Genomic DNA, 55,609 nt, shown 5'->3' with positions numbered 1-55,609 from the left:
GGGCGCGTGGACGAACACGATCGCGCCGATCATGTCGAGGGCCAGCAGCGTGCCGACGATCGGCAGCGCGGCACCCAGGATCAGCGCCAGGCCCCCCGCGACCTCCAGCACCGCCACGGCGGGGGCCGCCACGCCGGCCAGCGGAACGCCGACGGACTCGAAGAACTTGGTCGTGCCCGCGATGCCCATGGTCACGAACTTCTGGTAGCCGTGCACGAGGAAGATCGCCCCGATGGCGACTCGCGCGAGCAGCAGTGCGACGGGACGTGCTTGGTCGACCATGCGACCTCCTTGGCTCTAGTTCAGTTTTGGACTATCTCAACCCTAGCGTGGATGTTCAAATCTGAACAATCGGTACAGTGGGCGGCGAAGGCTGCACCTACACTGAGGCGGTGACAGACATCCGATGGCTGGACGCGACGGAGATGACGGCCTGGCGCGCCTTCTTGTCGACCTCTCACCTGCTGGAGAGGCGCATCGAAGAGCAGCTCAAGGCCGCTGCCGGGCTGACGCATCCGCAGTACGAGATCATGGTGCGGCTCGCCGACGCCCCCGGTCGGCAGATGCGGATGACGGAGCTGGCCAGGGGCGTCGTGGTGTCGAAGAGCGCGTTGACGTACCAGATCACCCAGCTGGAGAAGGCCGGACTGGTGGAGCGGGCGACGTGCCCGTCGGACGACCGCGGCGTGCTGGCAGTGATCACCGAGGCGGGCATGCGGTGCCTGGAACGGGTGGCACCGGGCCACGTGGAGGTCGTGCGGGCGTACCTGATCGACCGGCTCAGCCGCGACGAGCTGCACACGATGACGGCGGCCATGCAGAAGACGGAGCAGGCGTTACGGTCGGTCTGAGCCCGGCTAACTCTTGCCGGCCGCGGCGCGGGAGGCGCGCTCCATCTCGACACGGGCGCTGGCGGCGTACTTGTCGACGTATTCCTGCCCGGACAGCTCCATCAGCGCGTACATGATCTCGTCGGTCACCGCGCGCAGGACGAGGCGGTCCTCCTCCATCCCGTAGTAGCGGGAGAAGTCGAGCGGCTTGCCGAACCTGACGCCCGGCCGGATCCCGACCTTGGGGAACGGGCGTCCCGGCGGCATCATCTCGTACGTGTTGACCATGGCCCACGGGATGACCGGCGCCCGCGACTCCAGGGCGAGCCGGGCCACGCCGGTCTTGCCTTTGTAGAGGCGGCCGTCGGGCGAGCGGGTGCCCTCGGGGTAGATGCCCAGGACGTTGCCCTCGCGCAGGATGCGCAGCCCGGTGCGGAGCGCCGCCTCGCTGGCCTTGCCGCCGGAGCGGTCGATCGGCACGGTGCCGACGCCGCTGAAGAACAGCCGGGTGAAGAACCCCTTGATGCCGCGCCCGGTGAAGTAGTCGGACTTGCCGAGCGAGATGACCTTGCGGCGGAGCTGGAGCGGGCCGAAGAAATGGTCGGCGAACGACAGGTGGTTGCCGGCCAGGATCACCGGCCCCTCCTTGGGCACGTTTTCGGCACCCTCTGTCCACGGTCTGAACACGAGGTGGAGCAACGGCCCCAAGATGGCCTTGACCACCCAGTAGAACACCCCGGCACCTCTTCTCCAGCACGTCATCGGCGGGCAGAGTCATCTTCCCACCTCGACGGCCATGCTCCTACACCAGCTCTCGCACAATCACCCCGGAACGTGCGACGATCGGGCCGTTCCGGGATCAAATTGCACGGATTGCCACTGCCCCGGAATGAACTCCAGGGAGGAGCTGTTATGCCGCTCATGCCAGGCGCGGAGCCCTACCACCACGACGCGGGACAGGTCGGCGTGCTGCTCTGCCACGGGTTCACCGGCACACCGCAGTCGTTAAGGCCGTGGGGCGAGTTCCTGGCCGGGCACGGAGTGAGCGTTTCGCTGCCCCGCCAGCCGGGGCACGGCACCAGGTGGCAGGAGATGAACCGGACGCGCTGGGAGGACTGGTACGCCGAGGTGGAGAAGGCGTTCGAGGACCTCCAGGGCCGCTGCTCGGAGGTGTTCGTGGCGGGGCTGTCGCTGGGTGGCTGCCTGGCGCTGCGACTCGCCGAGGTGCACGGCGCGGCGATCAGGGGCGTGCTCCTGGTCAACCCGTCGATCGCCAACGACGTGCCGCTGCTGAAGCTGGCTCCGCTGCTGAAGTGGTTCGTGCCGTCCGTGCCCGGAGTCGCCAACGACGTCAAGAAGCCCGGTGTGACCGAGCTGGCCTACTCCCGCACCCCGGTGAAGGCGGCCGCGTCGCTGCCGGGGCTGTGGTCGCTGGTGCAGGCCGACCTGGCGAAGGTGACGCAGCCGCTGCTGGTCTTCCACAGTGTGGACGACCACGTGGTGAAGCCGACGAGTGTGGCGATCATTCGCCGGCAGGTACCGCAGGCCACGATCGAGGAGCTTACCGATAGCTATCATGTTGCGACGCTCGACAATGATGCCGACAGGATCTTTGCCGGTAGCCTCGACTTCATCCGGACACATGCCTCGGTACCCTTGCAGAGGGACTGATCGCACCCAGGGGGAAGTCGCGATCGCTGCGGAGAGGCCCATCTAGGTGACGCCCCAGAGTGACGAGGACGAGGTCTGGCGGCAGATCGTCGCGTCCTTCAACGACACAGCCGAGCGCGACTCGGCAGAGCAGCCATGGCCTGACAGCGAGAACGTCACCGCCGAGCCCACCCGGCGGGTGGTGAAGCCCTCCGAGGAGCTCGAGGAGGACTTCGGCGACACCGAGGACAAGCAGGACGACGACGCGGAGGAAGAGGGGCACTTCGTGCCTCCGCCTCCGCCGCCGCTGCCCAAGCTCGACCTGACGACCAAGCTGGCGTGGGTCGCGCTGTTCGGCGGGCCCGCCTACCTCCTGGTCGCCGCGGTGGCGAGCTGGCGTATAGAGGGGTGGGCGCTGTTCACGGCGGTGGCGGCGTTCATCGGCGGGTTCGTGGCGCTGGTGGTGCGCATGGGCGACGGCCCGCCCAACGACTCCGGCTGGGACGACGGCGCGGTGCTCTAGGACCGCGGCGTTCTAGGACTTCGACTCGGCGGGCTTGGGCGCGAACGACTCCACGACGTCGGTGTAGCGGTCGGCGGTGTCGACCGCGTGCCCGACCGCCCAGATCGTGCTCTTGCCCGCGAGATAGGCCACCGACTGCAGGCGGACGCTGCTCCTGCCCTTCTTGGCGTCGCCGCGGATGATCTCGCAGTCGCCTTTCTCACAGCGCATCACGAACGGCTCGGCCGCCCGCGCCGGGTCGTAGCCGGCCATCCAGTAGCGGCCCTTGCCGTCGCCGGTGACGCCGTAGAGCCGGGCCTCCGAATCCGGCAGCGCCTGCCGCTTCCAGCGCTTGCCGTTCCAGGTCAGCACGAGCGGGGAGATGTCGCCGGGGCCCCGGTAGACGCCGCCGACGGCGACCGCCCGCTTGGAGCTGTCGGTCTGGATGTCGCGCAGGTAGCCGCCGGGGATCGAGGGCAGCGGCATGGACTTCCACGAGCCGCCCGAGTAGTGCACGACCAGCGGCTCGGTGCCGGTGTCGCCGACGGCGAACCCGCCCGCCACCGCGTACAGGGAGCCCTTCTCCTTGATCTCCTGCACGGTCCAGGTGTTGCCCTGGCCGGTGAGGACCAGCCCTTGCCTGTCACGGCTGCCGACCGCCACGACCTTGCCCGGCTTGGCGTCGATGCCGCCGAGCCAGTCGCCGGCCCGCAGCACCTGGCGCATCCCCTCGGCCACGCGCTCCTGCGGCCAGACCCGGTCGAACCCGGTCACGTCGCCGTGGGCGAGGTACGGCAACCCGTCGTGCCCGTCGCCGACCGCCCACACGTCGGACGGCGCGGCGGCGGCCAGGCCGCGCAGGTTTCCCGCGGCTGTGGCGTCGCGGATCGAGACCTCGGCCCAGGCGGTGCCGTTCCAGTGGCGGATCGTGCCGCGGTTCTTCCACACGTCCCAGATCGCCTGCTGGCCGACCGCCCACACGTCGCTGGACGAGATCGCCAGCACGTCGGACAGCGAGCCGTCGGCCGCGAGGCGCACGCTGGTCGACTGCTGCCACGCCTCGATCGTGGCGGGGCGGCTGGGATCGGCATGCGCGGCGGGCGTGACCTGAGACAAGGCCACGGACGTCGCCAAGATCAAGGAGAGCGCACGCCGCCGAGAGCGACGGGTCATGGTGCAAATGCTACGGGCAGGACGGCCCTTCTTGCCCGTTAGTGCCCAACTCTCAACTCAGCGACGACCGGCAGATGGTCGCTGGCCCCTTCTAGATCGGCGATTCCGGCATCCACTCCCCCGCACGACATGACATGCGCCTCGCGCGCGGCGAACACCCCGTCGATGCGTACGGCGGGCCGCGCGGCCGTGAACGTCAGCCCGCCGCCCTTGGGCGCCACCGCGTAGCAGTCGGCCAGCCGCCCGGCGAGATAGCGCCAGGCCGGCTGGTGCGGCTGCTCGTTGACGTCCCCGCCGAGCACGATCGCCGCGCCGAACGGGGCGGCCGCGTGCTCCATCAGCGCCACCGCCTCGGCCGCGTGGTGGACCCTGGCCGGGTCGTTGAGGTCGAGGTGGAGCGAGCCGACGGCCAGCCGCTCCCCTTCGGCCTCCACCACGGCGACCGCCAGCCCGCGCAGCTCCAGCCCGAGGAAGACCCGAAGGGCGTGGCTCTGGGCCCGCAGCACGCGGACGCGGGGGCCGGTGAGCACGGCCACGCCGCCCAGCCTGCCCGTGGTGGCCACCCGCAGTCCCGCCGCGGCGGCCAGCGCCCTGCGTCTGGCCCGCCAGCGGCCGAACCTGGGCGCCTCCTGCACGCACAGCACGTCGGCGCGCATGGCGGCGATGACCCTGGTCAGCGCGGGCACGCTGTCGCGCATCCCGTGCAGGTTGTAGGTGCCGACCCTGATCGTCACGCGGCCCGTCTCTAGCGGAGTCTGGCCAGGTCGGCGGCGCCTACCACCCCGGCCGAGGCGCCCAGCTCGGCCAGCCGGATCTCGGCGAGCGGCCGGTGCCCGCGGCCGGTGATGCGCTCGGCGAAGGTCGCCCGGGCGCGGTCGATGAACAGGTCGGCGGCCCTGGACACGCCGCCACCGACGATGAAGCAGCCGGGGTCGAGCACCGCCGCCAGGTCGGCCATGCCCTGGCCGAGCCAGTCGGCGAAGGCGGCGAACGCGGCCAGCGAGACCTCGTCGCCCAGGCGCGCGGCCTCGGTCACCTCCTCGCCCTCGATCTTGCCGCCGGCCAGCCCCAGCAGGATCCCGGCCTGCTCGGGGCGGGCCGAGGCCAGCTCTCTGGCCTCCTTGACGAGGGCTTGGCCGCTGGCGTACTGCTCCCAGCAGCCGACGTTGCCGCAGCCGCACGGCCGCCCGCCGGGGACGACCTGCATGTGGCCCATCTCGGCGCCCATGCCCCAGCGGCCGCGGTAGAGCGCGCCGTCGAAGACCAGGCCGCCGCCGATGCCGGTGCCGAGCGTCACGCAGACCACGTAGGCCTGGCCGCGCCCGGCGCCGAACCTGGCCTCGCCCCAGGCCATGGCGTTGGCGTCGTTCTCGATCACGACCGGCAGGCCGACGAGGCCGCTGATCTTCTTCTGCAGCGGCTCCTCGCGCCAGGCGAGGTTGGGCGCGAAGCGCACCATCGAGCGCGTCTCGTCGACGAACCCGGCCGCGCCCACCCCGACGGCCTCGATCTCCCTGCCCGCGGACAGCTCGCGAACGACGTCGACCACTGTCTCGGCCACCACGTCGGGGCGGTCGGCGGCGGTGGGCCGCAGCGTCTGGGCGACGATCTTCCCCTGGTCGTCGACCACACCCGCGGCGACCTTGGTCCCGCCGATGTCGACACCGATCGTGAGCATGCCCGTTGTTCTCCCTATCCCAGATCTATGTGTTCCACGTCGTCACGGCGATCGCGGTCGTCGCGCTCCTGCGGCCTGCGGGGGGCGGGCCGGTTGAGCGCCTCCAGCGCCTCGCGGAACGCGGCGAACAGCTCGCCGCCCGCGGCCATCAGGTGCCCGGTCACGTCGGAGCCCGACTCGCGCCGGGCCGCGATCGCCCGGCAGAACGGGCAGGCGCGGCAGATGTACTCGTCGTGAGGCTCGGACACCGCCTCCTCCCAAACGTCCCGTTCCCTGCGGCCGCCGCTGGTGAACGAGTTGAACATGCTCCTGCCGACCTGGCGCGTGGCGCGTCCCTGAATGGAGTCGAACAGCTTGCGCGCCTCGTCGGCGACGGTCCCGATCGGATCTCTGTCGTTGCTCTCGGTCATCTGGCCCTCCCTGCGTCCCGGGTAGCTCATCGGGTCTCGGACTCGCTCCCCGAGCTGAACGCTACCCGGAGCACACCGTCGCGGAGCACAGCCCCGCTGATCTTCCTGCGGGCCAGCGCCACGGGAAGCGCCAGGATCCTCCGGTACGGGCCCGCGGTGATGATCAGCTCGTCGCCCTTGCGGGCCAGGTCCACGTCGTCGCGGTCGGCACCGGGCAGGGCGAGGGCCAGCTCGTCGGCGCTCAGCCGCAGCGGCGGCTCGACGGCCGGGGCGGCGAACGGGTCGGACGAGCCGTAGAGATCCGCGCCCACCGCGGCCAGCGCGTCCTTGCCGACCGGCTCGGCGGGCAGGTAGGGGACGACGTGGATGGGCAGCGGCGCGAACGACTGCTCCGCCTCGGCCAGCAGCCGCGACTGGGCCGCCACCCACTGGGCGCGCCATTCGTCGGCGCCGCCGGCGGGGAACACCCGGTTGGCGATCACGGCGTCGACGCGGTAGCCGTACAGGTTGAGCGAGGTGAGGGTGCGCCTGGCCTCGGCGAGCACCACCGACTCCGGGGTGAGCACGAGCCGCACCGAGGCGTTCTCGCCGGTGAGCAGCTCGCGGACCTCCATGAGACCGCGGTGGAAGCGCTCGCCCGCGTTCATGACGTCCTCACCGGGCGCGCTGACGTGCGCGACGCTGCGGACGAACGGCGAGACGAGCCTCACGAGCTTGCGGCCGACCGGCATGAGCCTGCTGACGTGCCAGTCGAGCGCCTCGGGCAGGGCCAGCAGGCGCAGCGTCTCGGCGGTGGGGGCGCAGTCGACGACGATCACGTCCCAGCGGCCCTCGCGGGCGTGCTCGCGCAGTTCGAGGAGGGCGATGACCTCCTCGGCGCCCGGCAGCACCGTGATCTCCTCGGAGGTGATCTCGTCGAGGCCCAGCTCGATCAGCACGCCCCTGGCGTATTCCTGCAGCTCGCCCCAGTGGCGCTCCAGCGTCTTCTGCGTGTCGACCTGGTGCAGGTGCAGGCCGGGCGCGACCTCGCCGGGCTCGACGGCGAGCGCGTCGGCCAGCGAGTGCGCGGTGTCGGTGGAGACGATGAGCGTCTTGAGGCCGCGGCTCGCGGCAAGCGTTGCGGTCGCGGCGGCGGCCGTGGTCTTGCCGACGCCGCCCTTGCCGGTGAAGAGCAGGACCCGCGGGCTCAACTCAGCGGCCTTCGACGCGCTTTTTGAGGCCCTTGAGCGCGGTGTCCACGATCACCTTCTCCGCCTTGCGCTTGATCATGCCGATCATGGGCACGCTCAGATCGACCGCCAGTTCGTACGTCACGTCAGTGCCACTGCCCGAGTCGTCGAGCCGGTAACTCCCCCTGAGGTCGGAGACCATCTTGCCCGGCTCGACCACCTGCCAGCTGACGCTCTCGTCGTCCTGCCAGGTGTAGCCCAGGGTGTAGGTGTCGCTGATCATCCCGGCGTCGAGGACGAACCGCACCGTCTCGGCTCTGCCGTCCTCGCCGGCGCTGAGGACCTCGGCGCTCTTGATCGAGCCGGCCCATTCCGGATAGGCCGGGAAGTCCGCGATGACCGCCATGACCTCGGCGCGACCGGCGCCGATGGTGGTGCTCGAAGTGGTTCGATCAGCCATGCGACCACCGTAGTGCACAATCCGCTGCTTGCGGTGGACCGCTGAACGGGGTCGGCTGTATCGGTCAGCTCACCATTCGAGGATGAACGGGACGCCCTTTCCCCGGAAATGGCCCACGTTCACGCATTCGGTACGCCCGACGCGGGCGCGGCCGTGGAGCGGGTTGTGGACGTGGCCGAACAGGGCGTAGCGCGGCTGCGTACGCCTGATCGCCTCCAGCGTGGCCTCGCTGCCGCGCTCGAACCGCCTGGCCACGACGTCGTAGAGCAGCTCGGGCACGGCGGGCGGGATGTGGCAGCACAATACGTCGACCTCGCCGACCGCCTCGACCTTGGCGGCGTACTCCTCGTCGCTGAGCTCGTAGGGGGTGCGGTAGGGGGTCTGGAGCCCGCCGCCCACGAACCCGAACCGCAGCCCGCCGATCTTCGTGACCTGCCCGTCGAGCACCTGGTGGCCCGGCCGCAGGTAGTCGGACCACAGGCGCGGGATGTCCACGTTGCCGTAGGTCAGGTAGGCGGGCGTCGGCATGGCGGCGAAGAGGGTCTCGTACTGGGCGCGGACGTTGCGCTCGATGTGCTCGCGCGGGTCGCCGTCGAGCGTGGCCCACAGCGCCGCGGACATGGCCCTGGCCTCGTCGAACCGCCTGGCCGTGCGCAGGCCGATGAACTCGGCGGCCTTGTCCGCGCCGAACAGGTCGGCGAAGATGCCCTGCGCGTGGTCGTCGTAGTCGACGAAGAGGATCAGGTCGCCCAGGCAGACCAGCGCGTCGGCGCCGTCGCCCGCCCTGGCCAGCGCGTCGGCCCTGCCGTGCACGTCACTCACAACATGGACCCTCATGAGGGAATCCTATGAGTGACGGCTGCTAGCGTGATGAAGGCCCTTCATAACGCCTCAATGACGGCGCTACCGGCGCGTAACTTAAGGCGGTAACGTCCAGGCGTCCCCGAAGAGGAGTTTGATTCGTGCGCGAGTACACCGTCCCGGTCCTGGTCGACGTGCCTGCCTCGGCAAGCCTGCCCGACACGGTCTTCAGACGGGCCGAGCAGGAGCCCGGCGCCGTCGTCATGCGCCGCAAGATCGGCGACGGGTGGCCGGTGGTCACCGCGTCCGAGTTCCGCGACCAGGTGGTCGAGGTGGCCAAGGGCCTGATCGCGGCGGGCGTCGAGCACGGCGACCGGGTCGCGCTGATGTCACGCACCCGCTACGAGTGGACACTGGCCGATTACGCGATCTGGTCCGTGGGCGCGGTCACCGTGCCGATCTACGAGACGTCGTCGGTGGAGCAGGTCAGGTGGATCCTGGCCGACAGCGAGGCCAAGGCGGTCTTCGCCGAGCAGGACGCGCACGAGGCGACGGTGCGCGAGGCGGCGCCCGAGCTCAAGGCGGTCTGGCGGATCGACGGCACGCTGGAGACCGGCGCCGTCACGGACGCCGACGTGGAGGAGCGCAGGAAGCGGGTCGTCGCCGCCGACCTGGCCACGGTCGTCTACACCTCCGGCACCACGGGCCGGCCCAAGGGCTGCCGCATCACCCACGACAACCTGCTGTTCACCGCGCTCAACGTGCTGCGGGGGCCGCTGGAGCCGCTGTTCAGCCGCAAGGACCCGGCGGCGCTGCTGTTCCTGCCGCTGGCGCACATCTTCGCGCGGATGATCCAGGTGGTGCTGATCGAGGCGGGCGCGATCATGGCGCACACCCCGAACATGAAGAACGTCGCTCCCGACCTGCAGGACTTCAAGCCCACGTTCCTGCTGGGCGTGCCGCGTGTGTTCGAGAAGGTCTACAACGGGGCCGAGCAGAAGGCCATCGCGGGCGGCAAGGGCAAGATCTTCGCCCGCGCCGTGGACGTGGCGGTGGCCTGGAGCCGCGCCGAGAGCTCGGGCGGGGCGCCGCTGGGGCTGCGGCTGCAGCACGCCCTGTTCGACAGGCTGGTCTACGCCAAGCTGCGGGCAGCCACCGGCGGCCGGCTCTCGGCCGCCGTTTCCGGCGGGTCGGCGCTGGGCGAGCGGCTCGGGCACTTCTTCAAGGGCGCCGCCATCGAGGTCTTCGAGGGCTACGGGCTGACCGAGACCTCCGCGCCGTGCTCGGTCAACATGCCGGGCGCCAACAAGATCGGCACCGTGGGCAAGCCCCTGCCCGGCGTCACCCTGCGCATCGCCGACGACGGCGAGGTCCTGGCCAAGGGCCGGAACATCTTCGACGGCTACTGGAAGAACGACACTGCCACGGCCGAGGTGATCGACTCCGACGGCTGGTTCCACACGGGCGACGTGGGCGATCTGGACACCGACGGCTATCTGCGGATCACCGGGCGCAAGAAGGAGATCCTGGTGACGGCGGCGGGCAAGAACGTCGCGCCGGGGCCGCTGGAGGACGCGTTGCGCGCCCATCCGCTGGTCTCCCAGGCCATGATCGTCGGCGATGACCGGCCGTTCGTCGCCGCCCTGATCACCCTCGACCCCGAGGCCATGCCCGCCGGCTCGTCGGTGGCCGAGCTGCGCGCGGACCCGAAGGTGCAGGCGGAGATCCAGGCGGCGGTGGACCGGGCGAACCTGTCGGTGTCGAAGGCCGAGCAGATCAAGAAGTTCACGATCCTGGACGCGGACATCACCGAGGACAGCGGCCACCTGACGCCGACGCTGAAGGTCAAGCGCGGGCTCATCATGCGCGACTTCGCCAAGCAGATCGACGACCTCTACACCGGCCGCTAGGACTCGCGGCCGGAGTCAGGCGGCGCCTGCCAGGTCGCCGGAGTGCTCAGTGGCCGCCAGGATCGTGGCGAGCGCGTCGCGGGTGGCCTGGATCTCGGCGAGCTGCTCGTCCAGGCCCGTGAGCCGGTCGCGGAGGTGGCCGAGGGTGCAGACGTCGAGCCCCTCGCCCGAGTCGGACGTGCACGGCAGCACGTCCTTGATGACCTTGGTCGGCAGGCCGGCGGCGAGCAGGGTGCGGATGCGCCGTACCACGACCGGAGCGTCCTCGGCGTAACGGCGGTGGCCGCCCTCCGCCCGGTACGAGGTCAGCAGCCCCTGCTCCTCGTAGTACCGCAGCAACCTCTGGCTGACCCCCGTCTCCCGGGACAGCGCTCCGATCTTCATATGACGCTCCTCACACAGGCTTGCATCTCACATCTATGTGAGGTTTTAGCGTTACGGCCATGAGAGAGATTCCCACCGCACACATGTTCTCCCTTGGCGGCGACCTCCCTGTGACCCGGATCGGGTACGGCGCCATGCGACTGGCCGACGGCCCCGAGCCCGCCCGTTCCGCCTTGGAGGCCCACATCTGGCGCGCCCCCGCCGACCGGGCGACCGCCGTCGCGCTCCTGCGCAGGGCCGTCGAGCTGGGCGTCGACCTGATCGACACCGCCGACGCCTACGCGCTGGGCGCCAACGAGGAGCTGATCGCCGAGGCGCTGCACCCGTACGCGGGCGGCGTGACGGTGGCCACCAAGATCGGTGTGGTACGCCCGTCGCCTGCCGAATGGGTGCCCCTCGGCCACCCCGCCTACCTGCGCCAGCAGGCCGAGCTGGCGCTGCGCCGGCTGCGCGTGGAGCGGATCGACCTGCTGCAGTTGCACCGGATCGATCCGGACTACCCGCTCGCCGACCAGGTCGGGGCGCTGAAGCAGCTCAAGGACGAGGGCAAGGTACGCCACATCGGCCTGTCGGAGGTCGGCGTGGCCGAGTTGCGCGAGGCGTCGGAGATCACTCCGATCGCGAGCGTGCAGAACATGTACAACCTGGCCACCCGTCAGCACGAGCCCGTCGTCGACTACGCCGCCGAGCACGGCATCGCGTTCCTGCCGTACTTCCCCATCGCGGCGGGCGCGCACGCCGGCCCTGGAAGCCCGCTGGCCGAGATGGCGGGCGAGATCGGCGTCACGCCGGCGCAGGCGTCCCTGGCCTGGCTGCTGCGCCGCTCCCCCACCGTGATCCCGATCCCCGGCACCTCCTCCATCGCCCACCTGGAGGAGAACGTGGCCGCACTGCCGGTCGAACTGACCGACGAGCAGTACGACCGCCTGTCGGCCGCCGTGCCGCCCCAGTGAGCCGCGTCCCGTAGTAGACGACCAGCCACATGGAACACGAACCACAGCCGAGATGGACATATCCGAATCACATGCGGAAATGGCCAAAACAAGCGTTACGCGCACCGAGAGAGGCCACCCCAACAAAGGCGGATCATTCCCAATTTAGACTCCCACATGCCACTTGACCTGGGGAATCTTCTTTCGATTCCCGCTTGTCGGCGGCGATCAGAAGGGTATGCTCCCGGCAAAGAAAAAGGACCGGAGATCCTCAGCATCCCCGGTCCCTTACCCGAGAGTAAGGGAGATACTCTTGAGCATCAAGGAAACGGGCCTGGCGTTCTGCACCGCGATCGAAAACGAGGTGATCCAAATCCGAGCAGATCAGCAAGAGCTGGCGCAAGACCTCACCGAGCGCATCAACGGCGTCGCCAACCGCGTCAAGGCACTCGACGCCAAGTTCGACACCCGGTTCGACGCCTTGGAGAAGGCGATGCAGGAGAACCACAAGACGGCGCAGGAGAACCACACGAAGGTGATGGACATCCTCGTCGGCATCCAGCGCAAGCTGGAGGCGGCCTAACCCCATACCGCCCCAAGAGCGGGCCCCGCACACCGCGCGGGCCCGCTCTTGTCATGTCACCAGCGGTTGCCGCGAGGTCTGCGGGCAGGCCCGGCAGCGGGTCGTGCTCCGCTATGTCCCGCGCGACTCCGCGATGACGAGCTCGCCTACCTGGTCGGCGAGCGCCTCTCTGGCGGGCCGCGGCAGCCCGGCGTCGGAGACGAGCACGTCGGCCTCGCCGAGCTGGGCGATGGTGCTGATGCCGACCGTGCCCCACTTGGTGTGGTCGGCGAGCACGACGAGCCGGCCGGCGGCCTCTACGAGCGCGCGGTCGGTCTCCGCCTCCATCATGTTCGGGGTGGTGAAGCCTGCCCTGGTGGTCATGCCGTGCACGCCGAGGAACAGCAGGTCCACGTTGAGCTGGCGGATCGAGGCCACCGCGACCGGCCCCACCAAGGCGTCGGAGGGGGTGCGCACGCCGCCGGTGAGCACGATCGTCTGGTCGGGCCGGCCGGAGCGCTGGAAGACGTCGGCCACGCGCACCGAGTTCGTCACGACGGTCAGGGTGGGGACGGCGGCCAGGCGGTGCGCGAGCGTCCAGGTGGTGGTGCCCGCCGAGAGCCCCACGGCGGTGCCCGGGCGCACCAGGGCGGCGGCGTGGCGGGCGATGGCCCGCTTCTCCTCCTCCTGCCGCACGGCCTTCACGGCGAAGCCGGGCTCGTCCGTGGAGCCGATGGCGGTGGCGCCGCCGTGCACCTTGGCCAGGAGGCCGCGCTCGGCCAGCATCTCCAGGTCGCGCCGGATGGTGATGTCGGAGACGCCGAACGCCCGCACCAGCTCGATCACCCGGACGCCGCCGTTCTGCCTGACGAGCTCAAGAATCGCCTGCTGACGCTGCGGGGCGAGCATCGCATCACCAGATCCCAACAGGTTCCGACACCATCCCGATCGCATCATGACACGGCCGCGGCGCTGTGCCTCTCCCCGAATTCATCACGAAACGTCACGAAACGAAATGAAATCGTGCGTTGACAGTCCTAAATGTTGGCTTTTCGATGAATGAAGATGAGCGAACTCGGGGGAATCTGAAGGGTCCGTCTAGGAGGAACCCACCATGGATCAACGGCTGCCGATATCCCGCCGCAATCTTCTGCTCGGAGCCGCCGCCCTCGGCGTCCCCGCCGCCCTCGTCGGATGCGGATCCGACACGCCCTCCCCCGCCCCCGGCGGCACTGCCTCCGGCAACCTCGGCACGGTCACGCTCGGCTCGAACGCCTCCGACGAGATCCCGAAGAAGTCTCTTGCGACCCAGATCAAGGCCTTCACCCAGGCCACGGTAAAGATCAACACCGTGGACCACAACACGTTCCAGGAGAACATCAACCGCTACCTCAGGGGCACCCCGGACGACGTGTTCACCTGGTTCGCCGGCTACCGCATGCAGTTCTTCGCCGAGCAGGGGCTCGCCGTCGAGATCTCGGACGTGTGGCGGGAGATCGGCGGTGACTACACGCAGGCGTTCAAGGACCAGTCGACGGGCATCGACGGCAAGCAGTACTTCGTGCCGTCCACGTACTACCCGTGGGCGGTCTTCTACCGCAAGAGCCTCTGGCAGGAGAAGGGGTACGAGCCGCCCGCGACGCTGGACGAGTTCACCGCGCTGGCCAAGAAGATGAAGGGCGACGGGATCATCCCGATCGCGTTCGCCGACAAGGACGGCTGGCCGGCGATGGGCACGTTCGACATCCTCAACATGCGGACGAACGGCTACGACTTCCACATCTCGCTCATGGCCGGCAAGGAGTCGTGGACCGACCCGAGGGTCAAGCAGGTCTTCGACACCTGGCGGGGGCTGATGGAGTACCACCAGCCCGCGGCGCTCGGGCGTACGTGGCAGGAGGCCGGGCAGTCCCTGGCGCAGAAGAAGACCGGGATGTACCTGCTCGGCATGTTCGTCGCCCAGCAGTTCCCCGAGGCCGACCGCGACGACATCGACTTCTTCACGTTCCCGGAGATCAACCCGGCGTACGGCACCGACTCGATCGACGCCCCCATCGACGGCTACATGATCTCCACCAAGGCCAAGAACGTGGACGGCGCCAAGGCGCTGCTCAAGCACTTCGCCCAGGCCTCCTCGCAGAACATCGCCACCGGGCTCGACCCGGGCACCCTGGCCGCCAGCTCCAAGGCCGACACCTCCGGCTACAGCGCCCTGCAGAAGCGCGGCGCCGAGCTGGTGTCGAAGGCCACGCACATCGCACAGTTCCTCGACCGCGACACGCGGCCGGACTTCGCCTCCACCGTGATGATCCCGTCGCTGCAGTCGTTCGTGAGCAAGCCGGACGAGATCGACTCCTTGCTGACGAGCATCGAGAAGCAGAAGGCCAACATCTTCCGGTGATGGCCGTCAAGACCCGTCGCTACTCCGCCCGCGACGTGACCATCCTGGTCATCGGGCTGGGGGTGGCCGTCATCGTCAACGTGGGCCTCATCTGGGGGCCCACGCTGGCCTCCGTCGGGCTCTCCGGCACCGACTGGGGCGGCATCGGGCCGATCGAGTGGGTGGGCGGGCAGAACTACGGCGACCTCGCCGCCGAGTACCCGCCGTTCTGGTCGGCCGTCCGCAACAACGTGCTGTGGCTGGGCTTCCTGGGGCTGGTCGCGACGCCGTTCGGGCTGTTCTGCGCGGTGCTGCTGGACCGGCGGCTGCGGCTGTCGCGGGTCTACCAGAGCGCGCTCTACATGCCCGTCGTGCTCTCGCTGGCCGTGGTCGGCTTCATCGCGCAGCTCGTCTACTCCGCGGACTACGGCGTGCTGAACGCGGTGACCGGGCTGACCGTGGACTGGCTCGGGGACAGCTCGATCAACATCTGGGTCGTCGTGATCGCGGCCGCCTGGCGGCACGTCGGCTACGTCATGATCATCTATCTGGCCGGGCTGAAGGCGGTCGATCCGGCGCTGAAGGAGGCGGCGGCGATCGACGGGGCGAACGAGCGGCAGGCGTTCTTCCGGGTGGTCTTCCCGACGCTGCGGCCCATCAACGTGATCGTGCTGGTCATCACGGTGATCGAGGCGCTGCGGGCGTTCGACATCGTCTACGCCATCAACAAGGGCAGGAACGGGCTCGAGCTGCTGTCGGTCCTGGTCACCGAGAACATCGTGGGCGAGGCCAGCAGGATCGGGTTCGGCTCGGCGATCGCGGTGATCCTGCTGGTGATCTCGCTGGCGTTCATCGTCACGTACCTGTCGCAGCTGTTCAAGGGGGAGGAGCGATGACGCTCACCGCGCCCGCCTCCGCTCCCCCCGCCCAGTCGCGGCGCCCGCCTTCGCGGCGGCCCCTGCGACCGCTTCGGATCGTGCTGCACGCCTTCCTCGCGCTGGTGGCGCTGGGGTGGCTGCTGCCGCTCGCGCTGGCCGTGTACGCCTCGCTGCGGCCGTACGACGAGACCGCTCGCCTGGGTTACTTCTCGCTGCCCGAGCACCTCACGCTCGACTATTACGGGCAGGCGTGGAGCCAGGCCGAGCTGCCCCGCTACTACCTCAACACGCTGATCATCGTGATCCCGGGCGTGCTGATCACGCTGTTCCTGGCGTCGTTCACGGCGTTCGCGATCGCGCGGCTGCGCATCCCGGGGCGCAAGACGCTGCTGATCGTGTTCACCGCGGGCAACCTGCTGCCGCCGCAGGTCCTCATCACCCCGCTCTACACCCTCTACACGCTGATCCCGCTGCCCGAGTGGCTGTCGAGCTCGCAGTCGCTCTACGACTCCTACCTGGGACTGATCCTCATCCACGTGGCGTTCCAGTTCGGCTTCTGCGTCTTCGTCATGGCGAACTTCATGCGCACGATCCCCGAGGAGATCAGCGAGGCGGCGCTGATGGACGGGGCAGGGGTGTGGAAGCGCTACTGGCGGCTGACGCTGCCGCTGTGCCGTCCGGTGCTGGCGGCGCTGTCCACGCTGCAGTTCACCTGGATGTACAACGACTTCCTGTGGGCGCTGGTGCTGATGTCGTCGGGCGACAAGCTGCCCGTCACCTCGGCGCTGAACAACCTGCGCGGCCAGTTCTTCACCGACTACAACCTGCTGGCGGCCGGGTCGGTGCTGGTGGCGCTGCCGACGCTGATCGTCTTCCAGCTGCTGCACAAGCAGTTCGTCGCCGGGCTCACGCTCGGCTCGACCAAGGGTTAGAGGAGGGTATGAAAGCGGGCCGCGACCTGGTCCCACGCCCATTCGCCGGCGATCCAGTCGCGGCCGCCCGCGCCCATCTTGCGGGCCTTGCCCGGGTCGGTCAGCAACTCGACGATCGCCTGCGCGATCTCCGCCGGGTCCTCGCCGTCCACGACGAGCCCGGTCTCGCCGGGCCGCACGGCGTCGGGCGCGCCGCCCGACGCCCCGGCCACCACCGGCAGCCCCGTCGCCGACGCCTCCAGGAACACGATCCCGAGCCCCTCCACGTCCACCCCGTTCCACCGGGTACGGCACGGCATCGCGAACACGTCGGCGGCCGCGTAGTAGCCGGGCAGGCTCGCGGCCGGCACCGTGCCGGTGAACCTGATCGACTCGAGCCCAGCCGCCAGCCGCTCCAGCGTCCGCCGGTACGGCCCGCCGCCCACCAGCAGCAGGACGGCCTCGGGCACCGCCCGCAGCACCCGGGGCCAGGCTCTGATGAGCTGGTCCTGGCCCTTGCGCGGCACCATCCTCGACACGCACGCCACGACCGGGCGGCCCGCCAGGCCCAGCTCGGCCTTGGGCGCGCCGGGGTGGAACTGGCCGACGTCCACGCCCGGCGCGAGCCGTACCAGCTTGGCCGGCGGGATGGCGGCGACCAGCCGCTGGCGCGTGTACTCGCCGAGGTACGTCACCACGTCGGCGTGCTCGCCGATCCTGCGCAGCACGGCGCGGAAGCCGGGCGCGCTCGCCCACGAGGCCTCGTGGCCGTGGGTGAGCATCACCACGCGCCGCGCGCCCGCCCGGCGCAGGCGCGGCGCGAGCAGGCCGAGCGGCGCCGCCGCCCCGAACACGACAGTGTCCGCACGGTGCTCGGCCACCAGCCGGGCCGCCCTCCGCGCCACGGCCGGGGTCGGCAGCATGAGCCGCGTCGGATGCCGCACGATCCGGTACGGCTGACGCCGGTCGAACTCGTCGCAGCCCGGCCAGGCGGGGGCGTAGACGGCCACGCCCGGCGTGCGCAGCGCGAGCCCGTGCACGAACGACTGGATGCCGCCGGGCCTGGGCGGGAAGTCGTTCGTGATGACGACCACGTTGGTCACGGCTCGGGAACGCCGTTCAGCTTCGCCCACGAGCGGGCCAGGGCGATGCGCTCGGGGCTGGAGGGATGGGAGGCATAGAGTACATATTCCACCGCATCCGGCGACAAGTCGGAAATATTGGTTGTTGCCAGGCGTTTCTGCATCGCTATGAACGTGGCCGGGTCACGGGTCAGGTCGAGCGCGTGGACGTCGGCCCTGGCCTCGATGTGACGGCTGATCAGGTTCTGGGCGGGTCCCATGAGGAGCGAGCCCAGGCTCATCAGGCCCATGATCGCGCCGACCGCCCGCGGGTCGGTGATCGAGGTGACGCCGGCGCGGCGGCGTACCAGGCCGAACAGCAGGAACAGCAGGATCGCGCCGAACGCGGCGCCCAGGCCGCCGATGAGCGTGCCGTAGAGCACGTCGTCGTCCTTCGCGTGGCCCAGCTCGTGCGCCACCACCAGCTCCACCTCGGCCTGCGGGGCCCTGAGCAGCGTGTCGTAGACGACGATCCGGCGGGTGGCGCCGAAGCCGGACACGTACGCGTTGAGCGCCGTCGTCCGGCGCGAGGCGTCGGCGACCAGCACGTCCTCGACCGGCACGCCGTCCCGCTCGGCCATGGCCAGCAGGTTGGTCCGCAGCGGCCCCTCGCGCATCGACGTGAAGTCGTTGAACAGCGGCTCGAACACCACCGGGTACACGAACGACGCCGCCACCGCCAGCGCGAACGCCCCCGCGGCGGCCGGGATCCACCAGCGTCTGACTTTGCGGGCCAGCCCAACGAGCACGAGCAGCGACAGGCAGAGCAGGAACGCCTCCACGCCCATGCTCTTGAGCCGGTCGCCGGCCCAGGCCGCCCAGTCCTGCGTCGAGAGGCCGTAGTCGCGCAGCAGCGTCTCGAACCACATCCCGAGAGGCCATCGGATCAGATCGGTGGCCGCGGCGATGACCACGACGCCCAGGATCACTCTCAGCCACCACGGGCCTCTCAGCCGGCCCACGGCCTTGGCGCCGAGCGGGGTGGCCACCAGGAGGGCCGCGATGATGACGGTGAGTGCGAGCGCGAGGTAGCTCGGGAGGGTGGTGGCCGCGTCGAACGCCTGGGCTCTGGCGATCTGGGCGGCGCTGAAGTCGCGGGCGGGGTCGGGAGGTCCCGCGGCCAGCACCCGCCAGGGGGTGCTGAAGGCGGCCACGGCCAGGATCACCACCCCCAGCACCGCCAACGCGATCGCCGCCTGCCGCCGCAACCGCCCCTCCCCACCGGACACGTTGTCCCCGCCAGACGCCAGCAACCCGCTGGACGCGCCGCCGCCGTTGGCTCTGTCGCCTTCGGCGCCAGGGTTCCCGTCGGCGTCAGGGTTCCCGTTCGCGTCGAGGTTCCCGTCGGTGCCGGGGTTCCCGTTGATCGCCGGGTGCCCGCCGACTCGGGAGTGCTCGCCTGCGGCCCGGTCGTCACCGCCGGCCGCTGGGTGGTCCGGTTGGTCGTCTCTCGCCATGGCCATGGTCCCACCATGCCCCTGCTTCACGAGGTCCGGCCGCACCCCACCGCCCTGCGCGACCGCCGCCGGCTCCCCCAACGGGCCTGCGTCGTCCGTATCTTTCCGCTCGCTCATCTGCTTCCCCCTTTTACGCGAGCTGGTCCCGCATGTACTCGCGCCACCGTGCCGTCAGCGTGGCCGCGGAGAGCCCCAGCGAGGCGAGCGCCCGATCGACGCCGGTCGCCTGGGCATCACGGTAGAGCCTCACCAGCGTCTCCTCACCGAACTGGTCAGCGAGGAACCGACACGCCAGCCAGGCCTCCTGGTACGCCCGTGCCAGCCGGGCGGGGTCCCGGCCGTCCGCCACGAAGGCCGCCTGCCCCGGCAATACGCTCGGCAGCCGCCCGGCCCGTACTTCGCCGGCCAGTTCGGCGGCGGCAGTCTTCACAGGGAGCCCGGCGTCCCGGTAGCCGACGTAGTCGGCGAAGCCCTCGTAGAGCCAGACAGGCAGGTGGTCGGTGCCCGCGGCGACGTGGGTGAGCTCGTGCGCGAGCACGACGTCCTTCCCCGTGGAGTTGAGCGTGGCGAACAGCTCGGGCACGACGATCACCCGGCCGCCGTCGGCCACCGCGGCCAGCCCGTCGAGCCGCTCGACCCGGGCCAGCCGGGCCGCCTCGCGGACGGTCCGGGGGACGAGGACCAGCGGTCGTACGGGCGTGCCGAGCACGTCGGAGACCCGGCGGCCGGCCGTGTCGGCCCGGCGAGCCAGCTCGTCGAGCGAGCCGGGCGGGACGTGGTGGCCGACGACGACGGAACGCGTTCCGCGGGCCACGACGGTGCCTTCGCTCCACAGGATGCGCGCTTCGGGGGGAAGCCGGGATTCGGGGGTCGTGGCGCTGGCGGGGGTGAGGGCGAGGAGCAGGAGACCGGACAACGCCATGACGGCTCGTCGGCTCACCTGCTCGGACACGATGCCCGATCGTAGCCGGGCAGGCCGTGCGGCTTGCACGATCGGCTTGGCCACGGCCGACGCGCTTGGCCGGGGCGGCTGCCGCTTCCCCCGGTGGCCCGTCCGCTGTCTCGGCGCCTACGTGGGGGCGCTGGACCACGGACACGGCCCAGGGTGCGTCGTAACGGTGGCCGGCCCCGCGCAGGGGTCGGAGGCGTCTCCCTGGAGGGCCCTCAGCCCTGTACGGCGTTCGGGGGACGTTGGCCGGCCGTAAGAGATTCGCCAGAAAACGGGGACAGCCCCGCCCGACTCGCAAGAGCCGGGGCGGGGCTGTGTCACAGTCCGGGGCGAACCGCGCCGACAAATGACGACTTGCGCCATGAGCTCAGCTTGTCGATTCGCACCCGTTCGCCTGTCCGCGGCGAGTGGACCATCTTGCCATCACCGACGTACATACCCACGTGACCGAGCCCGCTGAAGAACATCAGATCGCCTGGCTGGAGGTTCTTCCAGGAGATCTTGTTCCTGCCGCGGGCGAACTGGCTGGCCGCCACGCGCGGGAGGGTCACCCCGGCCTTTTTCCAAGCGAACTGGGTGAGGCCGGAGCAGTCAAACGAACCAGGACCTTCGGCGCCGTACCGATACGGATCACCGACCTGGTCCTTGGCCACGGCGACGGCCTTGCGGGCCTTCGACTTCTGCCGGGCGATCCTGGCTTTGGCCGCTTTCACGGCCTTGGCGGCGACAGCCGCCTTCGCCGTGAAGGTGCTGGCCGAATCGCTCTTCGTCGCCGCCTGAGCCATTGGGGCATGGAGGATCAGACCTCCGGCCGTCACGGTCATCGTGAGCGCTACGCCACTCAGGGCAAGTCTGGACAGACGGGGGTTTTGCAGAGAGGTAGACAGGATTGCTCCTTGAGTCTTCCACGAATGCCTACCGGGTTAGCTGACGGATTCGGGCCTGGAAGTAGCCCTACGACGCGATACGCGTCGATTCACCCCTGATCCCTAGGAAATGGGATCGATGGTTCCCCGGCTCCGTGCCTCCTGGCTGCACGGACTCGGCGGGCCGCCACCCCGTCAATGCGTTCGAAATGGGGATGTACGGGGGCGGCCAGCGGATCTTTATCTGTCTCGCATCGGGGGACCGATGCCGGTTCGCGGCGGCATGGCTTGTCGCCGCGACGCCAGAAGCTACGCCGAACCGTCAAGGTTCTGCAAAGGCGGAGTCATGTTGTAAAGATCCGATAACGGGGTCAGTAAGGTCTGAAACCCCTGCTGGAACGCCAGGTTGCGTTATGCAAATGTGACACTGCTCACAATCGGCGCCACACCCCTTTGTAAGGTCTCGATTGTCGCTTTTGTCACATCTTTCGCGCTGTCAACCGGAAGCCCGTGGGCGGCAGGATTCCGGCGGCGATCCGGTCCCGTTCGATGCGCCATAGCTCGTTGACGACATCTGTGCTACTGTTCGTCACCTTTCCGCCGATATATCGCGATAAGTACGGTTCCCGCCGCAGGCTCGTGACCTCGAACCGCTCGGCGACGGCGGCGATCATGTCGGCTGCCGGGGTGTGGTCCCCGTGCGCCTCGCGCCACCGTTCGGCCGGGTCGCGTCCGGGACGGCCGGGCTCGCGCGGAAAGTCCGCGATGCCGGCGGCCGACAGCAACGATCCAGTATCGTAGAACCAGGCGGCCGCGGCCCCGTCCGCCCAGTCCCAGGCGAACTCGTCCACCATCAGCAGCCCGTCCTCGTCCAACAGGCCCGACACGCGGTCCAGCGCCGCCTCGAGCGGATGCATGTGGTGCAGCGAGAGCGACATGACGATCACATCGAACAATGATCCATCGTCGTAGTCGGCCAGGCCGGAATGGCCGGTGATGTCGGCCCGGCGCGCGGGCACTCCGGCCGCCCGGGCCGCCTCGACGGCCTCCTGCGAGATGTCGATCGCGGTGACCGTGTGGCCGCGTCTCATCAGCTCGGCGGCCAGCTCGCCGCGGCCGCACCCGGCGTCGAGTATCCGCTGCGGGCTCGGGGGAAGCACCTCGCTCAGCCATGTGTACTGGTGGTTGTCCATCGTCTCCATAGGCCGAGGATGACGGGCCGGAGACATGCACACCACTGCGGGTTCGGCATGGAACCCATAAGCTTGACACATGCTTGACATCTGGTCGCTCAAGGTGCTGGTGGAGGTCGGGAGGCTGGGATCGTTCTCGGCGGCGGCCGAGGAGCTGTCCATGACGCAGCCCGCCGTGTCCCGGCAGATCGCCACGCTGGAGCGGCACACGGGAGTACGGCTGTTCGAACGGCTGCCGCGCGGCGTCCGGCCCACGGACGCGGGGCGGGCAGCGCTGGAGCAGGCGGGCGAGGTGCTGAGGGGGATGCGGCTGTTCGAGACCCGGATGCGGGCCTTCGCGACGGCCGAGGCGGGGCGGGTACGGGTGTCGGCGTTCCCGAGCGCCGCGACGAGCTACCTTCCTGAACGCTTCCGATCGTTCGCGGCCCGGCATCCGGGCGTCGATCTGTCCCTGACGGTCCGCTCCGGCGAGCACGACCCGTGCGCCGCCGTGCTGGACGGCGATGCCGACATAGCCCTCCTGACCTCCTGGGACCTGACCGGCGCGGCGGGCGCGGTCGGCGTCGTTCTGACGCCGTTGCGGGAGGACGAGCTTCTGGTCGCGCTCGCGGCCACCCATCCGCTGGCCAAGGGGACCCGGGTGCGGCTGCGGGACCTGGCGGCGGATCGGTGGATCGACGGCACCCATCCCGACTGCCTCGGGCCCATCTCGCAGCTCGCGGCGGCACTGGGCGGGGCGCCGCGGATCAGCCACGTGTGCGACGACTGGAACGGCAGGCAGGGACTGGTGGCGGCAGGGGTGGGCGTGATGCTGTATCCGTCGATCGCCGGGCACTCGACCGCCCGCCCCGACATCCGGCTCCTCCGCCCGTCGCCGTCACTGCCCTCCCGCACCATCCTCGCCGCCACCCTGCCCCCAACGGACCGCCCGCCGGCCGTCTCCGCCTTCCTCGCCACCCTGACGGCTCGCGCCTGAGCGCCCCCGCGACCGATCGGGCCTGCGCGTATGATCCGGCACACCCGCATCCCCGTACCGCACGCCGCCTTGACCGCGCACACAACGCGCCACGCACCACCGGACACATCCCGCCGACCCGGCGCGGGCACAACGGCGGGCACCGCACAGCGCTGAGGCGCACCTTTCCGCCGACCCGGCGCGGGCACGGCGGCAGGGGTCTCGGGCCGCATGCTCCGCACCACAAGCGCGTGCCCGCCGTAAGTCGTCGGCGGATCGATGTGAGCCGCCGGTAGAAAGCGAGCCGGGGTCGTGAACGAGGGCCGGCCAGAGACCGAAATGGTTCCCTCAACGGCCCGAAACACGGCCACGCCAGGACTGAGGCGTAACGGGACCGATCAGGACGCTACGGGCGGATAGCACCCATGAGGCGGCGGCCGTAGGCGGAGAGTTTGACGACCTTGACGACGTCGCCCGTCTGCGGCGCGTGCACGATCTGCCCGTTGCCGGCATAGATGCTGACGTGCCCCAACCCCTCGCTGAAGATCAGGTCCCCGGGCTGGAGCGACTCGATCGGCACCTTGCGGGCGGCTCCCCACGCCCACTGCTGCCACGTCGTACGAGGCAGCGACACGCCCCCGGCACGCCAGGCCGCCTGGGTCAGGCCGGAGCAGTCCCAGCCGCCCGGCCCCGTTCCCCCGTACACGTACGGCTTTCCGACCTGCGCGAACGCGAACTGCAGCACCGCCGCCGCGTTCCCCGACGCCGGCCCCGTGTACTTCATGCCGACGCTGTTCGGGTTCCCGGGGTTGTACGCGCCCAGCTTCTTCAGGAGCTTCTTCTGCTCGGCGATCAGCTTGCGGATCTCCGAGCGCTCCTTCTCCACCTCGTCGCGTTCCTTGTCCGCCGCCTCCAGCGCATCCTGCGCCTTGTCGCGCTCGGCCTTCAGCCCGCGGTTCTCCCGGTCGAACGCGGCCAGCTTCTCGGCCCGCTCCTGCGACATCTGCCCGGTCAGCGCCATCCGCGCCAGGAAGTTCTCAGGCTGGTCGGCGCTGACGAACCCCCGCCAGGTGGTGAGGTCGCCGCCGAGCCGATAGGTGTCGACGGCCATGTTGACCACCTGTTCGTGCAGGTCCGCGACCGTCTCCAGCTTGCGTTTGTAGCCGTCGTTCAGCTTGACGTAGGTGCTCTTGGCCTTGTCGTACCGCTCCGTGGCCGTGTTGTACCGGTCGACGACCTTGTCGGCCTTGTCGTTGAGCTTCTCGAGCTTGGCCTTCGCCTGACTGAGCGTGGGCTTGGGATCAGCGGTGGCCGCTCCCGTGGAGGACAGCACCAGTCCGAACGCGATTCCCGCGGCCACCGGCACCCGGCCAAACCTCACGTGTCGCCTCCCAGCGGGTAACGTCTGGGGCGAAATAGTACAGACGTGGCGGGTGGGGTCTCACCCCTACAAACAAAACTGAGCAAGTCGTAATCTAGGCGCGGCCCAGCCGGCGCAGCAGCAAGGCAGACTGAACGGGTCTGGCTCCCATCCGCCTGACGGACTCGGCGACCTCGCGGTCCGACGACACCACGGCGATGGCCCGGCCGGGCGGCTCCGCGCGTACGAGCTGGCGGATGAGGTCGTCGGCGATCTCCCCCGGCGCGCTGAACAGCACGCGCACCCCGCGCGGCGCCACCACCTGGACGGGGGCGTTCAGCTCGGCGCCGTCGAACACCACGGTCACCTCGACCCTGGTCTGCGCGACCAGCCCGCCGAGGCCGGTCATCAGCCGGTTGCGCTGGTCGGCGAGCGTGAGCGTGCCGTAGCCGGTCTTGGTGACGTTGTAGCCGTCGATGATCAGGTGCACCTGCGGCAGGCCCAGGAGCTGGTCGAGCAGTTGCGGGTCGTCGTCGGCGAGCGCCCGGGCGGGAACCCCGCGCACGCCGGGGCGCTCACCGGTGAGCGCCGCCACCGAGTCGGCGGGCCGGCTGATGGTCGTGGGCAGGGCGAGCTCCCTGCGCAGGCCGGCCGAGGCGTCCTGCAGCGCGTCGAGCAGCACCCTGATGCGGGCGTCCTCGATACTCCTGCCCTCACGGGCGGCCCGGCGCGAGGCTTCGAGCTGTTTCTCCACGTCGGCCAGCCGCTCGCGGAGCCGCCGCAGCTCGGACTCCCCCGCGCTGCCCGCGGCCACCGCGGCCGACCTGGCCTCCTCGGCCGCGCGCTCCATCTCCTCGGCCCGCGCGACCGCGGCCCTGGCGCGTTCGCGGGCGTCGTGGAGCCTGCGCCGCAGGTCGGAGTTCTCCGCGCGGGCGAGCTTGATCTGCTCGCGCAGCCGGTCGGCCTCCTCTTTGGCGGCCGTTTTCTGCGCGGCGAGCTGCTCCCGCAGCCGGGAGACCGCCTCTTCGCGCTCCGATCCCTCGGCCGCCACGGCGGACTGCTCGAGATCGGTGCGGGCCATCTCGATCATCTCTTCCCAGCCGGGCGGCCGGGTGAGGTACGCGGCCGCGGCCACGAGAACGGGATCGGCGGCGGGCGGCACGTTGCCCTCGGCCAGCGCCGCGACCAGCTCGGGCCAACCGGCGGCCACCGACTCGGCCACCAGCTCGCGGAACTTCTTGTCGTTCTCCAGTTGCGCGGCAATGGGCGCGCTGCCCAGCTTGGCCCGCTTGCGAGGATCGAACTTCGCGATCCCACGCAACGGCGGCGGTATGGACACAGCGGGCATCGTCCCGAGAACCTGAGCCGCCAGGTCGACGACATTGAGCCGCACCTGCTCGGGAAGCGGGCGAGACAGGCCTTCACCCGCTGAACTCATCCCACTTGTCCCTTCGTGACATGCCCTTTCAGACAAGGGTACGGCTGCCGCGTACCTGACCGTAACGGTCGCTTCAGTATGGACGAGCGCTTGGTTGGGGGTGTACGACTGTCCCGGGGCAGGCGTTCACCCAGGAGGCCGACCGTGACGGACCAGATGCGTACCTCCACCCGTGACCTGGAAGAACTGCGCGAGCAGGTGGCCGGGTGGCTCCGCGGCCGGGTCGGCGCGAGCGCCTCGGTGTCCGAACTGTCAAGGCCCACGACCAACGGCATGTCAAGCGAGACCCTGTTCTTTACCGCCACCTGGGGTGAGGGGAGAACGCGCTGCGTAGCGCGGCTGGCACCTGCGGGAGAAGCGGTTCCAGTGTTTCCTTCGTACGATTTGCGGGCTCAGTTCGAGATAATGCGCCTGGCCAGGGAAAAAGCTGGAATTCCAGCGCCCCGGGCCCTCTGGTTCGAGCCGGATCCCGGCCCGCTCGGCACGCCGTTCCTCGTCATGGAGCGCGCCGAGGGCGAAGTGCCGCCGGACGTGATGCCGTACACGTTCGGCGGGTGGCTGTGCGACGCGGCGCCCGAGGACCAGCGCAGGCTGCAGGACGCCGGTGTGGGGATCCTGGCGGCGCTGCACCAGACCTCGTTCACACGGGAGGAGCTGGCCCCGCTCGGGACGGCCGCCGGGCTGCGGGCGCACGTCGAGGCGGCGTACGCGTACTACGAGTGGGCGCACGGCGAGCGGCGCATCCCGCTGCTGGAGCGGGCCTTCGACTGGCTGGAGTCGCACTGGCCGGCGGATCCCGGTCCTGATGTGCTGTGCTGGGGCGACGCCAGGATCGGGAACATGATGTTCCAGGACTTCACCCCGGTCGCGGTGCTCGACTGGGAGATGGCCGCCGTGGGGCCGCGCGAGCTGGACCTGTCCTGGATGATCTTCCTGCACCGGTTCTTCCAGGACCTCACGGTCGCCATAGATCTACCGGGCATGCCGGGCTTCATGCGCCGCGACGACGTCTGCCGGACATATCGCAAGATCACCGGGTACGAGCCGCGCGACATGGACTTCTACGAGATGTACGCCGCCCTCCGGCACGGGATCATCATGGCCCGGGTGTGGCAGCGCAGGATCCACTTCGGCGAGCAGCCGGTCCCCGACGACCCCGACGACCTGGTGCTGCACCGGGCCACGATCGAGCGGCTGCTGACGGGGTGATCAGCTGCTCGCGTCGTAGACCAGCAGCGCCACCTGGACCCGGTTGTTGAGGTCCAGCTTGGTGAGGATCCGCGAGACGTGCGCCTTGACCGTGGGCACGCTCATGTACAGCTCCCGCGAGATCTCGGCGTTGGACCGGCCCTGACCCACGGCCAGCGCCACCTCGCGCTCCCGCTCGCTGAGCCGGGCGAGCAGCTTCCTGGCCCGCTCCGTACGCTCCCCCGCCCCGCCGTCCGACACGTGCGTGATCAGCTGCCTGGTCACCACCGGCGACAGGATCGGCTCCCCCGCGGCCACCTTCCTGATCGCCTGCACGAGGTCGCCCGGCGGGATGTCCTTCAGCAGGAACCCGGCCGCCCCCGCCCGCAGCGCCCGCAGCACCTGCGCGTCGGCGTGGAACGTGGTCAGCACCACCACCTCGGGCGGCGACGCCCCGCGTGTCGATGGGGCCCGCAGCGCCTCGGTGGCGGTGAGCCCGTCGACGCCCGGCATGCGGATGTCCATCAGCACCACGTCGGGCCGGTGCTCGGCCACTAAGGGCGGCACCTCGGACCCGTCGCCGGCCTCGGCCACGATCTCCATGTCGCCCGCGCCGCCCAGGATCATCGACAGCCCGGCTCGTACCATGGCGTCGTCGTCGACGATCAGCAGCCTGATCGGCCCGCCGGCCGGTGTTGTCATGCGTCCTCCAGAGTCGTCTCCACCGGCCACGGCAGCCAGGCGCGTACCACGAACTCCCCCTCCGGCGTCGGGCCGTGCTCCAGCCTGCCCCCGGCCAGCTCCGCCCGCTCCGTCAGCCCGATGAGCCCCGCCTTCGCCCCCGGGATGCGCAGGGGGTGGCGGGACCAGAGCGGGTTGCGTACCTCCGCCGACAGCCCCTTGCCGCGCTTTCCGGTCACGGTTACGGTCACCGGCGCCCCGCCCGCGTGCTTGCGGGCGTTGGTGAGCGCCTCCTGCACGATGCGGTAGAGGTTGCGGCCCAGCCCTTCGGGCGCGCCGCCGGCCCGCAGGTCGAGCCGTATGTCCATGCCCGCCTGCCGGCACTCCTCGACCAGCGTGGGCAGGTCGGCGAGGGTGGGCTGCGGCCGGTCGGGCACGGTGTCGTCCTCGCCCGGCGCCGCGTGCCGCAGCACGCCGATCACCTCGCGCAGGTCCTGTAAGGCCAGGTGGGCGTTGCTCCTGATGGCCCCCGCCGCCCTGGAGATCTCGTCGGCGGGCGCGTCCGGGCGGAACTCCAGCGCGCCGGCGTGCAGGCTGAGCATGGAGATGCGGTGCGCGAGCACGTCGTGCATCTCCCTGGCGATCCGCTCGCGTTCGAGCCGCTTGGCCTCCTCGGCGGCGATGTCGGCGCGCTGCCTGAGCGACCAGATGAGCTGCCGCCTGGCCCTGATCACGATGCCCCACGCGAACACGGTCAGCACGATGGCCGTCCCGACGATGCCCGTCGCCAGCGGCGACAGCTCCTCCTGCGGCCGCAGGACGACGTACGGGCCCAAGGTGAAGATGGCCAGCAGCGTGATCGGCCCGGAGATCTTGAACGGCCGGTGCACCGCCACAGTGAACATCGCCACGACCGAGGCCCCGCCGGCGAGCTCCAGGTACGACGACAGCACGATCGTCACCAGCGCGAGCCCGACCGGCCACCTGCGCCGCAGCCAGACCGCCGCGCACGACAGGGCGCCCACGACCTGCTCGATCGCCAGGAGCAGGTTGGGCTCGTCCTGGAGCTCCGGCAGCGTCAGGAGCGTGATGCCGCAGGCGAGCAGGAAGACGGTGATGTCGACGATCCAGTCGCGCGTCGAGCGCCGCACCCGGCGGCCCTCGCGGCCGTCGCCGAGCAGCACCGACGGCAGCGCCCACCGATACTCGGGGACGAGCCCGTCCTCCCCCCGCACTTCCGTCACGTGTACCGAGGTTAGGCCCTGCCGAGGGCTCTGCGACAGCGACCAAAGTCGGTGTCTCCCGAGACCTACGGCCGACGCGGCCCGCTCCGTACGGAGGCGAGGGTTGTGGCATGAAAGCGGTGTTGTGGGTGCTCGGCTGGCTGCTGCTCCTGCAGGGGGTTGGCGGCCTGGTGAACACTCTGCTCGGTTGGTGGCGGTGGGCGCACGACCTGATCGTGGTCAACCACCTGACGGTCCTCGAGGGGTACGAAGTGTTCGCGGCCATCGTGATCGGCGTGCTCGGCTTCGTGCTGCTCGCCGTCGCCGACTCGATGAAGATGAAAGAGGAGGCGGACGAGTGAGCCCGACCTCGTTGCGGCCGCCGCGCAATCAGGCCGATCCGCGGGCGGTCCCTTGGTGGACGGTGCAGTGGCTGATCCTGATGGTGCCGGTGGCCGCCGTCGCGGTGGTGTCGTACTGGGTGTTCACCGATCGGCCGGTCTGGCTGGGGGCGGCGGTCGCGGTGTTCGCCGTGGGATGCCTGGTGATCGCGGTGGTGGCGCCGCGCGCCTTCTACCGGGTGGAGCGGTGGGAGATCACCGACGACGCGGTCTACACGCGCAAGGGGTGGCTGACGCACACCTGGAAGGTGGCGCCCATGTCACGGATCCAGCGGATCGACACCGCGCGAGGGCCGGTGCAGCGATTGTTCGGGCTGGCCGACATCACGGTCACCACGGCCTCGTCCGCGGGGGCCGTCAAGATCGAGGCGCTGGACCACGGGATGGCCGCCGAGCTGGCCGAACGCCTGACCGCCATCACGCAGGCGACGCCGGGGGACGCGACGTGAGCGGGCTCCCGGCGCAGAACGCCGGCGGCCGGCGCGACGCGGGACGGCACTCCGCGCAGCGGACCCGCGCCGAGGACGTGGGCCGGGCCTCCCGTGCCGGGGATGCCGGCAGGCGGCCACCCGTCGTGGAGGCGAGGTGGCGGCGGCTGTCCGGGCGCAGCCTGTGGGCGTCTGCGGTCAAGTCGCTGGCGCTGGTGGCACCTGCGGTGATCGGGCTGGTCCGGTTCCTCACGAGCCGGGACTGGGCGGTCAGCGGTGTCGTGGCGGCGTGCGCGGGGGCGGCGGTGCTGATCGTCGCGGGGGTGGTGGCGTACGACGTGGCCCGGCTCCGCGCCACCCGCTGGCGCCTCACCGCCGACCGGCTGGAGCTGCGCTCGGGCATCGCCGTACGCCAGCGCCGCTCGATCCCGCGCGACCGCGTCCGCAGCGTTGACCTGCGGGCCGATCCGGTTCTGCGGGTGTTCGGCCTGACCGTCGTCAAGGTGGGCACGGGGGAGCACTCGGCCGGCGGCGACGAGCTCTCCCTGGATCCGCTGACCAGGCACGACGCCGAGGCGCTGCGCCGTACGCTGCTGCTCGGCGACGCCGCCGCCGAGCCGGCCCATGAGGGAGACGCTCCCCTCGCCGTGCTGAGGTGGTCGTGGGTCAAGTACGCGCCGCTGTCGGTGTGGACGTTCACGGGCGCGGCGGTGGTGCTGGGCGTCGCGTACAAGGCGCTGGACGGGGCCGGCGTCAAGGTCTTCAGGACCGAGGCGGCCGAGGCCGTGTGGGACTGGGTGACCACGCGGCCGCTGCCGGCCGTCCCGCTGCTGCTCGTGGCGAACGCCGCCGCGGGCGCGCTGGGGGCGGTGCTGCTGTTCGCCGAGTCGTGGGGGCGCTACCGGCTGGAACGCGAGCCGGGCCGGCTCAGGCTGCGCCGCGGCCTGCTGACCACCCGGTCGCTGACGCTGGAGGAGCGCCGGCTGCGCGGGGTGGAGATCAGCGAGCCGCTGCTGCTCAGGCTGGGCGGCGGGGCGCGGGTCAAGGCCATCGCCACCGGGCTCGGCAAGGCGGCCGAGAACGAGACCGAAGACGTCGCCGCGCTCACCCCACCGCTCCCCCGCGCCGTGGCCGGCCGCCTCGCCGCCCGGATCGCGGGCACGAACACCCCAGCGCTCATCGGCCACCCCGCACCCGCGAACACGCCCACGGCCTCGGGCCCTGTCGCAGGCCCTGTGGCTTCCTGGGCGGACGGCCCTGGCACGGACGCGGTGGTCGACCCCGGCACCAGCACGATCGGCCCTGACGCGAGCGCGGGCGGTCCGAGCGGGCCTGCCACGAGCGCGGGCGAGCCGGGCGGGAGCAGGGGTGCGCCGGTTCTCGTGGCGCATCCGGCGGCGGCCGGGCGGAGACGGGTTGTGCGGGCGCTGGTGACGGTCGGCGTGCTGGCGGCCGTCGCGGGGCCGGTGTCCGTGCTGGTTCCGTGGCTGGGCCCATGGGTGTGGGCGGTGCCCGCCGTGGCGCTGCCGTCGGGACTGTGGCTCGCCAGGAAGAGCGCCAGGAGCCTCGGGCACGCGCTGGGCGGGCGACATCTGATCACGAGAAGCGGCGCCACGGTACGCCACACGGTCGCGCTCGACCGCGCGGGCATCTCGGGCTGGACGATCACGGAGTCGTACTTCCAGCGGCGTTCCGGCCTGGTGACGGTCTCGGCCACCACCGCCGCCGGCGGCGGGCACTACGACGTGGTGGACGTGGGCCGCGGCACCGGCCTGGACCTCGCCGCGCGGGCGGTGCCCGGCCTGCTCGACCCGTTCCTGGACCGGCCGGCGCGGGAAAAGCAATGAGCCGCGAGATCCCCCTAGGTTTGCCCATGCCCCTGTACTGGACAAACCCGATCGCGCGGCTCAGGTGCTTGCAGACATAACGATATTTGTCCCACTTGCAACCCAGTTGCAGCCTCATTAACCGTTGACGCGGATCACCGGGGTGATGACCGCCCGGGCTTCGAGCCTGTCCACCCGCGCGGCCTCGCAGCACGGGGCCGGCGTGCCCGCCTGTTGCGGCACCCCATCGAGAGCGAACCGGCCCGCCTGCACACCCTCGTCCGAGGACGAAGCGTCACCAGGTGAGCCCTGAGACGCCTTGCGGCCGTCGCGCCCGCCGGCTCAGTTGCCCACCGGCTGATCGGTCAGCTCCGCCATGTACGCCCTGGCCATGGTCAGCGCGCCGGCCATCGCTTCCTTCTCGGACATGAGCTTGACCTTGGGCGAGTTGGTCGGCACGTTCTCCGGCCGCTCGTGGCCGGAGAAGTCGACCCGGACGACCACCGCGCCCTTGCGCATCAGCACCGAGCCGCTGGCCGCGGCCACCTCACCCCGCCTGGTCTGCAGGAACTGCTGGTACGCCTGATCGCCCAGCCCCTTGACGTCCGTGAGCCTGCCCCAGGTGATGCCGCCGATCGATGACCCGGCCATGCCCTTGTTTCCGCCGCGCTCGGTCGCGTAGTACGCCTTGGCCCCGGACTCGTGGACCGCGCCCGCCCGGTCGGTGAACCGGTGCACGGTGATCAGCACGCTGCGGATCTTCTTCGTCCCCTCGCCGCTGCCGGGCACGTCGAGGTTGAGCCAGCGGCACTCGGTCTGGCTGTCGCCGCCCCGCTCCAGGCCGCGGGCGCGGGTGGTGGGCTCGGGCACGAGCCGCGTGGCGGCCTCGCCGACGGCCTCGCAGTCGGCCGGGAACGCGGCCAGGGCGGTGGGCGAGGGCGTCGGGCCGGCGCTCGGCGTGGAGGTGGGCTTCGGCGCCTCGGCCTGGGCCAGCACGTTGGGGTTCTTCGCCTGCCAGCCGGCCACTCCCTTGGCGAAGTGCGCGATCAGGCCGCTCACCTCGCGGATCGCGTTGTCCTCGGTGATCGACTGCACGGTGTCGTTGGACAGGATCTGCGCGTCCTTGCGCTGCTGATCCGCCTGGAACTTGACCTCGATGGTGAAGTCGTTGACGCGGGCGAACGCCTTGCCGTAGGAGTACCACAACAGCTTGCTGCGGCTCCACGTGTATTGGGCGAACGCGCCGTCGCCCACGCCAGTGACGTCCTTGACCGCGGAGGTGTACAGCTTCTCGCCCGGGTCCAGCGAGGGCGTGGCGGTGGCGCCGTACTTGCCGCTCCGCAGGTCGCTCTCGTAGGAGTTCTGGGCCATCGACCTGCCGGTCTTGACGCCCTCGCCCTTGTGCTGCGCGACCTTGACGTCGATCTCCCTCTTGCGCCAGAACTCGCCGTACGAGATGCGGCGGTTGACCCAGTTGCAGCCGAAGGTGACCGCCCATTCGTTGTCCTTGGAGGACGTGGACACGGTCGCGCCGGGCACGAGCCGCTCGGCCTCCTCCTTGGGGAGCATGGCGCACACGTCGGGGCCCTTCGCGCCGGCGGCCGCGGGCTGGGACGCCGGCTTGCCGCTCTGGGCCGGGGGCCGCGCGGAGCCGCCGGAGACCTTGCCGTAAACCAGGTAGGCGCCCACGCCCCCGGCCGCGACCAGCACGACGAGCGCGGCGGCGAGCGTGGGCAGCAGCCAGGTGGGCCGTCTAGGCGGCGGAGGCGGCGGCATCTGCGGCATGGTCGGCATCTGCGGTGGCCTGCCCGGTGGTATGCGCGGTGGCATGGCCGGTTGCTCGAACTGCCTGCCGGGCACCTGGTAAGGGTTGGTCGGCGGCTCGTACTCGCTACCGGGATTCACTGGGACTCCTGGGGTCGCCCTGACTTGCGGTGAAACATGGTAATGACACCACTTGCAAGGTGCTTGCAGCTCTTTCCACGCGTCTATTTCTGCAGGGCCGCGGCGACCAGGCGGGCCGCGGCGGTGGCCGTCTCCTTGTCCGCCGGCTTGGAGGCCGGCATGTCGTCACGATGCCAGACGATCTCGCCGAGCAGGTTACTCGTCCGGAAGAGGACAATGCTGTCGGATTGGCCGCTCTTGTTGGTATTGATGTAGAGCTTGAACTTGCTCTGGATGATCGCTGACTCCCCGACTCCCGCCACGTCGGCGACCGGGCCGCTGGCCTCGCGCAGCACCGCGCCCTGGCCGGCGGCCCGGGTGCTCTTCTCGCTGGCGAAGCGCCGCTGCGCCACCTGGGGGCCGCCGAGGTCGCCGTCGGGCCGCTCGGCCCAGGTGCGCACGGTGAGGCGGCGGCCGGGCTCCTCGCGGATGAGCCACTGGCACTCGCCTGCCCTGCTCGGGATGCGTTCCGGCGTGCCCTTCATGAGCTCGACGATCTGGGCGTCACTGAGCAGCTTGCACGGGTCCGGCGTCTTGGCGAACCTGCCGGGGTCCGGCTCGCCGCCGAGGGCGCCGGCGGCGTACCAGCCGCCCGCGCCCACCGCCACGACGGCGGCGAGCACGGCGGGCAGCAGCCACCGGCGGCGGCGCCTGGTCGCGGGGACGGCGGCGGGCAGGCCGCTCAGCGCCTGGCGGATCTGCGGCGCGGTGGGCCGGGCGGCGGGGTCCTTGGCGAGCATGGCCATCAGCAGTCCGCCGAGGCGGCGGCCCGCCCTGGCCGGGAACGGCGGCTCGTGCAGCAGCACCGCGGCCGCCACCGCGGCGGGCAGCGCCCGCTCGAACGGCGCCCGGCCCTCCACCGCGGTGTACAGGCTCGCGCCGAGCGACCACAGGTCGGACGCCGGGCCGGAGGGCTGCTCGTTGAGCCGCTCGGGGGCCATGTAGCCGGGCGAGCCGGCGCTGCCGAACCTGTCGCCCTGCCCGCCCATCTGGGCCGCGATGCCGAAGTCGGTGAGCATGGCCGAGCCGTCGGCGTCGAGCAGGATGTTCGCCGGCTTGACGTCCTGGTGCAGCATGCCGTGCGCGTGCGCGACCTCCAGCGCCGACAGCATCCGCAGCCCCACCCGGGCCACGAACTCGGGCGGCAGCGGCCCCTGCTCCTTGATCACCTTGTCCAGCGAGCGGCCGGTGACCAGGTCCATGATGATCCACGGCTGGTGGCCCTCGAGCACCACGTCGTGCACCAGCACGATGGCCGGGTCGCGCAGCCGGCCGGCGGACCTGGCCTCGTGGATGGCGTGGTCGGTGAACCGCGCGCGCTCATACGGGCCGAGCCCCTCCGGCACGCGCACCTGCTTGACGGCGACCTGCCGGTCGAGAATCTCGTCGATGGCGCGCCACACGGTGCCCGCGCCGCCCTGCCCGAGGCGCTCGATGAGCCGGTAACGGCCTGCCAGCAGGTAGAGGTCACCCGGCATTGCGCAACGCCTGCTCGCTCGTCTGCGCCGCGCTCAGCGCCGACCGCTTGATGTCCTCGTCGGTCGGGCGGTCGGCGAGGGTGGAGTATTCGACCTTCACCACGAGATTGGCCAGCCGGTAGAAGACGTAGGCGGTGTGGACCCGGCCGGTGGGGCCTGTCAGCTCGAAGCCGAACGCCTCCTCCCCGAGGCCGGCGACCTGGCGCACCGGGGTGAGCTTGACCTTCCTGGTGTCCTTCACGCCGATCTCGGGAAGCGTCCAGTCGAGTTCCTCGTTTTGGAACTTGACCCAGTAGCGCTTCTGGTTCTGGAAGAGGGCGCGGGCCGTGACCGGGGTCATCGACCACGGGTCCACCGTGTCGGAGTCCTTCTGCACCTGCAGACTCACGCCGGTGCCGGTGATCGGCCAGCCGCACGTGGGGCCTGCCTCGTCGGAGCCGGGCCGCGCCTTGGGCGGGCTCTGGGTGCGCAGCAGCCTGCCCGCCTCCTCCGGGCTGATCAGCGTGCACACGTCCATCGGCGTGGTGAACGCCGCCGGCGCCCCGCCGTCCAGGCTCTTCAGGACGAAGAAGCCGGCCGTGCCCGCCGCGACCACGAGCGCCGTCGCGGCGGAGATCCACAGCACGGCCCGGCCGCGCTTCTTGACCTTGCCGGGCGCGGTCACGTCATGGGGGGCCGGCAGCCGCGGCGCCGGAGCTCCACCGGCGACCTGCCGGAGCGCGTCCGCGACCACGCGCGGGTCGGGACGGCCGGCCGGGTGCTGCGCCATCATGGCGGCGATCAACGGGCCGAGCGGCCCGGGCGCGACGGGCACGGGCGTCAGCAGCGTGGCGCGTACGCGCTGGGCCGCCGAGCCCTCGTAGGCGGCGGCCCCCGTCACCGCGGCGTAGAGCGTGGCGCCGAGCGACCACAGGTCGCTGGCCGGGCCGCCGGGCTCGCCCTCCAGCCGCTCGGGCGCGATGAACCCGGGCGAGCCGATCATCAGCCCCTGCTCGGTGAGCGCGGCCTGACCCTCCTGCCTGGCGATGCCGAAGTCGGTGAGCACCACCCTGCCCCCGTCGGTCAGGAACACGTTGGCCGGCTTGACGTCGCGGTGCTGCAGCCCCTGCGCGTGGGCGACGGACAGCGCGTCCAGCACGTCCGCGCCGATCCGCGCGGCGTGGGCGGGCGGCATGGGCCCGAACTCGCGTACCGTCTCGGCCAGGGTGCGGCCCCGCAGCAGCTCCATGACCAGCCACGGCCGCTCGTGCTCGACGACCACGTCGTGCAGCGCCACGATGCCCGGGTGGCGCAGCCGCGCGGTGGCCTGCGCCTCGCGCACGGCCCTCTTCACCGAGTCCGCCCGATCCTTGGGCGCCATGCCTTCGGGCAGCGTGAGCTCCTTGACCGCGACCTCGCGGTCAAGCATCTCGTCCCTGGCCAGCCACACTTTCCCCATGCCGCCCGCGCCCAGAGGGCGCAGCAGCGCGTAGCGGCCGGCAAGTCTTCCCGCGGACATAAAGGGAAGGGTAACTAAGGATCAAGAGGGATGGTGATTCGATCCTGTCGGTCGGTCTCTCTATGGTCTTAGGTCGTGGATCCGGTTCAAGGCACTCTCGACGAGCTCGGCACCCCGCTGAGCGACGTCACGTTCGTCGTGTTCGACCTCGAGACGACCGGCGGCGCTCCTTCCGAGGACGCCATCACCGAGATCGGCGCGGTCAAGGTGCGGGCGGGCGAGGTGCTGGGCGAGTTCTCCACGCTGGTCGATCCTGGCGGGCCGATACCGCCGTTCATCTCCGTGCTGACCGGGATCACCGACGCCATGGTCGTGGCCGCGCCGCGGATCGAGGCGGTGCTGCCGAGCTTCCTGGAGTTCATCCGCGGGGCCACGCTGGTGGCGCACAACGCCGGCTTCGACACCCGGTTCATCAAGGCCGCCTGCGCCGCGCAGGGCTATCCCCCGCCGGCCAACCCGGTCGTCGACACCGTCGACCTGGCCCGCCGTGTGCTGACCCGCGACGAGACGCCCAACGCCAAGCTGGCCACGCTGGCCAGGTTCTTCCGCAGCCCCGTCGACCCGTGCCACCGGGCCCTGCAGGACGCCAGGGCCACCGTGGCCGTGCTGCACGGGCTGATCGAGCGGGCCGGCTCCTTCCAGGTGCACACGCTCGAGGAGCTCAAATCGTTCGTCCGCGCGCCCACGCCCGAGCAGCAGCGCAAGCGCCACCTGGCCGAGTCCGTGCCCCACGCGCCCGGCGTCTACCTCTTCGAGGACGAGCGCGGCGAGGTGCTCTACATCGGCAAGAGCGGCAACCTGCGCAACCGCGTGCGCTCCTACTTCACCGCCAGCGAGACCCGCCCGCGCATCCGCGAGATGATCGGCATCGCCGAGCGGGTGCGCCACATCGTCTGCTCCACCGGCCTGGAGGCCGAGGTGAGGGAGCTGCGCCTGATCGGCGGCGCCAAGCCCCGCTACAACCGCCGCTCCCGCTTCCCGGAGAAGGTCCTCTGGCTCAAGCTCACCGCCGAGCCCTTCCCGCGCCTGTCGATCGTGCGCGAGCTGAAGGACGACGAGGCCACCTATCTCGGCCCGTTCACCAGCGCCCGGCTGGCCGACGACGCCCGCATCGCCCTGCACGAGGCGGTCCCGCTGCGCCAGTGCACCCAGCCGATCAGCCTGCGCACCCGGCGCGCGGCCTGCGTGCTGCACGAGATGGGCCGCTGCGGCGCGCCGTGCGAGGGCAAGGAGAGCCTGGAGGAGTACGCCGTCCACGTCGAGAGCGCCCGCCGCGCCATGACCCTCGACGCCACGGCGGTCTTCACCGCCGTGGCGGCCCGCATGGAGAGGCTGTCGGTGGAGCAGCGCTACGAGGAGGCGTCCATCGACCGCGACCGGCTGGCGGCGTTCGTCCGCGCGGCGGCCCGCATGCAGCGGCTGAGCGCCATCACGCGCATCCCGCAGCTGGTCGCCGCCAGCCCGGCGTTCGGCGGCGGCTGGGACATCCACGTCATCCGCTACGGCAGGCTGGCCGCGGCCGGCGTCATGCCGAAGGGCGCCCACCCGACCCCTTTCGTCGCCTCCCTGACGACCGCGGCGGAGGCCGTCATCCCGGGTCCCGGCCCGGTCCACGCCGCCAGCGCCGAGGAGACCGAGTGCATCCTGCGCTGGCTGGAGTCGCCGGGCGTGCGGCTGGTGGAGGTGGACGGGGAGTGGAGCCTGCCCGCCCGGGGCGCCGCCCGCCACAAGGCCCGCATCGACCTCGCGTACCGGCACCTCGATCAGGGACGTGGCCGGGAGGGGCGGCCTTTGCGATGACCCGCTAGAGTTGCTCCATGGTCACGGCTATCGTCCACATCAATGCCGAGGTTGACCGGATCACGGAGGTCGCCGAGACGATCGCCGAGATCGACGGGGTCAGCGAGGTCTACTCCATCACCGGCGAATACGATCTGCTGGCCATGGTCCGGGTCCCGGCCTACGAGCAGATCGCCGAGGTCGTTCCGGGGCGGATCAACAAGGTCGCAGGTGTGCTGCACACCGAGACGCACATCGCGTTCCGCGCATACTCCAAGCACGACCTGGACGCCGCCTTCTCCATCGGCTTCCCCGAGGCCGACTGACTTTCCCCGGCGCCGGGGCGCCCTTCTGGGTGCGCTTCGGGATCTCCGCGACCGCACCTGCGGCCTTCGCCGGCACGGTCACGAGGGACGCGTCGATCGATCGTCTGGCTCCCTGACCGTCACCCCGAAGAGTCCTTTGACGGCGAATACCGGCGCCTCTTAGCAACTGGCACGGCCGGGACAACTGGAGACACCGTACGGGCCCGGACGGAGATTCCGTCCGGGCCCGTGCGGTGTGGCGATCGGGTCAGTGCGTGAGGGTGCGATCCTCGTCACCGGGGGCGATGGCGGCGTGCTCCTCCTCGTGCGCCTCCTCCAGCGGGATCTTCTCCCCGCCGTACGCCTTGGACATGCGGGCGCGCAGCTTGCCGATCGGGCCGCGCATGCCCTTGGGCGGGATGCCGGCGGTGTCCTCGGCCACCGGGAGCATCAGCACCGGCTCCTTGCCGCGCACGTGCGCCTCGATGTCGTCCGCCGGCGGCGTGTGGACCTCGATGAACTCACCGTGCGGCAGCCGCTTGATCACGCCGGACTCCACACCGTGCGAGAGGACCGCGGCGTCGGAGCGCTGGAGGCCGAGGCAGATGCGGTAGGTGATCACGTATGCCAGCGCCGGACCGACGATGACCAGCACCCGGCCGGCGTACGTCGTCCAGTTGAGGCTGACATAGAAGAACGCCGCGATCTCGTCGTTGGCGCCGAGCAGCCACAGAACGCCGTAGAACGTGATGGCGGACATGCCGATCGAGGTCCGGTGCGGGTTGTTGCGCGGCCGGTCCGCGACGTGGTGCTCGCGGTGGTCGCCCGTCACCCAGCGTTCCAGGAACGGATAGAGCGCCAGACCGGTCATGACGATGCCCATCGGCACCAGCGCCGGAATGATCACGCTCAGCGGCAGCGTGCCCGCGTGTGACGTGCCGAAGAGATTGATCTCCCACGCCGGCATGATGCGCAGCGCGCCTTCGAGGAAGCCCATGTAGAAGTCGGGCTGCGAACCGGCCGACACGTCGGCGGGGGTGTAGGGGCCGAACAGCCAGATCGGGTTGATCTGGCTGAACGTCGCCAGGCCCGCGACCACGGCCAGCGTGAACAGGAAGTACGCGCCCGCCTTGGCCATGAAGGCCGGGTAGAACGGCGCGCCCACCACGTTCTTGTTGGTGCGTCCCTTGCCCGGCATCTGGGTGTGCTTCTGCACCCACATGAGCACCATGTGAGCCGAGATCAGCGCCAGCAGGATGCCAGGGATGAGCAGGATGTGCAGCGAGTAGAACCGGGGGATGACGTCCTCACCCGGATATTCCCCGCCGAACAGGAAGAACGTGATGTACGTGCCGACCAGCGGCAGCGAGATCGCCACGCCCTCGGTGATCCGCAGACCGGCGCCGGACAGCAGGTCGTCGGGCAGCGAGTAGCCGGTCAGGCCCTCGGCCAGCGCCAGCGTCAGCAGCAGCACGCCGATGATCCAGTTGAGCTCGCGCGGCTTGCGGTAGGCGCCGGTGAAGAACACCCGCAGCATGTGGACCATCATGCCGGCCACGAACAGCAGGGCCGCCCAGTGGTGCATCTGCCGGATGAGCAGACCACCCCGGACGTCGAAGCTGATCTCCAGCGACGACGCGTAGGCCTCCGACATCATGACGCCCTTGAGCGGCTCGTACGAGCCGGCGTACTCGATCTCCATCATGCTGGGCTTGAACCACAGCGTCAGGAACGTGCCGGTCAGCAGCAGGATGATGAACGAGTAGAGCGCGATCTCACCCAGCAGGAACGACCAGTGGTCCGGGAAGATCTTGCGCAGGTTGCGCTTGAGGAAGTTGGCGCCGCCGAGCCGGTCGTCGAGGAAATTCGACGGCCCAGCGATGGCCTTCGGAACCGTGTTCAGGTCGTCGCTCATGCCTGGCCTCCTTCCCTGGCCTCGGCCTCGGCGTCGCCGCGCTCCCAGTAGCTGGGACCGACGGGCACGTCGAAGTCTCTCTGGGCGATCAGGTAACCCTGCTCGTCGACGGTGATCGGCAGCTGCGGCAGCGGCCGCGCGGCCGGACCGAAGATGACCTTGGCGCCGTCGGCGGCGTCGAACGTCGACTGGTGGCACGGGCAGAGGATGTGGTGGGTGTTCTGCTCGTAGAGGGCCGCCGGGCACCCCACGTGGGTGCAGATCTTGGAGTACGCGACGATGCCGTCGTGCGTCCAGTTCTGCTTGACGCCGCTCTTGATCTCCTCCGGGCGGAACTTGATCAGGATGAGCGTGGCCTTGGCGAGGGCGGTGAGGTCGTGCTCGTAGCCCTCGGGAACCACCGACAGGATGCCGCCGGGCGAGTTGAAGTCGGCGGCGCGGATCGGCTGCCCGGTGCCCTCGACCACCAGCTTGAGCGGCTTGCCTTCCTTGTTCTTCTCACCCCAGACGGTGTGCCGCAGCGATTTGTTGAACGCGGCACCCGGCATCTTGCTGTTGTCCAGGTCGCGCAGCAGCACCACCGGCGCCAGGCCGAGCGGCGCCGCTGCGAGCAGCAGCGTGCGGCGCAGCAGCTTGCGCTTGACGAAGCCGCTCTCGTTGGCGCCCTGGACGAACGTGTCGGCCACGACCTCGCGGTCCGGCTCGTCGGAGGCCATCGCGTGGCGCTCCTGGACCAGGGAGTATTTCGGCATGATCTGGCGGACCCAGATCACGATGCCGGCCGCCAGCCCCAGGATGGCGATCGTCAGCGAGCCGCCCAGCGCGAGGTTGGACGTGCCGGTCGCCTCGGGGCTGCCCACCTGGAACACCACGTAGGAGACGATGAACGCGAGGCCCGCGAGGAAGGTGATCGTGAAGCAGAGCGCCACGACCTTCTCGGCCCTGCGGGCCTTGGCCTCGTCCTGCAGCGTCACGCCGGGGACTTCCGCGGCGACGTCCGCCGCTTCCGCGGTGCCGAGCATCGAGGTGCCCGGCCCGGGGGTGCCGATGACGCGCTTGGGCACGCGCTCTTCCGGCTGCTCGATCTCGTGCTCGTTGTCTGTCATGACTTCTGTCGCTTCTTCGCGGTGATCCAGATGGCGGCCAGTACGAGGGCGGTGAGGCCCACGATCCACGCTACGAGACCTTCGGTGACCGGGCCAATGCGTCCCAGCCCGAAACCTCCCGGGTCCTTCTGCTCGCGAACCTGGGTGATGTAGGCGATCATGTCACGCTTCTCTTCGGGCGTGATCGTCGTGTCGTTGAAGACCGGCATGGCCTGGGGGCCGGTGACCATCGCCTCGTAGATCTGCGTCGGGGACGCGTCGTTGAGATCGGGCGCGTGCTTGCCCTGGGTCAGAGCACCGCCGGCGCCGGCCCAGTTGTGGCACTGGATGCAGTTGGCGCGGAACAGCTCACCGCCCTTGCCGGCGTTGCCGAGCTTCCCGTCGACCTGCTCGGCGCCCGGCACCTGCGGGCCGCCGCCGAGCGACTGCACGTAGGCCGAGATCTGGCGGATCTTCTCCTCGTTGACCCAGGGCGCCGTCGGCTTGCGCGGGGCCTGGGGCCCGGGGTTGGCCGCGGGCATGCGGCCGGTGCTCATCTGGAAGTCGACCGCCGCGGCGCCGACGCCGATGAGCGTGGGCGCCTTGTCGGTGACACCCTCCGCGTTCATGCCGTGGCAGCTCGAGCAGTGCTGCACGAACAGGCTCTTGCCCTCGGCCACGTCATCGACCTTGCCTGCCGCCAGAGCCGCGTCGGCAGGCTTGCCCGCCTGGACAAAAGCGGCGTATGCCATCCCGACCAGCGACAACGCCAAAATCAGGACGGCGTATCTCGCGAGGGGATGCCGCCGCCAAGCGGTGATCCTAGTCACAGAGATCCCGTTCCTTAACGAATGATGTAGATGGTCGCGAAAAGACCGATCCAGACGACGTCTACGAAGTGCCAGTAGTAGGACACGACGATCGCGCTGGTGGCCTGCTCATGCGTAAAGCGCTTCGCGGCGTACGTGCGTCCCAGCATGAACAGGAACGCGATCAGGCCACCGGTCACGTGCAGGCCGTGGAAGCCCGTCGTCAGGTAGAACACCGAGGTGTAAGCGTTAGCGGGCAAGGTCGCGCCCTCTGACGCCAGCTCGCCGTACTCGTACAGCTGCCCCGCGACGAAGACCGCGCCCATGAGGAAGCTGACGATGTACCAGAAGCGGAGCTTGCCGACCTGCCCCTTCTCCGCGGCCCACACGCCGAGCTGGCACGTCACACTCGACAGCACCAGGATGATCGTGTTGACCGTCGCGAACGGGATGTTCAGGTGAGCGACTCCCTCGGCGGCTTGCGCGCCTGCGGGAAGGAGCGCGGGGCCCCATTCGAGGCCCTTGCCCTCGCTCACCGACCGGATGGTGAAGTACATCGCGAACAGCGCCGCGAAGAACATGAGCTCAGAGGACAGCCAGACGATCGTCCCGACGCTGACCAGATTGGGTCTGCGGTACGACTGTGCTGTCGTCGTCGAAGTTATTGCGGATGCTGTCGCCACGGGCAGCATTATTGCGGCTCTGGTGGTCGGTCCGGCCAACGACCCCCCGTTAGCAGGTACAAACCGGTACCCAGCCTGGGATAATCGCCATAAAACGCCTGTCAGGGACGGCGGCCTGGGTTTGCACCCCTGCGCACCGGTACGATCCCAGGTGACCATACCGCTACGAGCGATAGTGAGCGCGACCGTGAGCACCGACGACACGATGAGGGTCCTCGTCTACAGCGACGACGCCACCACGAGGGCTGAGGTGATCCAGGCCATCGGCAGGCGGCCGGCGGCCGACGTGCCCCTCGTTGAGATCGTGGAGTGCGCGACCGAGCCCAAGGTCCACCAGTGGCTCGCCTCCGGCGAGATCGACGTGGCCGTCCTCGACGGCGAGACCCAGCCCGCGGGGGGCATGGGCGTCTCCCGCCAGGCCAAGGACGAGGTCTACGACTGCCCGCCCATCTGCCTGATCATCGCCAGGCGCGACGACCGCTGGCTGGCCGAATGGTCCAAGGCCGACGCCGTGGTGCCCCAGCCGCTGGAGCCCATGGTCGTGGCCGACACGGTGGCCGACCTGATGCGCCGCCGCTCCTCCACCCGACTCAACGCCAAGTAGGTGCTCATGGACTCCCGGACGACCTGGCCCGCCCTGCTTTCCGCTCTCCTGTCGGGAGAGCATCTGACATCGGACGAGACGGCCTGGGCGATGCGGGAGATCATGTCCGGCTCCGCGACGCCGTCCCAGATCGCGGGCTTCGTGATCGCCCTGCGGGCCAAGGGCGAGACCGTGACCGAGGTGGTGGGCCTGGCGCGGACCATGCTCGACCTGGCCACGCCGCTCAGCGTGGAGGGTCCCGTGGTCGACATCGTCGGCACCGGCGGCGACCGCGCCCACACCGTCAACGTCTCGACGATGGCCGCCATCGTGGTCGCAGCCGCGGGCGCCCGCGTCGTCAAGCACGGCAACCGCGCCGCCTCGTCCTCGTGCGGCGCCGCCGACGTCCTGGAGTACCTGGGCATCCGCCTCGACCTCACACCCGAGCAGACGGCGCGGGTGGCGCGCGAGGCGGGCATCGCGTTCTGCTTCGCCCCGGTCTACCACCCCGCGCTGCGCTTCGCCGGGCCGACGCGCAAGGAGATCGGCGTGCCCACGGTCTTCAACTTCCTCGGCCCGCTCACCAACCCGGCCCGCCCGGCGGCCCAGGCCATCGGCGTCTTCGACGCCAGGATGCTGCCCGTGCTCGCGGGCGTCTTCGCCGAGCGCGGCGTGTCCGCCCTGGTCTTCCGCGGCGACGACGGCCTGGACGAGCTGACCATCGCCGGCACCTCGACGGTCTGGGTGGTCAAGGACGGCACCGCCACGCAGACGACGTTCGACCCGGCGGTCCTCGGCATCCCGCGGGCCGAGGTGGGTGCGCTGCGGGGCGGGGACGTGGCGTTCAACGCGCAGGCCGTGTACGACCTGGTTCGCGGCAAGACGGGGCCGGTGCGCGACGCGGTGCTGCTGAACGCGGCCGCGGGCCTGGTGGCGCACGAGGGGCCCGGCGACAATCTCGACGCGGCCATGATCGACGGGTACGCCCGCGCGGTGCAGGCCGTGGACTCCGGCGCCGCCGCGGCCATCCTGGACCGCTGGGTCGAGGTCAGCGGCTCCATCCGCCCGGCCTGACCCTCCACCGCACGCGACTCCCCGGCGGAGGCGCGCCCGGGCCATTTCCGCCTGCCGCCCGTCGCACGCAGACCGCCGCCACCGGACGCCGCCCGCACGACCGCTCTCGCCCTCAGCACCCCGCTCTGGGCCGCGGAGGCACCGGGGTCGACGGGCGGCGCGGGCTGATGGACCGCCGAGCGGTCACACGCCGGCGCGGCGGGCGGGGAGCCGCTCCCTGGAGCCCGGCCCCGGCGGTGGCGTCAGAGGCCGATCGTGGGGCCGGCCTTCAGTGAGCTCCACCGCAGCCACTGCTTCCAGTTCTCCTGCCAGTGCCCCCACCCGTTCAGGGGCTCCAGCTTCCGCGGCGACCCCGTGATGATGATCGGGTCCCCGATCAGCGTGTTCTTGATGAACCAGGCGGCGTTGTCCGGGCTGATGTTCACGCACCCGTGGCTGACGTTCGCGCTGCCCTGCGAGCCGACGGACCAGGGCGCGCTGTGCACGTACTCGCCGCTGTTGGAGATGCGCACCGTGTTGTAGACCGTCAGCTGGTAGTAGCCGGCCTGGCCGGGACCGATCCCGGGAGAGGTCATGACGGTGACGGGCTCGCGTGACATCGCCAGGTGAATGCCGGAGGTCGTGTAGTACTTCCACTGCCCGCCCTGGCCTGCGCTCATCGGCATCCTGCGGACCTTCTTGCCGTCCCGCCGCACGATGAGCACGTGGTTGTCGGTGCTCCCCTTGGTGATCTGAGCGCGGCCGATCTTGAAGTTGAGCGTGACGTCGCGTTTGCCGTACATGCCCGGTCCCCCGCGTACGCCGGCCAGCCGCGCCTCCACCCGCACCTTCGTGCGCGCCGGCCAGTACTTCTGCGGCCGGAAGTCCACGTGCGTGCTGTCGAACCAGTGCCAGGCCCCCTCCACCTGCTTGGAGCTGCGCACGGTGAGGTTGCGCTCGACGGCAACCCGGTCGGTGATCGGCTTGTCGAAGGTGATCATGATGGGCATGCCGATGCCGACGGTCAGCCCCGTGTCGTCCTTGTTGGGGGTGATCGTCTCGATGTCGAACGTCTTGTTGCCCTTGACCGTCGTGAACGTGCTGGTGGCCTGGCTCTGCTTGCCCGCGGCGTCCACGGAGACGGCGGTGACCGTGTAGGCGGTGCCCGGGCGGGCGGTGGCGGTGCTGCGCCAGCGGGTGCCGTCGGCGCTCAGCGTCCCCGGCAGGGGGCCGGACTTGCCGCCGTCCACCTGCACGCCCTTGAGCTTGCCCGTGTGGGCCGCCACGACCACGGGCTGGTCGGTGGGCACCCCTTCGGTCTTGTCACGCGGAGAGAACGACACAGGGGCGCTCCTCGCCGCCCCGCCGGCCATGGCCACGGATTCCGGTTCGTCCCCTGCCGTGCCGCCCGCCGAGCACGCTGTCAGCAGCGCCAAGGCCAGCAGGCCGGCCGATCCATCCGCTACCCGCCCCACGACGCCTCCCTCGTCCAAGATCGAACCCCTTCTGCCTCCTTTATTACCCTCGGTGGTCGAATCACCACATCCGGATACTGTTAAAGAACACCAAAAACGGGCGTCTCCCCCAAGGGGGACGCCCGTTTCGGCTCACGTCAGTGCGAGAAGTTGCCCCGGTAGTACTGGAACACGAACCCGATCATGGCCATGATGACCAGGAAGATCCCGATCAGGAACATCCAGAAGCCGATCACGAACCCGGCGAAGGCGAAGGCCGCCGCCAGGCACAGGAACAACGGCCACCAGCTGCTCGGGCTGAAGAACCCGATCTCACCCGCGCCATCGCTGATCTCGGCCTGCTTGTTGTCCTCCGGCTGGGCGCCGATGCGCCGCGCGGTGAACATCAGGTAGTAGCCGACCATGAACGCGAACCCGACCGACACGGCCATGGCCGTGGTCCCGACCGGCTCGCCCTTGCCCGTGTCCGCCTTGGTCCAGAACCAGTAGGCGACGTCGACACCGGCGAAGAACAGGCCACACGCGAGGAACAGCCAACCCTGCACCTTCATCAGGACTCGACCTCCTGAACGGACTTGGCGGACACGTGCGGGTAGTGCAGGTCGAACGCGGGACGCTCGGACCGGATGCGCGGCAGTGAGGTGAAGTTGTGCCGCGGCGGCGGGCAGGAGGTCGCCCATTCGAGCGAGCCGCCGTAGCCCCAGGGGTCGTCGACGGTGACCTTGGGCGCGGTGCGCCAGGTCTTCCAGACGTTGTAGAGGAACGGCAGCGTGGACAGGCCCAGGAGGAAAGCGCCCACCGACGAGACCATGTTGAGGTCGGTGAAGCCGTCGGCCGCGCTGTAGTCGGCGTAGCGGCGCGGGAAGCCCAGCATGCCGAGCCAGTGCTGCACCAGGAACGTGGTGTGGAAGCCGATGAACAGCAGCCAGAAGTGCAGCTTGCCCAGCTTGTCGTCGAGCATCCTGCCGGTGAGCTTGGGCCACCAGAAGTAGAAGCCGCCGAACATGGCGAACACGACGGTGCCGAAGACCACGTAGTGGAAGTGGGCGACGACGAAGTAGGTGTCGCTGATGTGGAAGTCGAGCGGCGGCGAGGCCAGGATGACGCCCGTCAGGCCGCCCAGCAGGAACGTGATGAGGAAGCCGATCGCGAACAGCATCGGCGTCTCGAACGACAGATGCCCTCGCCACATGGTGCCGACCCAGTTGAAGAACTTCACACCTGTCGGCACCGCGATGAGGAACGTCATGAACGAGAAGAACGGCAGCAGCACCTGCCCGGTCGGGAACATGTGGTGCGCCCAGACCGTGATGGACAGGCCGGCGATCGAGATCGTCGCGGCCACGAGGCTGATGTAACCGAAGATCGGCTTGCGGCTGAAGACCGGCAGGATCTCGGTCACGATGCCGAAGAACGGCAGCGCGATGATGTACACCTCTGGATGGCCGAAGAACCAGAACAGGTGCTGCCACAGCAGCGCCCCGCCGTTGTCGGAGTCGAAGATGTGGGTGCCCAGCTTGCGGTCGGCCTCCAGGGCCAGCAGCGCGGCGGCCAGCACCGGGAACGCCATCAGCACGAGCATGCTGGTCAGCAGGATGTTCCAGGTGAAGATCGGCATGCGGAACATCGTCATGCCGGGCGCGCGCATGCAGATGATCGTGGTGATGAAGTTGACCGAGCCGAGGATCGTGCCGAGACCGGACAGGGCCAGGCCCATGATCCACAGGTCGCCGCCGAGGCCGGGCGAGTTGATCGCGTTCGACAGCGGCGTGTAGGCGAACCAGCCGAACGACGCGGCGCCGCCCGGGGTGAAGAAGCCGGACACGGCGATGATGCTGCCGAACAGGTAGAGCCAGTAGCTGACCATGTTGAGGCGCGGGAACGCCACGTCGGGGGCGCCGATCTGCAGCGGCATCAGCGCGTTGGCGAAGCCGGCGAACAGCGGCGTCGCGAACATCAGCAGCATGATGGTGCCGTGCATGGTGAACAACTGGTTGAACTGCTCGTTGCTGGTGATCTGCAGCCCCGGCTGCGCCAGCTCCGCCCGCATGATCAGCGCCATGACGCCGCCGATCAGGAAGAAGACGAACGACGAGATCAGATAGAGGTGCCCGATGATCTTGTGATCGGTCGAGGACAGCCACTTGGCGATGATCTGGCCCTTGGTGACGGGCCTGGCGGGGGCGCGAAGTGGTTCTTGAATGGCGGTCACTGGGCACTCCCAGCCTGGTTTGTCGCGATGTACTGGTCGAACTCCTGCTGCGTGACGAGCTTCACCGAGAACAGCATGCGGCTGTGGTCGACTCCGCACAGCTCGGCGCAGCGGCCGGCGAAGACGCCCGTCCTGCCCAGCGTGGTGATCTCAAACTTGCGGCCCGGGTTGTCCTCGGGGATCCCGGGGATCACGTCGCGCTTGAACAGGAACTCCGGCACCCAGAACGAGTGGATGACGTCGTCGCTCGACAGGTCGAACTCGATCTTCTTGTTGACCGGCAGGACGAGCTGGGGACCCGACCGGTAGTCGTTCACCGGCAGGCCCGCGACCGGCTGCAGCGGCTTGCCGTCGACCGTCGTCGTGAAGCGCCAGCTCCACTGGAAGGCCTCGACCTTCACCTTGACCGTCGCGTCGCCGTCCACGCGGGCGAGCCGCTCGCTGTCGCGGGCGGTGAAGAAGAAGAAAACCGACACCATGACAAGCGGGATCAAGGTGTAGAGCATCTCGATCGGCAGGTTGTAACGCACCTGCGGCGGGAGCTCGGCCTTCGACTTGCGCTTGCGGTGGAAGATCGCCGCCCACACGATCAGGACGATGACGACGGCACCCGTGGCGAGTGCGGCGATCCAGGCCCCGTTCCACAAACTCTGGACCACGTCACCCTCTTGGGTGATGTGGCCGGGAAGAAGGCCGCGAGACCAGTTGGCCTCGGGGACGTCATTAGCACACGCCGTAGCAGTGGCCAGCAGCAACGCCAAAGCGGCGGCGCGTGGACCCCTGCGCCGGGCCAACGAACGCCGCGTCGTACGGCGAGTCGGACTCACGGATCGCCTACCCCACAGATGAAGCCCAAGAGTCTCTCCCTTGGGCGCTCGTATTTCCAGATGCACAGCTGATTGCAGACACATTAGCGTGCAGGTGCCTTGCCCTACCGCGCGACCCCTCGATGGCCCGCGAGTGGGACGATGGGTCTCGTGGCGTACTTCGACGCGGCTTCGAGCGAGCCGCTCCACCCGCAGGCACGCGAGGCGCTGCTGGCGGCGATCGACGTCGGCTGGGCCGACCCCGCGAGGCTCTACGGCCAGGCCCGCCGCGCGCACCTGCTGCTCGAGCAGGCCCGTACGGAGGTGGCCGAGGCGCTCGGCGCGCGCCCGGACGAGGTGTCGTTCACCTCTTCCGGCACGCAGGCCGTGCATCTCGGCGTGCTCGGCACCCTACACGGCAGGCGCAGGGCCGGGCGTCATCTGGTGACGAGCGCGGTCGAGCACTCCAGCGTGCTGCACGCCGGCGGCGTGCACGAACGCGACGGCGGCACGGTCGAGACGGTGGGCGTGAGCCTGGCCGGACGCGTGGACCTCGACCGGTTCGCCGAGGCCGTGGCGCGGCCCGGCACCGCCCTGGCCTGCCTGCAGACCGCCAACCACGAGGTCGGGACCCTGCAGCCGGTCGCGGAGGCGGCCGCGGCGTGCCGGGCGCACGGCGTGCCGCTCCTGGTCGACGCGGCGCAGACGGCCGGCCGGATGCCGATACCGCAGGGCTGGTCGGTGCTCACCGCCAGCGCCCACAAGTGGGGCGGCCCGGCCGGTGTGGGCGTGCTGGTGGTGCGCAAGGGCACGCGGTTCCGCTCGTTCCTGCCGGAGGACGAGCGGGAGCGGCGGCGGGTGCCGGGGTTCGAGAACGTGCCCGGCATCGTGGCCGCGGCGGCGGCCCTGCGCGCGATGGCCGCGGACGCGGCGCGGGAGCAGGCGAGGCTCTCCGAGCTCGTCGGCAGAATCAGGGAGACGGTGCCGAAGATCGTCCCGGACGTCGAGGTGATCGGCGACCCCGACGACCGGGCGCCGCACATCGTGACCTTTTCGTGCCTGTACGTCGACGGGGAGGCCTTGCTCACCGAGCTCGACAAGGCGGGATTCGCCGTATCGTCCGGAAGTTCGTGCACCGCTAGTACGCTTCGTCCATCGCACGTCCTAGAAGCGATGGGCGTGCTCACGCATGGGAATGTCCGGGTGTCACTGCCCAGGGGCGCTTCCGCGGCCGAGGTCGACAGGTTTCTCGCCGTGCTGCCCGAGCTGGTGCGCCGCATCCGCCAGGACGCAGGAGTCGCATGACCGAGGTTACTCAGCCGGCTTTGACGATCGACGCGCTCGGGAAGAAGTGCCCGATCCCGATCATCATGCTCGCCGAGCAGATCAACTACGTTCCGCTGAACGCCGTGGTGGCCGTGCTGGCCGACGATCCCGCGGCCTACACGGACGTACCGGCGTGGTGCAGGCTCAAGTCGCATCGCCATGTCGGCTCGTACGAGCTGCCCGAGGGCGGCTGGGCGATCCACGTCAGACGCAACTACTGAAGCTCGACCGGCGGCGAAGATGAGACGCCCCCGCCGCGCGTACCGGCCGGCGGGGGCGATTCGTGCGGTGACTCAGGGGTGGTAGCAGCGGACGTGCTCGGCGATCTCCTCGGCCGCCTCGGCGCCGTAAGCTGCGGCGAAGCGCTCGAGGAAGACCTTCTGGCCGAGCTCGTATTCCTGCCCGCCGACCCGCTCGAGCACGTGCGTGGCCGTCAGGTTGCCGACCTGGCCGCACCGCTCCAGCGGCAGGTTCCAGGCCAGGCCGGACAGGAAGCCGGCGCGGAAGGCGTCGCCGACGCCGGTGGGGTCGGCCTTGCCCCGCTCAGGCGCGGGGGCGACCTGGATGGACGGCTCGCCCTTGCGGTCGATGACGGCGCCCTTGGGGCCGAGCGTGGTGACCCGGACGCCGACCCGGTCGAGGATCTCCTCGTCGGACCAGCCGGTCTTCTGCTCGATGAGCCCCTTCTCGTAGTCGTTGGAGAAGAGGTAGGCGGCGCCGTCGACGAGCTGGCGGATCTGCTCGTCCGCCATGCGGGCCAGCTGCTGGGAGATGTCGGCCGCGAACGAGATGCCGCGCCGGCGGCACTCGTCGGTGTGGCGCAGCATCGCGTCGGGGTCGTTGGGGCTGATGAGCACCAGGTCGAGGCCGCCCACGCGGTTGGCGACGGGCTCCAGCTCGATCAGCCGGGCCTCGGCCATGGCGCCGGTGTAGAACGAGGCGATCTGGTTGTGGTGCTCGTCGGTGGTGCACAGGAAGCGCGCGGTGTGCTGCGTCTCCGAGATGTGCACGGAGTCGCAGTCGACGCCGTGGCGCTCCAGCCACGACCGGTAGTCGGCGAAGTCGTTGCCGACGGCTCCCACGAGGATCGGCTTCAGACCGAGGCAGCCCATGCCGAACGCGATGTTCGCGGCGCAGCCACCGCGCCGGATCTGAAGGTCATCGACCAGGAACGAGAGTGACACCCGATCGAGCTGCTCGGCGATGAGCTGATCGCCGAAGCTTCCTGGGAAGGTCATCAGGTGGTCTGTCGCGATGGAGCCGGTGACGGCGATGCGCACGGGATTCTTCTTCCTCGTTGTCAGCAAGCCAATGAGCCCCACGAGAATACGCGAAGGCCCCGCGCGCACAAAGGCGACACGGGACCAGGCGACGGCGACTTAGTTGAACGAGTCGCCACAGGCACAGGAGCCGGTGGCGTTGGGGTTGTCGATGGTGAAACCCTGCTTCTCGATCGTGTCGACGAAGTCGATCGTGGCGCCCATCAGGTACGGAGCGCTCATCCGGTCGGTGACCACGCTGACGCCGCCGAAGTCCGACACGACGTCGCCGTCCATCGAACGGTCGTCGAAGAAGAGCTGGTAGCGCAGGCCGGAGCAACCGCCCGGCTGCACGGCGACCCGCAGCTGCAGACCTTCCTCGCCCTGCTGCTCGAGCAGGCTCTTGACCTTGGCGGCGGCCGCTTCGCTCAGGTTCAGGCCCTGCGTCGTGGTCTCGCTGCTCTCAACCGTCATCTGCTGACTCCCTAACCCGGCTGTCTGTTTCCGACGTCCTACTAATGACGCTACCAACACCTGGCCGATGCCACACATTCCCGGGGTCCCGCACCGGGAAACGACCCCCGGAATAAGCAGGTACGCCCGTGTGCCATGATGGGTATCGTCAATTCGACGATAAGGGGGTATGGCCATGGCCACCCAGACTGGGCTGCCGCTCTTCGTCCTCGGCCGGAGCGCCGATCCGCACAGCGAGAAGGGGGTCGACTGCCCGGGCGAGCTGCCGCCCGCGTCCGACCCTGACCTGGTGGAACGCGCGCGCAAGGCCAAGGAGACGCTCGGCGACCGGCTGTTCGTGCTCGGCCACCACTACCAGCGCGACGAGGTCATCCAGTTCGCCGACGTGACGGGCGACTCGTTCAAGCTCGCCCAGCAGGCGGCGGCGCGGCCGGAGGCGGAATACATCGTCTTCTGCGGCGTGCACTTCATGGCCGAGTCCGCCGACATCCTCACCGGCGACGGCCAGAATGTCGTCCTGCCGGACCTGGCGGCCGGGTGCTCGATGGCCGACATGGCCACGTTCGACCAGGTCGAGGAGTGCTGGGAGGCCCTGGAGGACGCCGGGCTCGCCGATCAGGTGATTCCGGTCACGTACATGAACTCCAGCGCCGACATCAAGGCCTTCTGCGGCCGCAACGGCGGCGCCGTCTGCACCTCCTCCAACGCCCGCCGCGCCCTGGACTGGGCGTTCGAGCAGGGCCAGAAGGTGCTGTTCCTGCCCGACCAGCACCTGGGCCGCAACACGGCGGTGCTGGAGATGGGCATGTCCCTGGACGACTGCGTGGTGTGGAATCCGCACCGCCCCAACGGGGGTCTCACCCAGGAGCAGCTGGAGCGGGCCAGGATGATCCTCTGGCGCGGCCACTGCTCGGTGCACGGCCGCTTCACGGCCGAGTCCGTCGATGACGTACGTTCGCGCATTCCCGGGGTGAACGTGCTCGTGCACCCCGAATGCCGGCACGAGGTCGTGCTCAAGGCCGACTACGTGGGCTCGACGGAGTACATCATCAAGAAGCTGGAGGCGGCCCCGGCGGGCTCCAGCTGGGCGATCGGCACGGAGCTGAACCTGGTCAAGCGGCTGGCGCAGATGTTCCCCGACAAGAGCGTCTCGTTCCTCGACCGGACGGTGTGCTACTGCTCGACGATGAACCGGATCGACCTGCCGCACCTGGTGTGGGCGCTGGAGTCGCTGGTGCTGGGCGAGGTCGTCAACCAGATCAAGGTGGACGAGGACACCACGCATTGGGCCAAGGTCGCCTTGGACCGCATGCTCGCCCTCCCCTAACCCGGCATATCCCCATATCCCCGGTCCAACTGCAAGGCCGGCGCGCACCGTGGAGATCCATGCAGTCGGGCCCCGGACCACGTGGAGCTTCTAGGCGAAGTCGTAGCCGACCTGGACGGTGACCGTGAGGGTCTGGCGGCCGGGGCTGATGGAGGCGCTGGTCTCGGCCGCCGCGACGGCCATGGTCAGCGGTTGCGGGCCGCCCCTGACCTCCTCGCTGACCGAGACCACCCGGCCCAGCGGGCGGCCCGCCAGCTCGGCGTACTGGGCGGCCTTCGCGGCGGCGTCGCGGAACGCCCTGGTCCTGGCCTCCCGCAGCACCCCGGCCGGGTCCGACAGCTCGAACGCCACCCCGTTGAGCCTGGCCTCCTCCCCGACCCCGGCCACCGTGTCGATCACGCGGTCGGCCTGTGCCAGGTCGCGGACGACGACCTCCACACCCTGCGCCGCGCGGTAGGCGGCCACCTTCGGATAGGACTCGTACTCGGGCCCCAGCGACAGCTCGATCGTCCGCACGTCCTCCGCGGCGATCCCCACCTGGCGCAGCGCCTCGGCCAGGCGGGCGGCGGCGGCGCGCACGCCGGTGAAGGACTCAGAGGCGGCCGCCCTGCGCACCTCGACGCCCGCGTGCAACCGCAGGATGTCGGGCGCGGCCAGGACGGCGCCCTCCCCGACGACGGTGATGTCCACGCCAACCACCTCGAATCCCTTGGATGGGTTCCGCCTTGATCCTATGACGCGGATCTCCGGCGGCGAAGGGACGCGGCCGCTCTACGACGCGGTACGGGTGAAGCGGAAGCCCATCTTGTCGAACTCGGCCTTCCTGGGCGCGGTCGCCAGCACCCGGCTGACCTGCCCCGACATGTCGATCACCACGGCCTCGTACCCGGCGGCCCTGGTCCGCCAAACCGCGAGATGTTCCTCGTCCCACCACCCGATGAGCCGGTTGCTGGCGAACGGTACGGTGATCGGCTCAGTGTCGTCCCCGGAGGTGGAGCGGGCGCAGAGCGAGGTGCCCGCCGTCGTGCAGTGGGCCAGGAAGCGGGTGCCCGACGGCGAGATGTCGTCGCCCTCCACCCACACCGGCGACCCGGCGTCCGACAGGGTACGCAGCGGCTTGCCGTTCAGGTCGTAGAACTTCATCTTGCCGCCCACCCACGTGCCGACCGCCTTGCCGCCCGCGTCCCAGAAGAAGCGCCACTCCCCCGCGCCCCGCTCCTTGATCTCGAACGCGCGTCCCTTGGCGCCGGCGACGTCGATGATGGCGTACCCGTGCTCGACGGTATTTCCGTCGGTGCCCTTGTAGAGGGTGACCAGGCCGTACTTGCCGTCGGGCGACCAGCGGGGCGTGGTGGGGAAGACCGGCTTGGGGCTCACCTTGACGATCCGCTTCGTGCCGGTGGCGTGGTCGATGATCGACACGGTGGAGAAGTAGTCGGTGCTGTAGTCCACGTCGGTGCCGAGGGCCAGGTTGGTCTTGGAGTCCAGGGCGTACTCGAAGTAGCGGGAGTCGGCGGTGAAGGCGCTGGTCGCGTGCTTCCTCACGTAGAGGCGTTTGCCGCTGTTCACGGTGTAGGAGGCGAGCTTGATGGGGTCGCCGTCGGCCTCCTGGATCCGCACCGACGTGCCGGGGAGCGCGATCGAGCGGGTCGTGGGGGACGGCGTGGCGGAGGGCGTGGTGGCCGTCGTCGTCACCGGAGCCGCGGAGGTGGTCAGCGCGGCGGTGGCGGTGGGTGCCGGGGTGCGGCCGGGCAGGTCGCTGAGGCGGATGGCGACGAAGGCGGTGACCGCCACGAGCACGAGCGCGCCGGCGGAGGCGCCGGCGACGATCCAGCCGGTGGCCCGGCGCGTCGTGGGGCGGGTGGGCAGCCCCTGGTAGTGC

At 70.1% G+C, this 55,609-nt stretch carries 56 protein-coding genes and 1 riboswitch (1 of these 57 cut by a window edge); of the genes, 21 read left to right on the top strand and 35 right to left on the bottom strand.

Annotation, left to right across the window (positions count from 1 at the left end; genetic code table 11):
• Window positions 1-282, bottom strand: the 5' portion of a protein-coding gene (locus EJK15_RS25575; RefSeq protein WP_138712999.1) for a DoxX family protein. The gene continues 147 nt to the left of window position 1, outside the view; only the first 282 of its 429 coding nucleotides appear in the window; its start codon is at window positions 280-282; its stop codon lies off the left edge, out of view.
• Between the two features lie 110 nt (window positions 283-392).
• On the opposite strand from EJK15_RS25575, the gene EJK15_RS25570 reads away from it, so the two are divergent.
• The gene (locus EJK15_RS25570; RefSeq protein WP_138712998.1) at window positions 393-851 is read left to right on the top strand and encodes a MarR family winged helix-turn-helix transcriptional regulator; all 459 of its coding nucleotides are present in this window, start codon (window positions 393-395) and stop codon (window positions 849-851) included.
• A 6-nt stretch (window positions 852-857) separates the two neighbouring features.
• Here the strand turns inward: EJK15_RS25570 and EJK15_RS25565 are convergent, their stop codons facing one another.
• A complete protein-coding gene (locus EJK15_RS25565; protein ID WP_138712997.1) occupies window positions 858-1,565 on the bottom strand; it encodes a lysophospholipid acyltransferase family protein in 708 nt (235 codons plus the stop codon).
• Between the two features lie 177 nt (window positions 1,566-1,742).
• Between EJK15_RS25565 and EJK15_RS25560 the strand changes: the two genes are divergently transcribed.
• Both EJK15_RS25560 and EJK15_RS25555 read left to right on the top strand, forming a co-directional pair.
• Window positions 1,743-2,501 carry an alpha/beta hydrolase gene (locus EJK15_RS25560; protein ID WP_138712996.1) on the top strand — a complete coding sequence of 253 codons (759 nt, stop codon included), beginning with the start codon at window positions 1,743-1,745 and terminating at the stop codon, window positions 2,499-2,501.
• Window positions 2,502-2,547: 46 nt separating this feature from the next.
• The gene (locus EJK15_RS25555; RefSeq protein ID WP_138712995.1) at window positions 2,548-3,003 is read left to right on the top strand and encodes a hypothetical protein; all 456 of its coding nucleotides are present in this window, start codon (window positions 2,548-2,550) and stop codon (window positions 3,001-3,003) included.
• Between the two features lie 12 nt (window positions 3,004-3,015).
• On the opposite strand, the gene EJK15_RS25550 is transcribed toward EJK15_RS25555, so the two are convergent.
• The 7 genes from EJK15_RS25550 to EJK15_RS25520 form a co-directional block, all read right to left on the bottom strand.
• Complete coding sequence (locus tag EJK15_RS25550) at window positions 3,016-4,155, bottom strand: beta propeller repeat protein (RefSeq protein ID WP_240777201.1); 1,140 nt, start codon at window positions 4,153-4,155, stop codon at window positions 3,016-3,018.
• Window positions 4,156-4,193: 38 nt separating this feature from the next.
• On the bottom strand, window positions 4,194-4,889 hold the full coding sequence (locus tag EJK15_RS25545; protein ID WP_138712994.1) for an endonuclease/exonuclease/phosphatase family protein: 696 nt from the start codon (window positions 4,887-4,889) through the stop codon (window positions 4,194-4,196).
• Window positions 4,890-4,900: 11 nt separating this feature from the next.
• The gene (locus EJK15_RS25540; protein WP_138712993.1) at window positions 4,901-5,833 is read right to left on the bottom strand and encodes an ROK family glucokinase; all 933 of its coding nucleotides are present in this window, start codon (window positions 5,831-5,833) and stop codon (window positions 4,901-4,903) included.
• Between the two features lie 14 nt (window positions 5,834-5,847).
• Window positions 5,848-6,243 (bottom strand): DUF5304 family protein, encoded by a 396-nt coding sequence (locus tag EJK15_RS25535; RefSeq protein WP_138712992.1) that lies wholly within the window; start codon window positions 6,241-6,243, stop codon window positions 5,848-5,850.
• Window positions 6,244-6,269: 26 nt separating this feature from the next.
• Entirely contained in the window at window positions 6,270-7,433 is a 1,164-nt protein-coding gene (locus EJK15_RS25530; RefSeq protein WP_138712991.1) for an ArsA family ATPase, read from the bottom strand.
• Window position 7,434: 1 nt separating this feature from the next.
• The gene (locus EJK15_RS25525; RefSeq protein ID WP_138712990.1) at window positions 7,435-7,872 is read right to left on the bottom strand and encodes an SRPBCC family protein; all 438 of its coding nucleotides are present in this window, start codon (window positions 7,870-7,872) and stop codon (window positions 7,435-7,437) included.
• A gap of 69 nt (window positions 7,873-7,941) precedes the next feature.
• Window positions 7,942-8,709: a metallophosphoesterase family protein gene (locus EJK15_RS25520; protein WP_138712989.1), complete on the bottom strand. Its 768-nt coding sequence runs from the start codon at window positions 8,707-8,709 to the stop codon at window positions 7,942-7,944.
• A gap of 125 nt (window positions 8,710-8,834) precedes the next feature.
• Between EJK15_RS25520 and EJK15_RS25515 the strand changes: the two genes are divergently transcribed.
• Window positions 8,835-10,583 (top strand): AMP-dependent synthetase/ligase, encoded by a 1,749-nt coding sequence (locus EJK15_RS25515; RefSeq protein ID WP_138712988.1) that lies wholly within the window; start codon window positions 8,835-8,837, stop codon window positions 10,581-10,583.
• 15 nt (window positions 10,584-10,598) lie between these two features.
• Here the strand turns inward: EJK15_RS25515 and EJK15_RS25510 are convergent, their stop codons facing one another.
• On the bottom strand, window positions 10,599-10,967 hold the full coding sequence (locus tag EJK15_RS25510) for a MerR family transcriptional regulator (RefSeq protein WP_138712987.1): 369 nt from the start codon (window positions 10,965-10,967) through the stop codon (window positions 10,599-10,601).
• Between the two features lie 59 nt (window positions 10,968-11,026).
• Between EJK15_RS25510 and EJK15_RS25505 the strand changes: the two genes are divergently transcribed.
• Both EJK15_RS25505 and EJK15_RS25500 read left to right on the top strand, forming a co-directional pair.
• Window positions 11,027-11,920, top strand: coding sequence for an aldo/keto reductase (locus EJK15_RS25505; protein WP_138712986.1), 894 nt, complete (start codon window positions 11,027-11,029; stop codon window positions 11,918-11,920).
• Window positions 11,921-12,212: 292 nt separating this feature from the next.
• A complete protein-coding gene (locus EJK15_RS25500) occupies window positions 12,213-12,482 on the top strand; it encodes a hypothetical protein (RefSeq protein WP_138712985.1) in 270 nt (89 codons plus the stop codon).
• Between the two features lie 111 nt (window positions 12,483-12,593).
• Here the strand turns inward: EJK15_RS25500 and EJK15_RS25495 are convergent, their stop codons facing one another.
• A complete protein-coding gene (locus tag EJK15_RS25495; protein ID WP_138712984.1) occupies window positions 12,594-13,370 on the bottom strand; it encodes a DeoR/GlpR family DNA-binding transcription regulator in 777 nt (258 codons plus the stop codon).
• Between the two features lie 205 nt (window positions 13,371-13,575).
• Between EJK15_RS25495 and EJK15_RS25490 the strand changes: the two genes are divergently transcribed.
• Genes EJK15_RS25490 through EJK15_RS25480 form a run of 3 tightly spaced genes read left to right on the top strand, consistent with a single transcriptional unit; the run spans window position 13,576 to window position 16,651 of the window.
• The gene (locus EJK15_RS25490) at window positions 13,576-14,862 is read left to right on the top strand and encodes an ABC transporter substrate-binding protein (protein ID WP_171074524.1); all 1,287 of its coding nucleotides are present in this window, start codon (window positions 13,576-13,578) and stop codon (window positions 14,860-14,862) included.
• Window positions 14,862-15,737 (top strand): carbohydrate ABC transporter permease, encoded by an 876-nt coding sequence (locus EJK15_RS25485; RefSeq protein ID WP_138712983.1) that lies wholly within the window; start codon window positions 14,862-14,864, stop codon window positions 15,735-15,737. The genes EJK15_RS25490 and EJK15_RS25485 overlap by 1 nt, the downstream gene beginning before the upstream one ends.
• Entirely contained in the window at window positions 15,734-16,651 is a 918-nt protein-coding gene (locus tag EJK15_RS25480) for a carbohydrate ABC transporter permease (protein ID WP_138712982.1), read from the top strand. Before EJK15_RS25485 ends, EJK15_RS25480 begins: the two co-directional genes overlap by 4 nt.
• Here EJK15_RS25480 and EJK15_RS25475 read toward each other — a convergent pair.
• The 5 genes from EJK15_RS25475 to EJK15_RS25455 all read right to left on the bottom strand — a co-directional run bounded on the left by EJK15_RS25475 (window position 16,648) and on the right by EJK15_RS25455 (window position 22,225).
• Window positions 16,648-17,733 (bottom strand): glycosyltransferase family 4 protein, encoded by a 1,086-nt coding sequence (locus tag EJK15_RS25475; RefSeq protein ID WP_138712981.1) that lies wholly within the window; start codon window positions 17,731-17,733, stop codon window positions 16,648-16,650. The two genes, EJK15_RS25480 and EJK15_RS25475, sit on opposite strands and share 4 nt — an antisense overlap.
• Complete coding sequence (locus EJK15_RS25470) at window positions 17,730-19,325, bottom strand: M48 family metallopeptidase (RefSeq protein WP_240777200.1); 1,596 nt, start codon at window positions 19,323-19,325, stop codon at window positions 17,730-17,732. The genes EJK15_RS25475 and EJK15_RS25470 overlap by 4 nt, the downstream gene beginning before the upstream one ends.
• Window positions 19,326-19,338: 13 nt before the next feature.
• Complete coding sequence (locus EJK15_RS25465; RefSeq protein WP_138712980.1) at window positions 19,339-20,160, bottom strand: gluzincin family metallopeptidase; 822 nt, start codon at window positions 20,158-20,160, stop codon at window positions 19,339-19,341.
• Window positions 20,161-20,474: 314 nt separating this feature from the next.
• Window positions 20,475-20,981, bottom strand: coding sequence for a C40 family peptidase (locus EJK15_RS25460; RefSeq protein WP_138712979.1), 507 nt, complete (start codon window positions 20,979-20,981; stop codon window positions 20,475-20,477).
• 73 nt (window positions 20,982-21,054) lie between these two features.
• Window positions 21,055-21,215: riboswitch (cyclic di-AMP (ydaO/yuaA leader) on the bottom strand.
• A gap of 287 nt (window positions 21,216-21,502) precedes the next feature.
• Entirely contained in the window at window positions 21,503-22,225 is a 723-nt protein-coding gene (locus EJK15_RS25455) for a class I SAM-dependent methyltransferase (RefSeq protein ID WP_171074523.1), read from the bottom strand.
• Between the two features lie 70 nt (window positions 22,226-22,295).
• On the opposite strand from EJK15_RS25455, the gene EJK15_RS25450 reads away from it, so the two are divergent.
• Entirely contained in the window at window positions 22,296-23,192 is an 897-nt protein-coding gene (locus EJK15_RS25450; RefSeq protein WP_138712977.1) for a LysR family transcriptional regulator, read from the top strand.
• 385 nt (window positions 23,193-23,577) lie between these two features.
• On the opposite strand, the gene EJK15_RS25445 is transcribed toward EJK15_RS25450, so the two are convergent.
• Window positions 23,578-24,552 carry a C40 family peptidase gene (locus tag EJK15_RS25445; protein WP_240777199.1) on the bottom strand — a complete coding sequence of 325 codons (975 nt, stop codon included), beginning with the start codon at window positions 24,550-24,552 and terminating at the stop codon, window positions 23,578-23,580.
• Window positions 24,553-24,646: 94 nt separating this feature from the next.
• Window positions 24,647-25,969 (bottom strand): NYN domain-containing protein, encoded by a 1,323-nt coding sequence (locus EJK15_RS25440; RefSeq protein WP_138712976.1) that lies wholly within the window; start codon window positions 25,967-25,969, stop codon window positions 24,647-24,649.
• Window positions 25,970-26,113: 144 nt separating this feature from the next.
• Between EJK15_RS25440 and EJK15_RS25435 the strand changes: the two genes are divergently transcribed.
• Window positions 26,114-27,178 carry a phosphotransferase family protein gene (locus EJK15_RS25435; protein WP_138712975.1) on the top strand — a complete coding sequence of 355 codons (1,065 nt, stop codon included), beginning with the start codon at window positions 26,114-26,116 and terminating at the stop codon, window positions 27,176-27,178.
• On the opposite strand, the gene EJK15_RS25430 is transcribed toward EJK15_RS25435, so the two are convergent.
• Window positions 27,179-27,859 (bottom strand): response regulator, encoded by a 681-nt coding sequence (locus EJK15_RS25430; RefSeq protein ID WP_138712974.1) that lies wholly within the window; start codon window positions 27,857-27,859, stop codon window positions 27,179-27,181.
• Entirely contained in the window at window positions 27,856-29,082 is a 1,227-nt protein-coding gene (locus EJK15_RS25425; protein ID WP_138712973.1) for a sensor histidine kinase, read from the bottom strand. Before EJK15_RS25425 ends, EJK15_RS25430 begins: the two co-directional genes overlap by 4 nt.
• Window positions 29,083-29,192: 110 nt before the next feature.
• Here EJK15_RS25425 and EJK15_RS25420 point away from each other — a divergent pair, with 110 nt between their 5' ends.
• Genes EJK15_RS25420 through EJK15_RS25410 form a run of 3 tightly spaced genes read left to right on the top strand, consistent with a single transcriptional unit; the run spans window position 29,193 to window position 31,737 of the window.
• Window positions 29,193-29,423: a hypothetical protein gene (locus EJK15_RS25420; protein ID WP_138712972.1), complete on the top strand. Its 231-nt coding sequence runs from the start codon at window positions 29,193-29,195 to the stop codon at window positions 29,421-29,423.
• Window positions 29,420-29,911, top strand: a complete 492-nt coding sequence (locus EJK15_RS25415) for a PH domain-containing protein (RefSeq protein ID WP_240777198.1) — start codon at window positions 29,420-29,422, stop codon at window positions 29,909-29,911. The genes EJK15_RS25420 and EJK15_RS25415 overlap by 4 nt, the downstream gene beginning before the upstream one ends.
• Window positions 29,908-31,737, top strand: coding sequence for a PH domain-containing protein (locus EJK15_RS25410; protein ID WP_138712971.1), 1,830 nt, complete (start codon window positions 29,908-29,910; stop codon window positions 31,735-31,737). The genes EJK15_RS25415 and EJK15_RS25410 overlap by 4 nt, the downstream gene beginning before the upstream one ends.
• A gap of 321 nt (window positions 31,738-32,058) precedes the next feature.
• Here EJK15_RS25410 and EJK15_RS25405 read toward each other — a convergent pair whose 3' ends face one another.
• The 3 genes from EJK15_RS25405 to EJK15_RS25395 form a co-directional block, all read right to left on the bottom strand.
• On the bottom strand, window positions 32,059-33,621 hold the full coding sequence (locus tag EJK15_RS25405) for a hypothetical protein (protein WP_138712970.1): 1,563 nt from the start codon (window positions 33,619-33,621) through the stop codon (window positions 32,059-32,061).
• Window positions 33,622-33,704: 83 nt separating this feature from the next.
• Window positions 33,705-35,138, bottom strand: a complete 1,434-nt coding sequence (locus tag EJK15_RS25400) for a serine/threonine-protein kinase (protein ID WP_138712969.1) — start codon at window positions 35,136-35,138, stop codon at window positions 33,705-33,707.
• A complete protein-coding gene (locus EJK15_RS25395; protein WP_138712968.1) occupies window positions 35,128-36,636 on the bottom strand; it encodes a serine/threonine-protein kinase in 1,509 nt (502 codons plus the stop codon). Before EJK15_RS25395 ends, EJK15_RS25400 begins: the two co-directional genes overlap by 11 nt.
• Before the next feature lie 75 nt (window positions 36,637-36,711).
• Between EJK15_RS25395 and EJK15_RS25390 the strand changes: the two genes are divergently transcribed.
• Window positions 36,712-38,436, top strand: a complete 1,725-nt coding sequence (locus tag EJK15_RS25390) for a DEDD exonuclease domain-containing protein (RefSeq protein ID WP_138712967.1) — start codon at window positions 36,712-36,714, stop codon at window positions 38,434-38,436.
• Between the two features lie 17 nt (window positions 38,437-38,453).
• Entirely contained in the window at window positions 38,454-38,741 is a 288-nt protein-coding gene (locus EJK15_RS25385; RefSeq protein ID WP_138712966.1) for an Lrp/AsnC family transcriptional regulator, read from the top strand.
• A gap of 247 nt (window positions 38,742-38,988) precedes the next feature.
• On the opposite strand, the gene qcrB is transcribed toward EJK15_RS25385, so the two are convergent.
• Genes qcrB through ctaE form a run of 4 tightly spaced genes read right to left on the bottom strand, consistent with a single transcriptional unit; the run spans window position 38,989 to window position 43,221 of the window.
• Window positions 38,989-40,635, bottom strand: a complete 1,647-nt coding sequence (qcrB, locus tag EJK15_RS25380) for a cytochrome bc1 complex cytochrome b subunit (RefSeq protein ID WP_138712965.1) — start codon at window positions 40,633-40,635, stop codon at window positions 38,989-38,991.
• On the bottom strand, window positions 40,632-41,741 hold the full coding sequence (gene qcrA / locus EJK15_RS25375) for a cytochrome bc1 complex Rieske iron-sulfur subunit (protein WP_138712964.1): 1,110 nt from the start codon (window positions 41,739-41,741) through the stop codon (window positions 40,632-40,634). The genes qcrB and qcrA overlap by 4 nt, the downstream gene beginning before the upstream one ends.
• Window positions 41,738-42,550: a cytochrome bc1 complex diheme cytochrome c subunit gene (qcrC, locus tag EJK15_RS25370; protein WP_171074521.1), complete on the bottom strand. Its 813-nt coding sequence runs from the start codon at window positions 42,548-42,550 to the stop codon at window positions 41,738-41,740. The genes qcrA and qcrC overlap by 4 nt, the downstream gene beginning before the upstream one ends.
• A 14-nt stretch (window positions 42,551-42,564) precedes the next feature.
• Window positions 42,565-43,221, bottom strand: coding sequence for an aa3-type cytochrome oxidase subunit III (ctaE, locus tag EJK15_RS25365; RefSeq protein WP_138712963.1), 657 nt, complete (start codon window positions 43,219-43,221; stop codon window positions 42,565-42,567).
• Window positions 43,222-43,417: 196 nt separating this feature from the next.
• Between ctaE and EJK15_RS25360 the strand changes: the two genes are divergently transcribed.
• Together EJK15_RS25360 and trpD are read left to right on the top strand one after the other, a co-directional pair.
• A complete protein-coding gene (locus EJK15_RS25360; protein WP_138713008.1) occupies window positions 43,418-43,816 on the top strand; it encodes a hypothetical protein in 399 nt (132 codons plus the stop codon).
• 6 nt (window positions 43,817-43,822) lie between these two features.
• On the top strand, window positions 43,823-44,869 hold the full coding sequence (gene trpD / locus EJK15_RS25355; RefSeq protein WP_138712962.1) for an anthranilate phosphoribosyltransferase: 1,047 nt from the start codon (window positions 43,823-43,825) through the stop codon (window positions 44,867-44,869).
• A 242-nt stretch (window positions 44,870-45,111) separates the two neighbouring features.
• Here the strand turns inward: trpD and EJK15_RS25350 are convergent, their stop codons facing one another.
• The 4 genes from EJK15_RS25350 to ctaC form a co-directional block, all read right to left on the bottom strand.
• The gene (locus EJK15_RS25350; protein ID WP_138712961.1) at window positions 45,112-46,323 is read right to left on the bottom strand and encodes a L,D-transpeptidase; all 1,212 of its coding nucleotides are present in this window, start codon (window positions 46,321-46,323) and stop codon (window positions 45,112-45,114) included.
• Window positions 46,324-46,460: 137 nt separating this feature from the next.
• Window positions 46,461-46,874 (bottom strand): cytochrome c oxidase subunit 4, encoded by a 414-nt coding sequence (locus EJK15_RS25345; protein WP_138712960.1) that lies wholly within the window; start codon window positions 46,872-46,874, stop codon window positions 46,461-46,463.
• The gene (gene ctaD, locus EJK15_RS25340; protein WP_138712959.1) at window positions 46,874-48,535 is read right to left on the bottom strand and encodes an aa3-type cytochrome oxidase subunit I; all 1,662 of its coding nucleotides are present in this window, start codon (window positions 48,533-48,535) and stop codon (window positions 46,874-46,876) included. Before ctaD ends, EJK15_RS25345 begins: the two co-directional genes overlap by 1 nt.
• A complete protein-coding gene (ctaC, locus tag EJK15_RS25335; RefSeq protein ID WP_138712958.1) occupies window positions 48,532-49,362 on the bottom strand; it encodes an aa3-type cytochrome oxidase subunit II in 831 nt (276 codons plus the stop codon). Before ctaC ends, ctaD begins: the two co-directional genes overlap by 4 nt.
• Window positions 49,363-49,503: 141 nt before the next feature.
• Here ctaC and EJK15_RS25330 point away from each other — a divergent pair, with 141 nt between their 5' ends.
• A complete protein-coding gene (locus tag EJK15_RS25330) occupies window positions 49,504-50,646 on the top strand; it encodes a cysteine desulfurase family protein (protein ID WP_171074520.1) in 1,143 nt (380 codons plus the stop codon).
• Window positions 50,643-50,888 carry a sulfurtransferase TusA family protein gene (locus tag EJK15_RS25325; RefSeq protein WP_043638353.1) on the top strand — a complete coding sequence of 82 codons (246 nt, stop codon included), beginning with the start codon at window positions 50,643-50,645 and terminating at the stop codon, window positions 50,886-50,888. Before EJK15_RS25330 ends, EJK15_RS25325 begins: the two co-directional genes overlap by 4 nt.
• Window positions 50,889-50,960: 72 nt before the next feature.
• Here the strand turns inward: EJK15_RS25325 and EJK15_RS25320 are convergent, their stop codons facing one another.
• Complete coding sequence (locus EJK15_RS25320) at window positions 50,961-51,947, bottom strand: carbohydrate kinase family protein (protein WP_138712956.1); 987 nt, start codon at window positions 51,945-51,947, stop codon at window positions 50,961-50,963.
• Window positions 51,948-52,046: 99 nt separating this feature from the next.
• Window positions 52,047-52,400 carry an iron-sulfur cluster insertion protein ErpA gene (erpA, locus tag EJK15_RS25315; protein WP_138712955.1) on the bottom strand — a complete coding sequence of 118 codons (354 nt, stop codon included), beginning with the start codon at window positions 52,398-52,400 and terminating at the stop codon, window positions 52,047-52,049.
• A 169-nt stretch (window positions 52,401-52,569) separates the two neighbouring features.
• Here erpA and nadA point away from each other — a divergent pair, with 169 nt between their 5' ends.
• Complete coding sequence (gene nadA, locus EJK15_RS25310; RefSeq protein WP_138712954.1) at window positions 52,570-53,727, top strand: quinolinate synthase NadA; 1,158 nt, start codon at window positions 52,570-52,572, stop codon at window positions 53,725-53,727.
• Between the two features lie 90 nt (window positions 53,728-53,817).
• Here nadA and EJK15_RS25305 read toward each other — a convergent pair whose 3' ends face one another.
• Window positions 53,818-54,417, bottom strand: a complete 600-nt coding sequence (locus tag EJK15_RS25305; RefSeq protein WP_138712953.1) for an SIMPL domain-containing protein — start codon at window positions 54,415-54,417, stop codon at window positions 53,818-53,820.
• A gap of 81 nt (window positions 54,418-54,498) precedes the next feature.
• Window positions 54,499-55,609, bottom strand: a 1,111-nt coding sequence (locus tag EJK15_RS70845; RefSeq protein WP_206061104.1) for a TolB-like translocation protein, incomplete at its 5' end; no start/stop codon positions are given.

Origin of the sequence: Nonomuraea basaltis, assembly GCF_005893125.1 — a bacterium.
GTDB classification, from domain to species: Bacteria; Actinomycetota; Actinomycetes; order Streptosporangiales; family Streptosporangiaceae; genus Nonomuraea; species Nonomuraea basaltis.
Note: the sequence above shows the minus strand (reverse complement) of the source record. Positions and strands in the feature narration are given on the sequence as shown.

What these genes read in the sequence shown, in the direction of transcription:
- EJK15_RS25505 (WP_138712986.1), top strand. Translation starts at nt 11,027, where the DNA reads ATGAGAGAGATTCCCACCGCACACATGTTCTCCCTTGGCGGCGACCTC.
- EJK15_RS25510 (WP_138712987.1), bottom strand. Translation starts at nt 10,967, where the DNA reads ATGAAGATCGGAGCGCTGTCCCGGGAGACGGGGGTCAGCCAGAGGTTG.
- qcrB (WP_138712965.1), bottom strand. Translation starts at nt 40,635, where the DNA reads ATGAGCGACGACCTGAACACGGTTCCGAAGGCCATCGCTGGGCCGTCG.
- EJK15_RS25485 (WP_138712983.1), top strand. Translation starts at nt 14,862, where the DNA reads ATGGCCGTCAAGACCCGTCGCTACTCCGCCCGCGACGTGACCATCCTG.
- EJK15_RS25400 (WP_138712969.1), bottom strand. Translation starts at nt 35,138, where the DNA reads ATGCCGGGTGACCTCTACCTGCTGGCAGGCCGTTACCGGCTCATCGAG.
- EJK15_RS25345 (WP_138712960.1), bottom strand. Translation starts at nt 46,874, where the DNA reads ATGAAGGTGCAGGGTTGGCTGTTCCTCGCGTGTGGCCTGTTCTTCGCC.
- EJK15_RS25520 (WP_138712989.1), bottom strand. Translation starts at nt 8,709, where the DNA reads ATGAGGGTCCATGTTGTGAGTGACGTGCACGGCAGGGCCGACGCGCTG.
- EJK15_RS25440 (WP_138712976.1), bottom strand. Translation starts at nt 25,969, where the DNA reads ATGAGTTCAGCGGGTGAAGGCCTGTCTCGCCCGCTTCCCGAGCAGGTG.
- EJK15_RS25430 (WP_138712974.1), bottom strand. Translation starts at nt 27,859, where the DNA reads ATGACAACACCGGCCGGCGGGCCGATCAGGCTGCTGATCGTCGACGAC.
- trpD (WP_138712962.1), top strand. Translation starts at nt 43,823, where the DNA reads ATGGACTCCCGGACGACCTGGCCCGCCCTGCTTTCCGCTCTCCTGTCG.
- ctaE (WP_138712963.1), bottom strand. Translation starts at nt 43,221, where the DNA reads ATGCTGCCCGTGGCGACAGCATCCGCAATAACTTCGACGACGACAGCA.
- EJK15_RS25490 (WP_171074524.1), top strand. Translation starts at nt 13,576, where the DNA reads ATGGATCAACGGCTGCCGATATCCCGCCGCAATCTTCTGCTCGGAGCC.
- EJK15_RS25540 (WP_138712993.1), bottom strand. Translation starts at nt 5,833, where the DNA reads ATGCTCACGATCGGTGTCGACATCGGCGGGACCAAGGTCGCCGCGGGT.
- EJK15_RS25325 (WP_043638353.1), top strand. Translation starts at nt 50,643, where the DNA reads ATGACCGAGGTTACTCAGCCGGCTTTGACGATCGACGCGCTCGGGAAG.
- erpA (WP_138712955.1), bottom strand. Translation starts at nt 52,400, where the DNA reads ATGACGGTTGAGAGCAGCGAGACCACGACGCAGGGCCTGAACCTGAGC.
- EJK15_RS25330 (WP_171074520.1), top strand. Translation starts at nt 49,504, where the DNA reads ATGGGTCTCGTGGCGTACTTCGACGCGGCTTCGAGCGAGCCGCTCCAC.
- EJK15_RS25550 (WP_240777201.1), bottom strand. Translation starts at nt 4,155, where the DNA reads ATGACCCGTCGCTCTCGGCGGCGTGCGCTCTCCTTGATCTTGGCGACG.
- EJK15_RS25480 (WP_138712982.1), top strand. Translation starts at nt 15,734, where the DNA reads ATGACGCTCACCGCGCCCGCCTCCGCTCCCCCCGCCCAGTCGCGGCGC.
- qcrA (WP_138712964.1), bottom strand. Translation starts at nt 41,741, where the DNA reads ATGACAGACAACGAGCACGAGATCGAGCAGCCGGAAGAGCGCGTGCCC.
- EJK15_RS25420 (WP_138712972.1), top strand. Translation starts at nt 29,193, where the DNA reads ATGAAAGCGGTGTTGTGGGTGCTCGGCTGGCTGCTGCTCCTGCAGGGG.
- EJK15_RS25535 (WP_138712992.1), bottom strand. Translation starts at nt 6,243, where the DNA reads ATGACCGAGAGCAACGACAGAGATCCGATCGGGACCGTCGCCGACGAG.
- EJK15_RS25560 (WP_138712996.1), top strand. Translation starts at nt 1,743, where the DNA reads ATGCCGCTCATGCCAGGCGCGGAGCCCTACCACCACGACGCGGGACAG.
- EJK15_RS25455 (WP_171074523.1), bottom strand. Translation starts at nt 22,225, where the DNA reads ATGGAGACGATGGACAACCACCAGTACACATGGCTGAGCGAGGTGCTT.
- EJK15_RS25395 (WP_138712968.1), bottom strand. Translation starts at nt 36,636, where the DNA reads ATGTCCGCGGGAAGACTTGCCGGCCGCTACGCGCTGCTGCGCCCTCTG.
- EJK15_RS25525 (WP_138712990.1), bottom strand. Translation starts at nt 7,872, where the DNA reads ATGGCTGATCGAACCACTTCGAGCACCACCATCGGCGCCGGTCGCGCC.
- EJK15_RS25495 (WP_138712984.1), bottom strand. Translation starts at nt 13,370, where the DNA reads ATGCTCGCCCCGCAGCGTCAGCAGGCGATTCTTGAGCTCGTCAGGCAG.
- EJK15_RS25385 (WP_138712966.1), top strand. Translation starts at nt 38,454, where the DNA reads ATGGTCACGGCTATCGTCCACATCAATGCCGAGGTTGACCGGATCACG.
- EJK15_RS25460 (WP_138712979.1), bottom strand. Translation starts at nt 20,981, where the DNA reads ATGACCGTGACGGCCGGAGGTCTGATCCTCCATGCCCCAATGGCTCAG.
- EJK15_RS25360 (WP_138713008.1), top strand. Translation starts at nt 43,418, where the DNA reads ATGAGGGTCCTCGTCTACAGCGACGACGCCACCACGAGGGCTGAGGTG.
- EJK15_RS25450 (WP_138712977.1), top strand. Translation starts at nt 22,296, where the DNA reads ATGCTTGACATCTGGTCGCTCAAGGTGCTGGTGGAGGTCGGGAGGCTG.
- nadA (WP_138712954.1), top strand. Translation starts at nt 52,570, where the DNA reads ATGGCCATGGCCACCCAGACTGGGCTGCCGCTCTTCGTCCTCGGCCGG.
- EJK15_RS25470 (WP_240777200.1), bottom strand. Translation starts at nt 19,325, where the DNA reads ATGAGCGAGCGGAAAGATACGGACGACGCAGGCCCGTTGGGGGAGCCG.